This window comes from Aestuariivirga sp., assembly GCF_046294715.1.
GTDB lineage: Bacteria > Pseudomonadota > Alphaproteobacteria > Rhizobiales > Aestuariivirgaceae > Aestuariivirga.
Window position 1 is genome coordinate 57,672 of sequence record NZ_JBKBKI010000002.1, and the last position, 53,276, is coordinate 110,947.

Annotated in this window: 64 protein-coding genes and 1 tRNA gene (2 of these 65 cut by a window edge); 31 read left to right on the forward strand and 34 right to left on the reverse strand. The window is 63.2% G+C overall.

Annotated features, from left to right (window positions below; translation table 11 throughout):
- Together ACK4HL_RS01965 and ACK4HL_RS01970 are read left to right on the forward strand one after the other, a co-directional pair.
- Positions 1–203: the end of a hypothetical protein gene (locus tag ACK4HL_RS01965; RefSeq protein WP_409756218.1), read on the forward strand. The gene continues 280 nt to the left of window position 1, outside the view; only the last 203 of its 483 coding nucleotides appear in the window; the start codon falls outside the window, past its left edge; it ends in the stop codon at positions 201–203.
- 513 nt (positions 204–716) lie between these two features.
- Positions 717–917 carry a hypothetical protein gene (locus tag ACK4HL_RS01970; RefSeq protein ID WP_409756220.1) on the forward strand — a complete coding sequence of 67 codons (201 nt, stop codon included), beginning with the start codon at positions 717–719 and terminating at the stop codon, positions 915–917.
- On the opposite strand, the gene hpt is transcribed toward ACK4HL_RS01970, so the two are convergent.
- Positions 885–1,472 carry a hypoxanthine phosphoribosyltransferase gene (gene hpt, locus ACK4HL_RS01975; RefSeq protein WP_409756222.1) on the reverse strand — a complete coding sequence of 196 codons (588 nt, stop codon included), beginning with the start codon at positions 1,470–1,472 and terminating at the stop codon, positions 885–887. The genes ACK4HL_RS01970 and hpt overlap by 33 nt on opposite strands.
- Positions 1,469–2,179, reverse strand: coding sequence for a zinc-ribbon domain-containing protein (locus ACK4HL_RS01980; RefSeq protein ID WP_409756224.1), 711 nt, complete (start codon positions 2,177–2,179; stop codon positions 1,469–1,471). The genes hpt and ACK4HL_RS01980 overlap by 4 nt, the downstream gene beginning before the upstream one ends.
- Positions 2,180–2,311: 132 nt before the next feature.
- Here ACK4HL_RS01980 and ftsE point away from each other — a divergent pair, with 132 nt between their 5' ends.
- The 5 genes from ftsE to ACK4HL_RS02005 all read left to right on the forward strand — a co-directional run bounded on the left by ftsE (position 2,312) and on the right by ACK4HL_RS02005 (position 7,342).
- On the forward strand, positions 2,312–2,968 hold the full coding sequence (gene ftsE / locus ACK4HL_RS01985) for a cell division ATP-binding protein FtsE (RefSeq protein ID WP_409756226.1): 657 nt from the start codon (positions 2,312–2,314) through the stop codon (positions 2,966–2,968).
- Positions 2,965–3,852 (forward strand): cell division protein FtsX, encoded by an 888-nt coding sequence (locus ACK4HL_RS01990; protein WP_409756228.1) that lies wholly within the window; start codon positions 2,965–2,967, stop codon positions 3,850–3,852. The genes ftsE and ACK4HL_RS01990 overlap by 4 nt, the downstream gene beginning before the upstream one ends.
- Positions 3,849–4,571: a lysophospholipid acyltransferase family protein gene (locus ACK4HL_RS01995; protein WP_409756230.1), complete on the forward strand. Its 723-nt coding sequence runs from the start codon at positions 3,849–3,851 to the stop codon at positions 4,569–4,571. The genes ACK4HL_RS01990 and ACK4HL_RS01995 overlap by 4 nt, the downstream gene beginning before the upstream one ends.
- Positions 4,572–4,643: 72 nt before the next feature.
- Complete coding sequence (locus ACK4HL_RS02000) at positions 4,644–6,890, forward strand: adenosylcobalamin-dependent ribonucleoside-diphosphate reductase (RefSeq protein ID WP_409756232.1); 2,247 nt, start codon at positions 4,644–4,646, stop codon at positions 6,888–6,890.
- A gap of 41 nt (positions 6,891–6,931) precedes the next feature.
- On the forward strand, positions 6,932–7,342 hold the full coding sequence (locus ACK4HL_RS02005) for a hypothetical protein (protein ID WP_409756234.1): 411 nt from the start codon (positions 6,932–6,934) through the stop codon (positions 7,340–7,342).
- Here the strand turns inward: ACK4HL_RS02005 and ACK4HL_RS02010 are convergent.
- The gene (locus ACK4HL_RS02010; RefSeq protein WP_409756236.1) at positions 7,308–7,859 is read right to left on the reverse strand and encodes a gamma-glutamylcyclotransferase; all 552 of its coding nucleotides are present in this window, start codon (positions 7,857–7,859) and stop codon (positions 7,308–7,310) included. The genes ACK4HL_RS02005 and ACK4HL_RS02010 overlap by 35 nt on opposite strands.
- A 40-nt stretch (positions 7,860–7,899) precedes the next feature.
- Between ACK4HL_RS02010 and ACK4HL_RS02015 the strand changes: the two genes are divergently transcribed.
- On the forward strand, positions 7,900–8,808 hold the full coding sequence (locus ACK4HL_RS02015) for a DUF2125 domain-containing protein (protein ID WP_409756237.1): 909 nt from the start codon (positions 7,900–7,902) through the stop codon (positions 8,806–8,808).
- Here ACK4HL_RS02015 and ACK4HL_RS02020 read toward each other — a convergent pair.
- From ACK4HL_RS02020 to ACK4HL_RS02035, 4 genes are all read right to left on the reverse strand, one after another.
- Positions 8,802–9,725: a prephenate/arogenate dehydrogenase family protein gene (locus ACK4HL_RS02020; protein WP_409756239.1), complete on the reverse strand. Its 924-nt coding sequence runs from the start codon at positions 9,723–9,725 to the stop codon at positions 8,802–8,804. The genes ACK4HL_RS02015 and ACK4HL_RS02020 overlap by 7 nt on opposite strands.
- On the reverse strand, positions 9,722–10,819 hold the full coding sequence (gene hisC, locus ACK4HL_RS02025; RefSeq protein WP_409756241.1) for a histidinol-phosphate transaminase: 1,098 nt from the start codon (positions 10,817–10,819) through the stop codon (positions 9,722–9,724). Before hisC ends, ACK4HL_RS02020 begins: the two co-directional genes overlap by 4 nt.
- Positions 10,816–11,577 carry a chorismate mutase gene (locus ACK4HL_RS02030; RefSeq protein ID WP_409756243.1) on the reverse strand — a complete coding sequence of 254 codons (762 nt, stop codon included), beginning with the start codon at positions 11,575–11,577 and terminating at the stop codon, positions 10,816–10,818. The genes hisC and ACK4HL_RS02030 overlap by 4 nt, the downstream gene beginning before the upstream one ends.
- A gap of 116 nt (positions 11,578–11,693) precedes the next feature.
- Complete coding sequence (locus ACK4HL_RS02035; protein ID WP_409756245.1) at positions 11,694–12,437, reverse strand: class I SAM-dependent methyltransferase; 744 nt, start codon at positions 12,435–12,437, stop codon at positions 11,694–11,696.
- Positions 12,438–12,503: 66 nt separating this feature from the next.
- Here ACK4HL_RS02035 and gloB point away from each other — a divergent pair, with 66 nt between their 5' ends.
- Positions 12,504–13,277, forward strand: a complete 774-nt coding sequence (gene gloB / locus ACK4HL_RS02040) for a hydroxyacylglutathione hydrolase (protein ID WP_409756247.1) — start codon at positions 12,504–12,506, stop codon at positions 13,275–13,277.
- Here the strand turns inward: gloB and ACK4HL_RS02045 are convergent.
- The 7 genes from ACK4HL_RS02045 to ACK4HL_RS02075 form a co-directional block, all read right to left on the reverse strand.
- Positions 13,270–14,151 carry a DMT family transporter gene (locus ACK4HL_RS02045; protein ID WP_409756249.1) on the reverse strand — a complete coding sequence of 294 codons (882 nt, stop codon included), beginning with the start codon at positions 14,149–14,151 and terminating at the stop codon, positions 13,270–13,272. The two genes, gloB and ACK4HL_RS02045, sit on opposite strands and share 8 nt — an antisense overlap.
- Positions 14,151–15,065 carry a DMT family transporter gene (locus ACK4HL_RS02050; protein ID WP_409756251.1) on the reverse strand — a complete coding sequence of 305 codons (915 nt, stop codon included), beginning with the start codon at positions 15,063–15,065 and terminating at the stop codon, positions 14,151–14,153. Before ACK4HL_RS02050 ends, ACK4HL_RS02045 begins: the two co-directional genes overlap by 1 nt.
- A gap of 88 nt (positions 15,066–15,153) precedes the next feature.
- Complete coding sequence (locus tag ACK4HL_RS02055) at positions 15,154–17,670, reverse strand: FAD-dependent oxidoreductase (RefSeq protein WP_409756253.1); 2,517 nt, start codon at positions 17,668–17,670, stop codon at positions 15,154–15,156.
- Between the two features lie 104 nt (positions 17,671–17,774).
- On the reverse strand, positions 17,775–18,311 hold the full coding sequence (locus ACK4HL_RS02060; RefSeq protein WP_409756255.1) for a DUF924 family protein: 537 nt from the start codon (positions 18,309–18,311) through the stop codon (positions 17,775–17,777).
- Entirely contained in the window at positions 18,308–18,808 is a 501-nt protein-coding gene (gene mobB, locus ACK4HL_RS02065) for a molybdopterin-guanine dinucleotide biosynthesis protein B (protein ID WP_409756257.1), read from the reverse strand. Before mobB ends, ACK4HL_RS02060 begins: the two co-directional genes overlap by 4 nt.
- Complete coding sequence (locus tag ACK4HL_RS02070) at positions 18,805–19,398, reverse strand: molybdenum cofactor guanylyltransferase (protein WP_409756259.1); 594 nt, start codon at positions 19,396–19,398, stop codon at positions 18,805–18,807. The genes mobB and ACK4HL_RS02070 overlap by 4 nt, the downstream gene beginning before the upstream one ends.
- Positions 19,395–19,979: an MOSC domain-containing protein gene (locus ACK4HL_RS02075; protein ID WP_409756261.1), complete on the reverse strand. Its 585-nt coding sequence runs from the start codon at positions 19,977–19,979 to the stop codon at positions 19,395–19,397. Before ACK4HL_RS02075 ends, ACK4HL_RS02070 begins: the two co-directional genes overlap by 4 nt.
- A 42-nt stretch (positions 19,980–20,021) precedes the next feature.
- Between ACK4HL_RS02075 and ACK4HL_RS02080 the strand changes: the two genes are divergently transcribed.
- Together ACK4HL_RS02080 and ACK4HL_RS02085 are read left to right on the forward strand one after the other, a co-directional pair.
- Positions 20,022–20,258 carry a sulfurtransferase TusA family protein gene (locus ACK4HL_RS02080; protein WP_409756263.1) on the forward strand — a complete coding sequence of 79 codons (237 nt, stop codon included), beginning with the start codon at positions 20,022–20,024 and terminating at the stop codon, positions 20,256–20,258.
- Positions 20,255–21,133, forward strand: coding sequence for a dimethylarginine dimethylaminohydrolase family protein (locus ACK4HL_RS02085; protein WP_409756265.1), 879 nt, complete (start codon positions 20,255–20,257; stop codon positions 21,131–21,133). The genes ACK4HL_RS02080 and ACK4HL_RS02085 overlap by 4 nt, the downstream gene beginning before the upstream one ends.
- Positions 21,134–21,167: 34 nt before the next feature.
- Here ACK4HL_RS02085 and ACK4HL_RS02090 read toward each other — a convergent pair whose 3' ends face one another.
- From ACK4HL_RS02090 to ACK4HL_RS02110, 5 genes are all read right to left on the reverse strand, one after another.
- On the reverse strand, positions 21,168–21,518 hold the full coding sequence (locus ACK4HL_RS02090) for a Spx/MgsR family RNA polymerase-binding regulatory protein (RefSeq protein ID WP_409756267.1): 351 nt from the start codon (positions 21,516–21,518) through the stop codon (positions 21,168–21,170).
- A gap of 7 nt (positions 21,519–21,525) precedes the next feature.
- Complete coding sequence (locus ACK4HL_RS02095) at positions 21,526–22,674, reverse strand: CobW family GTP-binding protein (RefSeq protein WP_409756269.1); 1,149 nt, start codon at positions 22,672–22,674, stop codon at positions 21,526–21,528.
- 5 nt (positions 22,675–22,679) lie between these two features.
- On the reverse strand, positions 22,680–23,573 hold the full coding sequence (locus tag ACK4HL_RS02100; protein WP_409756271.1) for a DMT family transporter: 894 nt from the start codon (positions 23,571–23,573) through the stop codon (positions 22,680–22,682).
- A gap of 5 nt (positions 23,574–23,578) precedes the next feature.
- On the reverse strand, positions 23,579–24,853 hold the full coding sequence (locus tag ACK4HL_RS02105) for a D-alanyl-D-alanine carboxypeptidase family protein (RefSeq protein WP_409756273.1): 1,275 nt from the start codon (positions 24,851–24,853) through the stop codon (positions 23,579–23,581).
- Between the two features lie 89 nt (positions 24,854–24,942).
- Positions 24,943–25,028 (reverse strand) — tRNA-Leu (locus ACK4HL_RS02110).
- Positions 25,029–25,090: 62 nt separating this feature from the next.
- Here ACK4HL_RS02110 and arfB point away from each other — a divergent pair.
- From arfB to ACK4HL_RS02125, 3 genes are read left to right on the forward strand one after another with little or no spacing between them, the layout of a single operon-like run.
- The gene (gene arfB, locus ACK4HL_RS02115; protein ID WP_409756275.1) at positions 25,091–25,510 is read left to right on the forward strand and encodes an alternative ribosome rescue aminoacyl-tRNA hydrolase ArfB; all 420 of its coding nucleotides are present in this window, start codon (positions 25,091–25,093) and stop codon (positions 25,508–25,510) included.
- A 6-nt stretch (positions 25,511–25,516) separates the two neighbouring features.
- Entirely contained in the window at positions 25,517–26,128 is a 612-nt protein-coding gene (locus ACK4HL_RS02120) for a YqaA family protein (RefSeq protein WP_409756276.1), read from the forward strand.
- Positions 26,122–26,613 (forward strand): disulfide bond formation protein B, encoded by a 492-nt coding sequence (locus ACK4HL_RS02125; RefSeq protein WP_409756278.1) that lies wholly within the window; start codon positions 26,122–26,124, stop codon positions 26,611–26,613. The genes ACK4HL_RS02120 and ACK4HL_RS02125 overlap by 7 nt, the downstream gene beginning before the upstream one ends.
- Here the strand turns inward: ACK4HL_RS02125 and ACK4HL_RS02130 are convergent.
- Together ACK4HL_RS02130 and ACK4HL_RS02135 are read right to left on the reverse strand one after the other, a co-directional pair.
- Entirely contained in the window at positions 26,586–27,146 is a 561-nt protein-coding gene (locus ACK4HL_RS02130) for an HNH endonuclease (protein WP_409756280.1), read from the reverse strand. The genes ACK4HL_RS02125 and ACK4HL_RS02130 overlap by 28 nt on opposite strands.
- Positions 27,147–27,216: 70 nt before the next feature.
- Positions 27,217–27,846, reverse strand: coding sequence for a DNA-3-methyladenine glycosylase family protein (locus ACK4HL_RS02135; protein WP_409756282.1), 630 nt, complete (start codon positions 27,844–27,846; stop codon positions 27,217–27,219).
- Between the two features lie 43 nt (positions 27,847–27,889).
- Here ACK4HL_RS02135 and gluQRS point away from each other — a divergent pair, with 43 nt between their 5' ends.
- Positions 27,890–28,675 (forward strand): tRNA glutamyl-Q(34) synthetase GluQRS, encoded by a 786-nt coding sequence (gluQRS, locus tag ACK4HL_RS02140; RefSeq protein ID WP_409756284.1) that lies wholly within the window; start codon positions 27,890–27,892, stop codon positions 28,673–28,675.
- Here gluQRS and ACK4HL_RS02145 read toward each other — a convergent pair whose 3' ends face one another.
- Positions 28,676–28,876, reverse strand: a complete 201-nt coding sequence (locus ACK4HL_RS02145; RefSeq protein ID WP_409756286.1) for a DUF1674 domain-containing protein — start codon at positions 28,874–28,876, stop codon at positions 28,676–28,678.
- 42 nt (positions 28,877–28,918) lie between these two features.
- Here ACK4HL_RS02145 and htpX point away from each other — a divergent pair, with 42 nt between their 5' ends.
- From htpX to purH, 3 genes are all read left to right on the forward strand, one after another.
- Positions 28,919–29,830, forward strand: coding sequence for a zinc metalloprotease HtpX (htpX, locus tag ACK4HL_RS02150; protein ID WP_409756288.1), 912 nt, complete (start codon positions 28,919–28,921; stop codon positions 29,828–29,830).
- Complete coding sequence (locus ACK4HL_RS02155; protein WP_409756290.1) at positions 29,827–31,140, forward strand: RsmB/NOP family class I SAM-dependent RNA methyltransferase; 1,314 nt, start codon at positions 29,827–29,829, stop codon at positions 31,138–31,140. The genes htpX and ACK4HL_RS02155 overlap by 4 nt, the downstream gene beginning before the upstream one ends.
- A 63-nt stretch (positions 31,141–31,203) precedes the next feature.
- Positions 31,204–32,784, forward strand: coding sequence for a bifunctional phosphoribosylaminoimidazolecarboxamide formyltransferase/IMP cyclohydrolase (gene purH, locus ACK4HL_RS02160; protein WP_409756292.1), 1,581 nt, complete (start codon positions 31,204–31,206; stop codon positions 32,782–32,784).
- Between the two features lie 12 nt (positions 32,785–32,796).
- Here the strand turns inward: purH and ACK4HL_RS02165 are convergent, their stop codons facing one another.
- The 8 genes from ACK4HL_RS02165 to hemE form a co-directional block, all read right to left on the reverse strand.
- Entirely contained in the window at positions 32,797–33,651 is an 855-nt protein-coding gene (locus ACK4HL_RS02165; protein ID WP_409756553.1) for a ParB/RepB/Spo0J family partition protein, read from the reverse strand.
- Positions 33,652–33,699: 48 nt separating this feature from the next.
- Positions 33,700–34,548 carry a ParA family protein gene (locus ACK4HL_RS02170; RefSeq protein ID WP_409756294.1) on the reverse strand — a complete coding sequence of 283 codons (849 nt, stop codon included), beginning with the start codon at positions 34,546–34,548 and terminating at the stop codon, positions 33,700–33,702.
- A complete protein-coding gene (gene rsmG, locus ACK4HL_RS02175; protein ID WP_409756296.1) occupies positions 34,529–35,155 on the reverse strand; it encodes a 16S rRNA (guanine(527)-N(7))-methyltransferase RsmG in 627 nt (208 codons plus the stop codon). Before rsmG ends, ACK4HL_RS02170 begins: the two co-directional genes overlap by 20 nt.
- Complete coding sequence (gene mnmG / locus ACK4HL_RS02180) at positions 35,152–37,032, reverse strand: tRNA uridine-5-carboxymethylaminomethyl(34) synthesis enzyme MnmG (protein ID WP_409756298.1); 1,881 nt, start codon at positions 37,030–37,032, stop codon at positions 35,152–35,154. Before mnmG ends, rsmG begins: the two co-directional genes overlap by 4 nt.
- Positions 37,033–37,079: 47 nt before the next feature.
- Positions 37,080–38,408, reverse strand: a complete 1,329-nt coding sequence (gene mnmE / locus ACK4HL_RS02185) for a tRNA uridine-5-carboxymethylaminomethyl(34) synthesis GTPase MnmE (RefSeq protein ID WP_409756300.1) — start codon at positions 38,406–38,408, stop codon at positions 37,080–37,082.
- Positions 38,409–38,445: 37 nt separating this feature from the next.
- Positions 38,446–39,711, reverse strand: a complete 1,266-nt coding sequence (gene rho, locus ACK4HL_RS02190) for a transcription termination factor Rho (RefSeq protein ID WP_409756554.1) — start codon at positions 39,709–39,711, stop codon at positions 38,446–38,448.
- 142 nt (positions 39,712–39,853) lie between these two features.
- Complete coding sequence (gene hemJ / locus ACK4HL_RS02195) at positions 39,854–40,291, reverse strand: protoporphyrinogen oxidase HemJ (protein WP_409756555.1); 438 nt, start codon at positions 40,289–40,291, stop codon at positions 39,854–39,856.
- The gene (hemE, locus tag ACK4HL_RS02200; RefSeq protein WP_409756302.1) at positions 40,284–41,288 is read right to left on the reverse strand and encodes a uroporphyrinogen decarboxylase; all 1,005 of its coding nucleotides are present in this window, start codon (positions 41,286–41,288) and stop codon (positions 40,284–40,286) included. The genes hemJ and hemE overlap by 8 nt, the downstream gene beginning before the upstream one ends.
- 357 nt (positions 41,289–41,645) lie before the next feature.
- On the opposite strand from hemE, the gene ACK4HL_RS02205 reads away from it, so the two are divergent.
- The 5 genes from ACK4HL_RS02205 to dnaQ are packed head-to-tail and all read left to right on the forward strand — an operon-like array spanning position 41,646 to position 45,197.
- Positions 41,646–42,482: a pyruvate, water dikinase regulatory protein gene (locus ACK4HL_RS02205; RefSeq protein WP_409756556.1), complete on the forward strand. Its 837-nt coding sequence runs from the start codon at positions 41,646–41,648 to the stop codon at positions 42,480–42,482.
- Position 42,483: 1 nt separating this feature from the next.
- On the forward strand, positions 42,484–43,068 hold the full coding sequence (locus tag ACK4HL_RS02210; RefSeq protein WP_409756304.1) for a Maf family protein: 585 nt from the start codon (positions 42,484–42,486) through the stop codon (positions 43,066–43,068).
- Complete coding sequence (locus tag ACK4HL_RS02215; protein ID WP_409756306.1) at positions 43,065–43,904, forward strand: shikimate dehydrogenase; 840 nt, start codon at positions 43,065–43,067, stop codon at positions 43,902–43,904. The genes ACK4HL_RS02210 and ACK4HL_RS02215 overlap by 4 nt, the downstream gene beginning before the upstream one ends.
- Entirely contained in the window at positions 43,901–44,500 is a 600-nt protein-coding gene (gene coaE / locus ACK4HL_RS02220) for a dephospho-CoA kinase (protein WP_409756307.1), read from the forward strand. The genes ACK4HL_RS02215 and coaE overlap by 4 nt, the downstream gene beginning before the upstream one ends.
- A gap of 4 nt (positions 44,501–44,504) precedes the next feature.
- Positions 44,505–45,197, forward strand: coding sequence for a DNA polymerase III subunit epsilon (dnaQ, locus tag ACK4HL_RS02225; RefSeq protein WP_409756557.1), 693 nt, complete (start codon positions 44,505–44,507; stop codon positions 45,195–45,197).
- Here the strand turns inward: dnaQ and secB are convergent.
- Together secB and ACK4HL_RS02235 are read right to left on the reverse strand one after the other, a co-directional pair.
- A complete protein-coding gene (gene secB / locus ACK4HL_RS02230) occupies positions 45,194–45,718 on the reverse strand; it encodes a protein-export chaperone SecB (RefSeq protein WP_409756309.1) in 525 nt (174 codons plus the stop codon). The two genes, dnaQ and secB, sit on opposite strands and share 4 nt — an antisense overlap.
- A 77-nt stretch (positions 45,719–45,795) precedes the next feature.
- Entirely contained in the window at positions 45,796–46,257 is a 462-nt protein-coding gene (locus ACK4HL_RS02235; protein WP_409756311.1) for an FxsA family protein, read from the reverse strand.
- A gap of 119 nt (positions 46,258–46,376) precedes the next feature.
- Between ACK4HL_RS02235 and ACK4HL_RS02240 the strand changes: the two genes are divergently transcribed.
- The 4 genes from ACK4HL_RS02240 to ACK4HL_RS02255 all read left to right on the forward strand — a co-directional run bounded on the left by ACK4HL_RS02240 (position 46,377) and on the right by ACK4HL_RS02255 (position 49,168).
- Entirely contained in the window at positions 46,377–47,096 is a 720-nt protein-coding gene (locus ACK4HL_RS02240) for a Tim44/TimA family putative adaptor protein (protein ID WP_409756313.1), read from the forward strand.
- A 16-nt stretch (positions 47,097–47,112) separates the two neighbouring features.
- Positions 47,113–48,228, forward strand: coding sequence for a murein transglycosylase A (locus ACK4HL_RS02245; RefSeq protein WP_409756315.1), 1,116 nt, complete (start codon positions 47,113–47,115; stop codon positions 48,226–48,228).
- A gap of 131 nt (positions 48,229–48,359) precedes the next feature.
- Complete coding sequence (locus tag ACK4HL_RS02250; protein ID WP_409756317.1) at positions 48,360–48,800, forward strand: Smr/MutS family protein; 441 nt, start codon at positions 48,360–48,362, stop codon at positions 48,798–48,800.
- Positions 48,797–49,168: a helix-turn-helix domain-containing protein gene (locus tag ACK4HL_RS02255; RefSeq protein WP_409756319.1), complete on the forward strand. Its 372-nt coding sequence runs from the start codon at positions 48,797–48,799 to the stop codon at positions 49,166–49,168. Before ACK4HL_RS02250 ends, ACK4HL_RS02255 begins: the two co-directional genes overlap by 4 nt.
- Here the strand turns inward: ACK4HL_RS02255 and hslU are convergent.
- Both hslU and hslV read right to left on the reverse strand, forming a co-directional pair.
- Positions 49,158–50,459: an ATP-dependent protease ATPase subunit HslU gene (gene hslU, locus ACK4HL_RS02260; protein WP_409756321.1), complete on the reverse strand. Its 1,302-nt coding sequence runs from the start codon at positions 50,457–50,459 to the stop codon at positions 49,158–49,160. The genes ACK4HL_RS02255 and hslU overlap by 11 nt on opposite strands.
- A gap of 21 nt (positions 50,460–50,480) precedes the next feature.
- On the reverse strand, positions 50,481–51,029 hold the full coding sequence (gene hslV / locus ACK4HL_RS02265) for an ATP-dependent protease subunit HslV (protein WP_409756323.1): 549 nt from the start codon (positions 51,027–51,029) through the stop codon (positions 50,481–50,483).
- 128 nt (positions 51,030–51,157) lie between these two features.
- Between hslV and hisB the strand changes: the two genes are divergently transcribed.
- The 4 genes in view from hisB to hisA are tightly spaced (at most 9 nt apart) and all read left to right on the forward strand, a layout consistent with a single transcriptional unit that may run on beyond the window.
- The gene (gene hisB / locus ACK4HL_RS02270) at positions 51,158–51,751 is read left to right on the forward strand and encodes an imidazoleglycerol-phosphate dehydratase HisB (protein ID WP_409756558.1); all 594 of its coding nucleotides are present in this window, start codon (positions 51,158–51,160) and stop codon (positions 51,749–51,751) included.
- Complete coding sequence (locus ACK4HL_RS02275) at positions 51,751–52,188, forward strand: DUF2628 domain-containing protein (protein WP_409756325.1); 438 nt, start codon at positions 51,751–51,753, stop codon at positions 52,186–52,188. The genes hisB and ACK4HL_RS02275 overlap by 1 nt, the downstream gene beginning before the upstream one ends.
- Before the next feature lie 9 nt (positions 52,189–52,197).
- Positions 52,198–52,848: an imidazole glycerol phosphate synthase subunit HisH gene (gene hisH / locus ACK4HL_RS02280; RefSeq protein ID WP_409756327.1), complete on the forward strand. Its 651-nt coding sequence runs from the start codon at positions 52,198–52,200 to the stop codon at positions 52,846–52,848.
- A protein-coding gene (hisA, locus tag ACK4HL_RS02285) for a 1-(5-phosphoribosyl)-5-[(5-phosphoribosylamino)methylideneamino]imidazole-4-carboxamide isomerase (RefSeq protein ID WP_409756559.1) crosses the window boundary here: on the forward strand, positions 52,845–53,276 show its 5' portion. 300 nt of this gene lie beyond the right edge of the window; the window shows 432 of its 732 coding nt (coding positions 1–432); it begins with the start codon at positions 52,845–52,847; its stop codon lies beyond the right edge, outside the window. Before hisH ends, hisA begins: the two co-directional genes overlap by 4 nt.

Here is a 53,276-nt window from a genome sequence, read left to right on the forward strand (position 1 = left end):
GCGTGGTATTCTCGAGCAGCGATATCGATTTCCGGCGCTTGAGCGGGACCGACCTGGAGAAGATCACCGCGGCCATCGCTCAGGAGGCGAATTCCCGCATTGGCGCCGAACTGGTGCGCAGCGTCCTGCTGCAGCAACTGAATTACGTGCGGAAGGAAGACATCCGCACGAACTGGATCAACGGTGGCAAGGTCAGTGAGTGAGGAAGGGCGCAGTGCCCACCCCGAGCTCCTGAGAGGCATCGGCAGAAGCCGCAGGCCCGGGATGGGAGCCGACGACCGGCAGGGCGAATTGATGCGCCTCGCTCATGATCCGGTCCTGCTGAGGGCGTTCATCGAGCGCCAGTCGCAGATCGGATCAGCCTTCAACCCGTTCTCACCCACCTGTCCGCGCGAAACTCCGTTCCTCCTGTCGAGGCTGCATGCCGGTGACCTTCAGCGGCCTGCGAATGCGCCACGGCACCCTGTATTCGATGGGTTGGACGAGACTCCGCAACACTCGCTCGCGCCTTCGCCTTTCGAACCGACAGCTCTCGACAGGTTCAGCGCCCTGTCACACGATCTCCCTCCTGAGTCGCCACGCCGCCGGGGTTCGGGTGTGCGACACCTGGGCGCGGCCATCATTTTCCTCGTCCTTCTGTGCCTCATCTTCTCCACTGTGTGACGCACGTTCTCTGGCACACCTCTTGCTAGATGCTTCCCGTTTGGGAATGTGTCATGGACGAGAACGTCGCCAGAGCCGTCAGCATGATGCCGCGCAATGACCTTGAGCGCTTTGCTCTGCGGGCGGCAGTTCAGTTGCAGCTGAATCGCAGCGAGTTGCAGGCCGGTGAGTCCTTCCTCACCCTGCTTACCGGTTTTTTCATTGGCGTCGTCGTTGCCGTGTCAGGCTTTCTTGTCGGCGCCGGCCTCGGATGATGCGCCATCGTCGCGGATGACGTGACCGACGAAGGGCAGCTCCCGGAACTGATGGGCCATGTCCATGCCATAGCCCACAACGAACTTGTCCGGACATGTGAATCCCTCGAAATCAGCCGCGATGTGAGCAGCGAGATGGCCAGGCTTGTTGAGCAGAACGGCCGTGAGAGTGGCTCTTGCGCCGCGCGCTGCGAGCAAATCCTTGGCGAAGGCCAGAGTGCGTCCCGATTCGAGAATGTCATCGATGAGAAGAACGTCCCGCCCCCGCACATCAGTTTCGATGTCGCGCAGCACGTTGACCTGCCCCGAGGATTTGGTGGACTTCCGGTAGCTCGACAGGATCATGAAATCCACCTCGGGAGAAAGCCCGGCGTGATGCATGGCGCGAATGAGATCTGCGGCGAAGACGAAGCTGCCCTTGAGGATGGGAACCACGAGAAGATTGGCGGGGTTGCGAGCTGCAATCGCCGTCGCAATGGCTTTGACGCGAGCGGCAATTTCCTTCTCGCTGAACAGGACCCCAATGCGGTGGCCGTCGATCAGTAGTTCAGTCATGGTGTTGTATTTGAGCCGATTTCATCGGCCCGGGCAAACCGTATTTGGAGGCTCCTGGCGTTTTCGGGAGGCGAGGCGACACGGGTGGTGAAACCGGTAGCCTCGCCCGGCCGCAGCGGCCGTGCGCCCGTGTCGAGTTGCCAGCTGTAGACCTCTGCATCGCCACCCGAGGTGAGCCCGAATCTGAGCCACGGAATCTTGCGGGCGGTGCTCGAGACGTTTCTCACCTCGCCCTTCACCGCAATCATTCTCTCCCCGTCGACGAGCAGATGCTGGAGTTCGACGTTTCCGATCTCCAGCCCATACACATTGACCTCCCGCCCGAGCCATTCATAGAGCCTGATGCTGGCCGGGGCTGCCGTTACGACCGCCTCGGGAAAGGCAAGCGCTCCAACCGCGGGACCCAGGGCGAACAGCATGAGACCCGCCCAGGCGGCGGCCATCGTCCGGCGTCGGCGGCGGCGCAGGAGAAAGGCTTCCTGTGCTTCGCGGGATGCAGCGACGAGACGCTTGACCTCGAGGTCCGGTTCGGCGGCAGGGGCAGCGTCGGGAATGGCTCTGGTCGCAAGAGGGGCGGCAACTTCGACCGCGCGGCCCTCGATCCAGTCGTGGCCGCATGCTGAGCATTTCATCATGACCCCGTCGGCGCCCAGCCGGTAGGTGGGAAGATCGTATCGGGTGGCGCAGGAAGGACAGTGAACGATCATGGGGCCGCGGCATGAGGGACGCGCACCGGCCCTTGGGCCGGACGCCTGCCTGGATTAAATCTCCGTTAGGGTTAATGGCTCGTTAAAGATCGGGATGGTTTAAGAGACGGAGGTGAAGAGGAGCGTCTTGCCGTGTTGCGCCTTGAGAATGTCGGTCTCAGATATGGAGACGGCCCGGAGATCCTGAAGGATGTAAGCTTCGCCGTCCGGCCGGGAGATTTCTTCTTCCTGACGGGTCCCTCGGGGGCCGGAAAATCCTCCCTGCTGAAGCTGCTGTTCCTGGCCTTGCGGCCCACGCGCGGGAGCCTGCACATCTTCGGGGAGAATGTCGGCAGCCTCAATAGGCAGCAGCTGCCCCCCATCAGGCGCCGCATCGGGGTCGTGTTCCAGGAATTCCGCCTGCTCGAGCATCTCTCGACCTATGACAACGTCGCCCTGCCCCTGCGGGTGGCTGGAAAGCCGGAGCAGGCCTACCGGCGAGACGTGATGGACCTTCTTGACTGGGTGGGGCTCGCCCACAAGTCGGCCGATCTGCCACCCGTGCTCTCCGGCGGCGAGAAGCAGCGTGCTGCAATCGCCCGGGCAGTCATCGCCAAGCCGCAACTCCTCTTGGCGGACGAGCCAACTGGAAACGTCGATCCTGCTCTTGCCAAGCGCCTGCTGCACCTGTTTCTGGAACTGAACCGGCTCGGCACCACCATGATCATAGCCACCCACGACCGTGCCCTGGTGCGCCAGGCTGAACGGCCCGTCCTGCACCTCGAGGAAGGAGTCCTGAGCCTGCAATGAAACCCGGGGCAATTATCCCGTCCAACGTCGCGTCCCTCAAGTCGCTTACCGTCACCATGGCGGTGATGAGCTATCTTGCCTGCCTCGCCATCGGCGCATTGATCCTCGTCGACCGCGCCGTCACCAACTGGACGAGCGGTCTGGCCCGCGAGATGACGGTGCAGCTGCGCCACGTGAGAGATACCGACATCGCTCAGGAGCTCGCCAGTGCGCGCGAGATCGTTTCGTCCTTCCCCGGCATCGTCGAAGTGGAGATACTGGACGAGCAGGCGGCCGCCAGCCTCCTCGAGCCATGGCTTGGCTCACGGTCGCTGGACGGCCTACCGGTGCCGCGGCTGATCCGCATCGTGACCGACATCGAAAATCCACCTGATGTCGATACCTTGGAGGAGGCCCTCTCCACCGTCAAGGGCGCCCGCCTCGACACTCATCGCAAATGGGAGGCCGAGCTCACGCGCATGGCGCGCGCGCTGTCGATCCTCTCCTATGCGATTCTCTTCCTGATCTCTGTCTCCGCCGTCGCGATCGTGATCTTCGCCACGCGTGCGGTGCTGCAGGCCAACCGCCACATCGTGGACCTTCTTCACCTCGTGGGTGCGCGCGATAGCTATATCGCCCGCCAGATTGACGGCCGTTTTCTGAGGACCGGCATGCTTGCAGGCTTTATCGGCGTGGGCCTCGGGCTCCTCACGTTCTTGTTGCTCGGCCTCTTCGGCGGCGGCGGGGTGGGTCTCGCCTCGGCAAGCCGCAGCCTTCTGTTCTCCGCTCCGGACATCGCCGTCTGGAGCTATGGGTTCCTCTTCGCGGTGCCGCTGGCGGCGACGCTGATCTGCCTCATCACCGCCCGCATGACGCTGATGCGGCGCCTGGGGGTGGTCACGTGATCTATATCCGCTCCGTGCTGTTCAACCTCGTTTTCTACCTCAACCTCGTCCTCTTCCTCGTGCTCGGGTCGGGGTTCTATTTCACACCCCGCAAATGGTCGGTCCGGGCATTGCAGCTGTGGGCCAGGACATCACTGTTCTGGCTGCGGGTCATCGCCGGTGTCCGCATGGAGGTGCGTGGCCACGAGAACATTCCGCCCGGCGCCTGCTTGGTGGCCGGCAAGCACCAGTCGTTCTGGGAAACCTTTGCGATCCTTCCTCTCCTCGACGATCCAGCCATGGTCCTGAAGAAGGAACTCACCTGGATTCCGTTCTTCGGTTGGTTCATCTATAAGTTCCGCATGATCCCGGTCGAACGCTCCGCCGGCACCCAGGCCCTGCGCGCGATGGTCACTGCTGCAGCGGAGGCTATCGCATCGGGCAGGCAGGTCGTCATCATGCCGGAAGGAACCAGGAGGGCTCCCGGCGATCCTCCCGATTACAAGCCCGGCGCTGCGGCTCTTTACGGGCAGCTCGGGGTGCCTTGCGTGCCTTTCGGCCTCAACTCCGGCCTGTTCTGGCCAAGGCGCCAGTTTTTGCGCCGACCTGGAACGATCGTGATCTCATTTCTGGAGCCGATCCCGCCGGGGCTCCCCCGCAAGGTCTTTCAAGCTCGTCTGGAACAGGCGATCGAGCGGGAGACAGCCAGTCTGCTCGCGGAAGACCGCGTATCGTCCTAGGTACAAAAAGAGAACAAACTCTCGACTCCACTGCCCGCCCGGACTAACATCATGCCTTCCGGAGGTTCAGCGATGGATTCTGCCATTCGTCCCACCCTCGATCCCATCTCGCGCGAGATCTGGGACATGAAATACCGGTTCAGGCCGTCTGGTGCCGGCGAACAGGAACGGACGATCGAGGACAGCTGGCACCGGGTGGCGGAAGCCATTTCCGCAGTGGAGAAGGAGTCCGAGCGTACGCACTGGGCAGAAGCCTTCTATGGCATGCTCGAGGGCTACCGCTTCCTGCCCGCCGGTCGAATCCTGGCAGGCGCCGGCACAGACCGGCAAGTGACGCTGTTCAACTGCTTCGTGATGGGCCTGATTCCCGACTCGCTCGATGGAATCTTCACGCAGCTGAAGGAAGCAGCCCTCACCATGCAGCAGGGTGGCGGCATTGGCCATGACTTCTCCGCGCTTCGGCCGCGCGGCGCGGCGGTGAAGGGCGTAGGCGCCGATGCCTCGGGGCCCTTGAGCTTCATGGATGTATGGGATGCCATGTGCAAGACGATCATGTCCGCCGGCACCCGCCGTGGTGCCATGATGGGCACAATGCGCTGCGACCATCCCGACATCGAGGACTTCATCGCGGCCAAGCGCCAGGCGGGGCGCCTCCGCAACTTCAATCTCTCGGTGCTCGTCAGCGATCGCTTCATGGCGGCCGTGAGAGCCGACGAGGAATGGCCACTGCAGTTCGGCGGTCAAGTCTACCGCGTGGTCCACGCCGCCCGCCTGTGGGACCAGATCATGCGTGCCACTTATAACTATGCCGAGCCGGGCGTGATCTTCATCGATCGGGTCAACGCGGAAAACAATCTCTCCTATTGTGAAACCATCAGCTCCACCAATCCCTGTGGCGAGCAGCCTCTCCCTCCTTACGGCGCCTGTCTGCTGGGCTCGCTCAACCTCACCCGCTTTGTGCGGAACGCCTTCACGGTGGAGGCCGGGATCGACGACGACGCGTTGGAGCGAACCGCCGCGCTTGCCGTGCGCTTCATGGACAACGTGATCGATGTCTCCAACTATCCCCTTCCCCAGCAGCAGGCGGAGGCCTTCGCCAAGCGCCGCATCGGGCTTGGCATTACCGGTCTTGCCGATGCGCTCGCCATGTGCGGGCTGACCTACGGTTCGCCAGAAGCACAGGCGGCGGCGCGAAGCTGGATGGCTTCGATCGAGCAGGCGGCCTATGAGGCGAGCATCGCACTGGCCCGCGAGCGTGGTCCATTTCCGCTCTTCGATCCTGCCTCCTTTGGGCGTTCTGGACATGCGGCACGACTCGATCCCTCTTTGCGGCAGGACATCGCCCGCCACGGAATCCGAAACGGCTTGCTGACGTCGATCGCCCCGACGGGCACCATCTCGCTTCTCGCCGGAAACGTCTCGAGCGGCATCGAGCCGATTTTCAGCATTCGCTTCGATCGCAAGGTGCTTCAGGCGGATGGAACGCATCGTGTCGAGAAGGTAACGGATTATGCCGCCGCACTGTGGTGGGAGCTCCATGGCGAGGACACGCCTCTGCCGCCTGCCTTCGCCACCGCGGAACAGCTGATGCCGTCAGATCACCTGGCGATGCAGTCGGCCCTCCAGGCCCATGTCGACAGTTCGATTTCGAAGACGATCAACATTCCCGAGAACCTGCCCTTCGAGGCGTTCAAGTCCGTCTACGCGGAGGCTTATGATCTGGGCCTGAAGGGTTGTACGACCTTCCGCCCCAATGCCGTAACGGGTTCCGTCCTCTCTGGCGACGGCGTGAAATCTGCGGGAGGACCGGAAGAAGATCGGCAGCCGCGCCAGCGGGAGGAAGTGCTCTCCGGCTATTCCTACAAGCTGAAATGGCCCGAGACGGACCATGCCATCTACATCACGATCAATGACATCGTGGAGGACGGTCAGCGCCGGCCGTTCGAGATCTTCATCAACTCCAAGAACATGGAACACTATGCATGGACGGTGGCGCTGACGCGCATGATATCCGCCGTGTTCCGGCGCGGCGGTGACGTGTCCTTCGTCGTCGACGAGCTCAAGGCTGTATTCGATCCCCGCGGCGGCCAGTGGATGGGCGGCCGCTATGTTCCGAGTTTGCTCGCGGCGATCGGGGGTGTGATCGAGCGTCACATGGTCGAGATCGGCTTTCTGGAGCCGGATTCGGAGAAGCGCCTTCCGGGGCTGGCAGGGTCCGCCGACGCCCGGAACGCCTGCCCGCGCTGCGGGGAGCGGGCGCTGGTGTTTCAGGAGGGTTGCGCAACCTGCCTCTCCTGCGGCTACTCGAAATGCAGTTGAGGCATATTGACAGCGCACGAAAATGTTCTATTTTTGTTCTCATGATGCAAGGCTATCCCCTGTCGGCAAACCTGCCCGAGGAAATCGGCCTCGGTGAACGCTTCTGGTACTGGCGCGGTGCTTCGGGTCAGTCCTACATCCATTCCATCTACGCCCGGGATCTCTGCCCCGCTGTTCCTGGGGCCGTTTTCGTGATCGTGAACCGTTCCCATGGTGGCCGGCGCGCAATCTCCGCTGGTCGCTTCCAAACAAATGGTCTCCTGCCCCAGGATGAGCGAGCACGGGCTGCGGCGTCGGACGAGGAGATTCATGTCCACCTCCTCGCTCGCGATCACGACACCGCAGAGGGTATTCTGCGTGATCTCCGTTCAGCGATGGACATTGCCGTACGACCTGTTTCCGAACCGCGGGTCTACGTCAAACCCGTTCAGCTCGAGCTGCTCGCGGCCTGAAGCCGAGTCTTCTGGCCAGGCGCTCGAGCGTGGGGTCGTGAATGTTCATCTCTCGCAAGTGGTCGAGCGTATTCAAGACGTAATCGAGGCACGCCCCGGACACGCCACGGCCCTGGCGGACGTGCCGTTCCAGGGCCTCCTCATCCAGGACGCCGGCATACTGCCGATGCGCCCTGTCTACCACATATGTGACGGCCTCGACGGCCTGACCGCTCTCGATGAGGCGGATGGTCTTGCTCTTCTCGACATAGACGGAGGTCACCTGCTCGCGCGCGCGGAGATATGAGATCGTCTCGTCCCATCTTTCCGGCAACACCTCGAAAGCCATGCCGTGACAGGAGCCCCCACGGTCCAGCCCCATGACCAGTCCTGGCTCCTCCGGGCTCCCGCGATGCACATAGGAGTAGATGCAGAGGCTCCTGTGATAGCCGTAAACCCGCGCCGGTTCGCTACGCAGGAATTCGAAACCCGGCCGCCACATGAGCGAGCCATAGCCAAAAATCCAGAACTGTTTCATGGTGAAGGTCTGAGTAACGCGAAACCGGCCCATAGATCAAATGCCTGATAAAGCGCCGAAGCCCTGGAAGATGATGCTGCCGCTCGCGATCGTGCTGGGCCTGGCGGTACTGTGGGCAAGCTACTGGCTCGTGGCCTCGCGGTTCGTGGAGCAGAAATTCGCTGCGGAGCGGGCAAGGCTCGCCGCACAGGGGCTCACCCTGACCTGCACCGAGGAGGCATGGGGCGGATTTCCGTTCCGCTTCGAATTCATCTGTTCTTCTCCGGTCCTGACAGCGACGGTGCGAGCCGAAGCCAGATCAGGCCGGCTTCATCTCGTGGCACTCGCCTATGCGCCATGGCAGATCGCCGCGCTTGTCGACGGGCCGACGACCGTGGCGGCGGCGGGACTCGCTCCCACCGTCGCTGAGCATCAGAGAGCCTTGGCCGCCTTCACCTTCGGAAGCGATGGGAAAGCGAGCTTTTCCGCCGAGGTACCGGCCCTCTCCGTCTCCGGTCATGGCCGCGCCGGGCGAGTGATGGCACATGGGCGGCCTGCAAGCCGGGGCACTGACGTAGCGCTGTCGCTGTCGGACATTGTGTGGGAGCCCCAAGGCAGGCCGCCCTTGAAGATCGCTCAGGCGGAACTTCTCGGCACCCTGACAGCTGAGAGCGCCTTGAGGATCGATCGCGTGGAACTCAAGCAGGGAAACCTTCGCTACTGGGGATCAGGAATGCTCCGTCTCGACGAGAGCAGACGCCTCGCGGGGATGCTCGAGACCGAGACCAACGATCTCGATGGCCTTCTGGCCCTGGTGGCGCCACATCTGCAGATCGATGGCGGCGACTCGGCAAATCTCCGGACCATGATGACGCTTCTCGGCGAATCCGCAAGACTGCCGATCATCGCAAAGGATGGCGCCCTCTACATCGGCCCGTTCAAGATCGCGGACCTGGCACCGCTCTACTGAAGCTTCGCCGCGCTGCGGCCAAAGTCAGGCGCGGCGGTATCCTGTCCCGCGGCAATGATGCCCCGACGGATCTGGCGCGAGCGAGAGAACAGATTGAAAAGCGTCTCACCGTCGCCCCACCGGATCGCCCGCTGCAGGACGGAAAGGTCTTCCGAAAAGCGCCCCAGCATCTCGAGCACCGCGTCTTTGTTGTTCAGAAACACGTCGCGCCACATGGTGGGATCGGAGGCCGCGATTCGCGTGAAGTCGCGAAAACCGCCGGCCGAATACTTGATCACTTCGGAGGAGGTCACCTCCTCGAGATCGGCTGCCGTCGACACGATGTTGTAGGCGATGAGATGAGGCAGATGGCTTGTGATGGCGAGGACCAGGTCGTGGTGCTCGGGTGTCATGGTCTCGACATTGGACCCGCAGCCGCGCCAGAACTCTGTGAGTCTTTCGACGGCCGTGGGATCGGAGTCAGCCAGCGGTGTGACGATGCACCAGCGATTGATGAAGAGCTCGGCGAAGCCCGCCTCCGGACCGGATTGCTCCGTACCGGCGATGGGATGGCCGGGAATGAAGTGAACACCGGCAGGCACATGTGGCAGCACGTCCCGCACCACGGCGCCCTTAACTGAACCTACATCCGTCAGGATCGCCCCCGGCTTGAGGGCGGAAGCGATCTCCTTCGCAAGCGCTCCATAGGTACCGACCGGCGAGCACAGGATGACGAGGTCGGCGCCGGCGACCGCCTCGGCGGCCGAAGGGAAGACGCGGTCGACGAGCCCGATTTCGACTGCCTTCGCTCGCGTCGCCTCGCTCCTGGCATAGCCGGTGATCTCTGCGGCAAGCTTCTTCTTGCGTATGACATGTGCGAGCGACGAACCGATCAGGCCGATGCCGATCAGGGCGACCCGCTCGAATACCGGCTTCATGACAGGAAATCCTTCAGGCAGGCGACGAGGCCTCGGTTGGCTTCTTCAGTGCCGATCGTAATGCGGAGCGCGCCCGGAAGGCCGTATGAATCCATTCGTCGCACCACGAAACCGTGCTCCTGAAGATGCAAATCTGCAGCATGTGCGTTACGTGACGCGCTGGACGGGAAGTGCACCAGCACGAAATTGGCGACGCTCGGTGTGACCTCGAGGCCCAGCTGTTCCAGTTCCTTTTTTAGCCATGGCAGCCAGCTGTCGTTATGGGCGATCGCGCGCTCGACGAATTGCTGGTCGGCAATCGCGGCGGCGCCTGCGGCGATGGCCGGCCCGCTGACGTTGAATGGTCCGCGCACGCGGTTCAGCACGTCCGCGACATGGGCGGGGCAATAGGCCCAGCCGATGCGAAGGGCGGCCAGTCCATGGATCTTCGAGAAGGTGCGCGTCATCACCACGTTCTCGGATGTCGCGACGAGCTCTAGTCCCGCTTCATAGTCGTTGCGCCGGACATACTCGGCGTAAGCCGCGTCGAGGATGAGCAGAACGTGGCGCGGCAGCCCGGCATGGAGCCGCTTCACCTCGCTGAACGGAAGGTAGCGTCCAGTCGGATTGTTGGGATTGGCGAGGAACACCATCCGCGTGCGGGACGTCACCCGGGCAAGGATCGCGTCGACGTCCGCCAGATAGTCCTTCTCGGGCGCCACGACGCATGTTGCCCCGTTCGACTGTATGGCGATCGGATAGACGAGAAAACCGTACTGACTATAGATCGCCTCGTCCCCCGGCCCCAGATAGGCGTGGGCGAGAAGCTGCAGCAGTTCGTCCGAGCCTGCCCCGCAGATGATGTACTCAGGCAGGAGCCCGTAGCGGCTGGCGATTGCCGTCCTCAACGCCGTGGCGGAACCATCGGGATAGAGTTCCAGCGCCCTGGCGGCGGCCTGGAACGCTTCGATGGCAGCGGCACTTGCCCCGATCGGCGATTCATTGGAGGAGAGCTTGTGGACCTTTGCACCCTTGGCGCTGCTCTTGCCAGGCACATAGGCGGCAATGTCCAGTATGCCGGGTTTCGGTTGGGGGCGGATCAAACTTCCTGTCATGACGGTGCTTTCAAGGCTCGGGGATAGCGCCCGGCGAGCTTCGCGCCCGGCATGTTCTGCAGGATGTCACCAAGCGGCCAACCGCTGCTGTCGAGATACCCCGGAATCCCGGTGAGCCAGCAGGAACCGGAGCGCGCCTGCCACAGTATCGGCGCCAAGTCGCGGGGCCGCTCGGGGCTGACGATCACGGTTTCATCCTCTCCGGTCTCCTGTGGTTCGGCATGACCGCAGACGAGAAGTAGCGGCATGCCATCGCCGCCAGTGACAGGCAAGCTGCCGATCAGGCTGGGGCCGCCGGCCTCTGCGGCGAGAAACCCGTCAGCCCAATCCGATTGGGTGGCGAAGACCGCCAGATCGCCGCGCCGGTCACGCAGGCAATCCAGCGCCTTGGCGCAGCTGTCGTGGATTTCCACTCCCATGTCGCAGAAGTGCTGGCTGATCGCCAGGCGGCACGCGAGGTCTCCGCCGAGTTCTTCGCTGACGTGGAGAGTCACCGGCGCCTGTGACTGGGTGGAGGCTGACAGAATCACGCGCCAAAGACGCACCAGGACTTCGGGTTGAATCGCCCTTCCGCCCTTCGTGATCAGACGCCGCATCATGGCTGCCTCTCGCGCCGGACGGAATGGCGAAGTAGAGAGCGAGCCGTCCATGAACTTGGTCGCCTTCACCTTGCCCGTCGCCGCGAAGCGCCTCACGAGAAGGTCCAGGATTGCATCGTCGATCTCGTCGATCTCGCGCCTGATGGCGTCCAGCATCATGTCCGGGGAAGGCGAAGTCATTGGATCGGCGGGCTCGTCTCGCTACGCCTCAACCGGCAAGAGGCCGCTGCGGCGCGGCTATTCATAGGCTCCGGCCCTGAAAATGCAATCCTGTCCTAGGGATCGGCGCGCGCCCGCCGGGCGGCGGGGGCGGCCGCGAGCGCCGGGCGTGAGCGGGCGGAAACCCGCCTCGCCCGTTTGCCCGTCGCAACCGCATAGACCTGCTTCACCGCCTCCACGATGATGACGCCGGAAAGAGCGGGCATCAGCCGAGAGCCGAGCCCCTCGATGGCGGGCGCCGCTGAGAGCACGGCGCTCCGGTCCGAGGGCGGAAAATAGAGCGCGTGAGACCAGGAAACCACCGAGAACTGGGTTTCGCGCAGCAGGGCGGCGAGCTGGGGCCGGGAGTAGGGCTGGCCGTAGCCGAAGGGCGAACTGTCGAAACGTGCCCAGACGCCACGCCGGTTTGGCACGACGAGGAAAAGCCGGCCTTGCGGCGCCAGCACGCGCCAGATCTCGCGCAGCATCTCGCGCGGCGCGTCCGTCAGTTCGAGACCGTGGACCACGAGGGCCACGTCCACCACGCTTTCGAGCAGCGGAAGATCCGTCTCGTCGACGAGCGCGGATTGGACCGCACCCTCGTCCGGCCAGCGGAAAACGCCCTGGCGGGCCATCATGAAGGCGAGTTGTGCCTCCGAGTGGGCGGCACAATCTCCGAGATAGGGCATCGCATAGCCAAGCCCCATCACCCGCCCGGGGGGAAGACCCGCCAGCCGCGGCCTGAGACGCCCGGCGAGCGAGCGCCGGGTAGCCAAGCCGAGGCGGCTGCCGTAGAACTCCCTCAGATCGACGATATCCATCGCTATCCAGCATAGTCCGCGGCAGTAAAGACTTCATCCGGAACGACAGGAAGGCCAGCAACTCCCATGTCCCACCTCGAATGTCATCAGTTCATCTGCCGATCGGACAATTATGGACTTCTCCTGCATGACCACAAGACCGGCGACACGGCCTCCGTCGATGCGCCGGATGCAGCAGAAATCTCCCGCCAGCTCAAGGACCGGGGATGGCGGCTGACCCACATCTTTACCACCCACCACCACGGCGACCACGTGGAAGGCAACGAGGCCCTGAAACGGCAATTCGGCTGCGAGATCTTTGGCCCGGCGGCGGAGGCAAGCCGGATTCCCGGTCTCGACAGGCGACTCTCAGGTGGCGACAGCTTCTCCTGGGCCGGCCGCGAACTGCACGTGCTGGCCTGTCCCGGCCATACCTCTGGGCACATTGCCTATCATATGCCATCGGAGGAGTGCGTCTTTGCCGGTGATACGCTGTTCTCGCTCGGCTGCGGTCGGGTGTTCGAGGGAACGCTCGAGGAGATGTTACATTCCGTAACCCAGTTCAAGGATTTGCCACCCGCGACCCGGCTCTACTGCGGGCATGAGTACACCCAGTCGAACGCCCGTTTTGCGCTCTCCGTCGAGCCCGGTAACCTGGCCCTCCGGGAGCGGGCTGCCGAAGTCGACGGGCTGCGTGCCACGGGGAGAATGACCTGCCCCTCGACCATCGGCCGTGAACTCGAGACCAATCCCTTCCTGCGCACGGGCAGTGCCGAAATCCGGCACGCCCTCGGGCTCGAACGCGAGGCCGACGCGGAGGTCTTCGCCGAACTGCGCCGCCGCAAGGATGCCTTCAGCTAGCTGGCCTGCGGCCGAACAGCATGTCTTTTGCGGCGATCACCGCACCCGTGGTGATGAGGAGGCAGGCTGCCAGCACTGGCCAGGACAGGGACGCAAAACCGGCCAGGACGAGCACCAGCGTGGAGAGAAGGGGCGAGGCATAGGAGGCGGCCCCGAGAATCATGATGTCGCCGTGCTTCACGCCATAATCCCAGCTGTAGAAGGCAGCGCCGACGGGCAGGAGCCCAAGGCCCAGCACGGCGCACCATTGCAGCCAGCCCTGCGGCCATACCGTGGTTTCGAAGAGGAGATGGCAGATCGCTGCGAGGAGAGCGGTGATGAGACAGAAGCCCGCCACCACGTCCGTCGATACCTTGCCGAAGCGGCGCGACAGCACTGAATAGCCGGACCAGATGATCGAGCATGCGAAGGCCAGCGCATGGCCAGGCCCGAAACCTTCCGCAAGTGACGGGCTCCTGCCCCCGCCAATGATCAGCACAGCGCCCGCGAGACCCAGAGCAACCCCTGCCAGGTGGTGGAACTTCAGCCTCTCCCCGGGCAGGAAGGCGGAAAACACGACGAGAAACAGCGGCCACAGATAGGCGATGAGGCTGACCTCAACCGGCGGCGCGGCGCGGATGGCCGAAAAATAGACGAAGTGATAGCCGAAGAGGCCGCCCACGCCCAGCAACCAGACCTGCCAGCCTTGGCGCAGGGCCGAAACCGCGCCCTTGCGGAACGGCCACGTCACGGCACCCATGAGCCCGCCGATGAGAAACGTCATGGCGGCGAGCTGGAAGGGCGGCACGGCACCGCTCGCCGCCGTGAGGAGGGCAAGCAGCGCCCACATGAGCACGGCCGTGAAGCCGATCAGCGTGGCCGTGGAACGGCGCATCAGGCAAGCCCCCGGGGGCCGCGCCCGAGCCAGCGGTCGCCGAAGATCGACAGCAGGACGGCGCTGATGATGATGGCGCCGCCCAGATAGGCGGACTGGTTGGGAAGCTCGCCCACCCCCAGCCAGCTCCAGAAGGGATTCAGGACGACGTCGAGCATCGCCACGAGCGTCAGCGTGACGGCCGGAACGCTCCTGGCGCCCTTGGCGTAGAGAACGAGCGGAATCGACAGCTGGAGGGGACCCATGAGAGCGAGAAGCAGGAGTTGCTGGAGCGAGACCTGGAAGCCGCCTCCCGGGTGACCGCCCGCGGCATATCCCATGAAACCGGCCACGGCGAAAGTCACGAAACCGCCGACGCAGATTGCAGGCACCATGTCGAAGGCGCGATAGCGGCGAAGCGCCACCGTCTGTCCCGCGAAAGAGAGAGGAACGAGCAGGCACACCAGAAGTGCCGGGAGGTTGTCCTGGTTCACGCCCTCCCACGCGATTACGCCGACGCCCGCGAGCGCCATTCCAGCTGCCGCCCAGGATGCAAGGGAGGGCCTCTCACCGGTGATCCAGGGGCTTAGTACACCCGCGAAGATCGGCGACAGTGCGCCGATCACCGAGACGGTGGCCGTTCCCGCGAGTGTCAGTGAGGTGACATAAAGCGTCGAACCCGCGGTGAAGAAGCCGGCGACGGCGAGCAGGGCTCCAGTCGGGATTTCCCGGAATTTTCCGATCGTTCCGCGTCCGTAAATGGCGACGAGGTAGACGAGGAGGAACACCGACATCCAGAATCCGCGCCAGCAATTGATTTGCCAGCCATCTAGGTCCGGGAGAAGCCGGACGAAGACGCCCGCAAGGCTCCATCCCAGCGTGGCGCACAGCACGAAGAGAATGCCCGTTCCATAACCCGGTGTATTGCCGCGCATGGCTCTGCTGATTCGCTCCGTCCCGCGCCTTGTTTGCCCGGGCCGGATTACGCCCGCAACGGCCTTCCATGCCCGGCCTCCGCCGCCTCTAGGCGCGCAGCGCCTTGTTGTCTGGGTCGTAGGGGCTTTCGGGAATCACCGTCGCCCGGAACATCTTGCCGAGGATCTTGATCTCGAGCTCGGTCCCTACAGCGGCGTGGTCCGGCCTCACCATGCCCAGGGCAAGCGACTTGTTCACCCGGAAACCGAAGCCGCCATTCGTGGCGCGCCCGATGAGCTGGCCGTTGCGGTATATCGGTTCCGAGCCGCGGGCGTCCGACTCCTTGTCCGACACGCCGTGGACTTCCATGGTGACGAAGTTCCAGTTGAGACCCTTCTGCTTTGCCTCGACCAGCGCATCGCGGCCGATAAACTGGCCCTTGTTCGGATGAACGAAGCGGTCGAGACCCGACTCGTAGGCATTGTACTCGATCGACAGTTCACGCGGCACGAGGCGGTAACTCTTCTCGATCGAGAGCGACGACATCGCCTTGATGCCATAGGGGCGGATGCCGAATTCCTTGCCGGCATCCATGAGGAGATCGAACAGCGCGACCTGCTGTTCGACCGGCTGGTGGAATTCCCAGCCGAGTTCCCCGACGAAGTTCACGCGCAGCGCGTGTGCCGTCGTATGGCCGACGCTGATTTCCTTGCCCGACAGCCACGGAAAGGCCTCGTTCGAGAGATCGGCATCGGTGAGCTTCTGCAGCAGCTTGCGCGAATTGGGACCGGCCAGCACGAGAACGCCGAAGCGCGTGGTGATGGGGGTGAGCCGCACCGAACCGTCCGTCGGGCAGAGCTTGCGCAGGTAGTCGTGGTCGTGGCGCTCATAGGCGCCCGCCGAGACGAGATAGAACCGGCCCGGCGCCCACTCGTAGACAGTGAACTCTGCGCGGACGCCGCCGCGCGGTGTCAGGAGATGGCAGAGCGCAATGCGGCCCTGCTTCTTCGGAATCCTGTTGGCGAGAATGGACTCGAGCCATTCACGCGCGCCAGGACCCGACACCTCCATCTTGGCGAAGGCCGACATGTCCTGGATGCCGACGTTGCCCGTCACGTTGCGGCATTCCTCGCCCACGAAGGGAAAATAATTGGAGCGCCGGAACGACCACTTCTCGACGATGCGGCCATCTTCGGTCGCCGGCGCATGATTGTGGTTGGTGAGCACGTCGGGGCTCGCCAGCTCTTCCTTGCTGAGCGCATAGCCCTTCGGTGCGAACCAGCCCGGGCGCTCCCAGCCGTAGACGGAACCGAACACCGCGCCCAGGTCCTTCATCCGGTCATAGACCGGCGTGCGCTTCAACGGCCGTGCGGCGGCACGCTCCTCGTCGGGATAGTGCGGCGTGAAAACGTTGGCATACGCCTCTTCGTTCTTCGCCTTGAGATAGCCGCGCGTGGCGTAAGGCCCGAAGCGGCGGGGATCCACGCCCATCATGTCGATCGACGGCTCGCCCTCGACGATCCACTCGGCGAGCTGCCAGCCCGCACCGCCCGAGGCCGTGACACCGAAGGAGTGACCCTCGTTCAGCCAGAAATTCCGCTTGTCCCAGGCTGGCCCGATGATCGGCGAGCCGTCGGGCGTATAGGCGATGGCGCCGTTATAGACCTTCTTGATGCCGACTTCGCCGAAGGCGGGCACGCGGGCGATGGCAGTCTCGATGTGCGGCGCCAGCCGGTCGAGGTCTTCCTGGAAGAGCTCGTATTCGCTCTCCTCCGAGGGGCCGTCCATGTAGCAGCAGGGGGCACCGTGCTCGTAGGGTCCCAGCAGCAGCCCGCCATTCTCCTCGCGCATGTACCATGAGGAGTCGGCCTCGCGGAGAACGCCCATTTCGGGAAGGCCCTTGGCCTGACGTTCACGGATGAGGGGGTGAGGTTCGGTAACGATGTACTGGTGCTCGACCGGAATGACGGGAATGTCGAGGCCAACCATGGCGCCGGTCTTGCGCGCGAAATTGCCGGTGGCCGAGACCACGTGCTCGCAGGTGATGTCGCCCTTGTCGGTCTTCACGATCCACTCGCCGTTGGGCTTCTGCTCGATCCCGCTGACGGTGGTGTTGCGGTAGATCTCGGCTCCGCGCGAGCGTGCGCCCTTTGCCATGGCCTGGGTCAGGTCGGCGGGCTGGATGTACCCGTCGTCGGGGTGCTGGATGGCGCCGATCAGGCCCTCCGTCTCGCACAAGGGCCAGATGTCCTTGACCTGCGCCGGCGTGAGCTTGTTCACCTTGATGCCGATCGTCTCGGCCACGCCGGCGTAATACATGAATTCGTCCCAGCGGTCCTGCGTGCGGGCGAGACGAATGTTGGAGACTTTCCGAAAGCCCACGTGCTGGCCGGTCTCGGCCTCGAGAGAGCTGTAAAGGTTGACCGAGTACTTGTGGATCTGGCCGACCGAATAGGACAGGTTGAACAGCGGCAGGAGGCCGGCCGCGTGCCAGGTAGAGCCCGAGGTGAGTTCCTTGCGCTCGATCAGGACGACGTCGCTCCAGCCCTTCCTGGCCAGGTGGTAGAGCGTGCCTACGCCCACCACGCCACCGCCGATGACGACCACGCGCGCATGTGTTTTCATGGGTAATGCCCTTCGAAACCCCGAAGTTGGAATTGAGCGCACAATAGTGAGGCGAATTCAACAGGCGTGAGGCGGAACGACGGGGACCGGGCGGAATCCGACACTCAGCCCGAGAAACCGCCGGCACGCAGGAAGGTCAGTTCGTCAGGGGTGGAAACCCGCCCCAGCACGGGATTGCGGTGAGGAAAACGGCCGAACCGGGCGATGATGTCGAGATGGACCTTGGCCCAGTAGACCATGTCCGTGAGGCCCATGGCCTGAAACAGGCCGACACAGCGGTGCTGCGTGTCGAGGTCCTCCGAATGCTCGTAAGGCATGATCAGCCAGCTCGCCCGTGGCGCCGGGAGCCTGTAATGGAAACCCTGTCCGATCCAGCCCCTGGCCAGACGAAGGGCCCTGGCATCCGCCGCGAAGGCGAGCGGGCTGCCGCGGTGGACGTTGCGCGAAACCTGGTCGAGCAGAATCACAAGGCCGAGCGCCCCTTCCGGCGTTTCACCCCAATGGTCGAGCCTGCCCTGGCGGGCTTCCACCAGCGCATCCCCGAAGCGCACTTTCAGCGCCCCGTCGAAGGCAGCATCCTTGAAGAACCAGCGGGAGGGTCCTGCCTCTTCCCAGAATCGCGTCACCTCTTGCGGCGTCATGCGAGCCCCGTATGCCTCTCGATGAAACTGGCCAGCGCCGTCACGTCGTCCCGGTCGAACACGGGCACGGGTGCCTGCGACACGGTGCCGTTTGCGGCGATAGCGACGACCGTGGGGTCCTCGCCTGCGAGATTGGGGTGGGAGAGGCCGAGGTTGCGCACCTCGATCTTGTCATGGCTGTCGCGCTTGTAGCCTTCAACGATCACGAGGTCGCAAGGGGCGAGCTTCCCCAGGACCTCGTCGAGCGTCGGCTCCTCGCCCCCGCGGGATTCGTGTATGATCGCCCAGCGGTGGCGGGAGACCACGGCCACCTCCGAAGCGCCTGCCTTGCGGTGACGGAAACTGTCGCGGCCCTCGTGATCGATGTCGAAGGAATGATGGGCGTGCTTGACGGTCGAGACTCGGTGGCCGCGCCGCGTCAGTTCTCCCACGAGCTTCTCGACCAGCGTCGTTTTTCCTGCGTTCTTGAATCCGGCAACGCCGATCACCCTGTTCATAGCGAGAACTCTGCCGCAATCCGGTTCGCTTCCGCAAGCTCCTCCGGCGTGTTGACGTTGAGGAGTGGGTCGTACGGGACGGCGGACCACTCGACGATGGCCGCCTGACAGCGCTTGGCCCAGTCCTGGACGCGCGGCGGGCGCGGCTCTGCCATGACCTGTTCCGCCAATTGGAGCAGTGCGGGCGACCACAGGCCGGTGAGGTAATGCGCCTGTCCGGAAGAAGCCGCAATCGCCGCGCTGCGCCCTTCACCAGCAAGCCGGGACACGAGATCCGTGGGCAGGAACGGCGAATCGGACGGAACCGTGAGCACGGCGTCGAATCCCTCCGAGGCCGCAAAGCTCAGTGCCGTGTGAAGCCCGGCAAGAGGCGTCCCGACATCGGGACGGATGTCGCGGATCACGGGAAGCCCGGTTTCGGCGAAACGCTCCTCGTTGCCATTGGCATTGATGACGACGATGTCGGCCTGTTCCCTGAGAAGGCTGACGATGCGTTCGAGTATCGTCCGCCCGCCGACGCGCTCGAGCACCTTCTCGCGGCCCATTCGCGAGGAGCGCCCTCCGGCCACGATCACGGCCGAGACCCTCATGCGTGCGAATAGATCCGCTGCGGCGGAATCCACACCGTAATCGCGTCCCCCGGACGAATGGCGCCCTCCGCTTCGACCCAGCCTACCACGCCCCTCTTGTGCATTGCGGCCTTGACGAACCCTTTCTTCGCCTCGGGATGGTGGCGGGCGATGATGTCCGCAGGATAGCGGCAGGGATGGTTTTCCATGTCCACGACGATCATGGCGCCCGATGGAAACTGCAGCCTCGTGGATGGCGGCAGGAGGCTCAGGTCGGGAATGCCGCGCGTCACCAGATTGGCGCCCACCCATTCCGGCTTCACCACCGGAATACCCATCGTTTCAGCCACCTCTGCCAGCTCTTCCACTGACAGGATGGACAACTGCCGGGAATTGCGCACCTCCGTTCCGCGCCTGTACTGCTTCAGCATCCTGCTGTCGGATTTCCGCGTGAGCCCGCCGTGGCAATCGTCCTTCATGCCCGAAAACAACATCATGGCCTCAGGCACGGGACGTTTCTCGAGACCCAGTTCCCGGTCCGGGTTGGCGAGCAGAAGCGCCACGCGTCCTTGAAGGTTCAGCCTGGTAAGAAGTTCTGGCAAGGGTATGACTCCGGTTCCCGCAATGCTAGTTCATGGCCGACCATGGCCCAAAACCGCTCGGAAATCACCCTCGACCTCTCGGGACTTCTCTGCCCGCTCCCCGTGCTGCGGGCAAGGAAGCGGCTCCTCGAGATGGATTCTGGTGATGTTCTCAAGGTCATTGCCACGGACCCCATGTCCGCCATAGACATGCCCCACTTCTGCAACGAGCAGGGCCACACGCTTCTGGAGCAGGCGAAGGATGGCGAAGCCCTCATATTCAGGATCAGACGGAAATGAAATTCGATTTCGGCGCGTTCAACAATTGGGGGCTGCTTAGGAAGGTGGCAATCCGCGACGTCGACGCTGCCTTTGTGAGCGACGAGAGGATCGACGCCGAATGGAAGGACCTGAACTACCATTCAAGGCCGGATATCGAGAATGCGCGCCGCGAGTTCAGGACGGTGGAGGAAATCCTTGCGGCCACGGGTGCCGAGGTCATCAAGCTTCCCGCCGCCGATGGCCTCACCCTCGATTCGATCTACACCCATGACGCTCTGATCGTGACGCCGCGCGGCCTCGTCAAGCCACGCATGGGCAAGCCGCAGCGCCGAAGGGAATCGACCGTCAATGGAGCGGCTCTCGAGAAGCTCGGATTTCCGATCGCCGGCGAGATCACGGGAGATGGAAAGGTGGAAGGGGGAGATCTCGTCTGGGTCGACCGCTTCACGCTGCTGGCCGGCGTCGGCTACCGCACCAATCTCGAGGGCCTGCGCCAGTTGGGCGAGCTCGCGGGCGAAGACGTCGAGATCCTGTGGTTCGACATGCCGCACTACAAGGGGCGCTCGGACGTGTTCCACCTCATGTCCTGCCTCTCGCCGCTCGATCACGACCTCGCAGTCGTCTACCCGCCGCTGATGGCGGCTCGCCAGATCGAATTCCTGGAATCGCGCGGCATCAAGTTCGTGGAAGTGCCGCCGGAGGAATTCGAGTCCATGGGTTGCAACGTGCTCGCACTCGGTCCCCGTCACGCCATGATGGTTGAAGGAAATCCCGAAACTGAGCGCCGCATGAAGGCGGCGGGAGTGAAGGTCGAGGTCATCAAGGGCTACGACATCTGCCGCAAGGGCGAGGGCGGCCCCACCTGCATGACGCGGCCGCTGGTGCGGGGCTGATCGGACCGAAATGGCCGGGTAGAGCCGGCCATCTTCAGGCCAGCATGTCCTGGACTTTCTTGGAGAAGCCCACCGTCACGCTGCCGTCCTTGTGTTCGATCAAGGGCCGGCGGATCAGTGACGGATTCTCGATGGCGAGCGCTATGGCCCTGGCCTCGGTGAGGTTCGCCGTCTTCTCCGGCGGAAGCCCCCGCCACGTATAGCCGGCCTTGTTGATCAGCTTCTCCCATCCGCCGAGAGCCTTCGACCAGGCGGCGACCTGATCCTTTCTGACGGGGGTCTCCTTTACGTCGGAAAAGCTGTGTCTGATCTTGTGCTCGTCAAGCCAATCGATGGCCTTCTGGCAGGTCGAGCATTTCGAGAGTCCGTAGAGCTTGAGCGTCATGTGCCGTTCACCTGTTGAGCGAGAGGGTCTTGTCCGTGAAGGCATCGGCCCCGCCGGAAATCTGGTCGGTGAACGCCCGGAACAGCCCCTCGATCATCGGCTTCTGGATGTCCTTCACGATGAAAACGAGGCGGGTCCGCTCATCCCCGTCCGGCCAGGCTGGAAGCCTTGCTGGCGGATGGAATACGTGCTGCACGCCGTGCAGGACCACCGGGCGGGAAGGATCGTCCGACACCTTCACGATCCCCTTCATGCGCAGCATGTTGGCCCCGTGATAGGACTTCAGCAGTTCCAGAAAGAGCTCCAGCCCTTGCGGGCTGATGGCATTCGCTTCCGCGAAGCTGAAGGAGCGTATGTGTTCGTCGTGCCGGGAGACGTCGTGATGGTGCTCCCCGTGCGGGTGGCCAGAACCCTGCGCGTGGTCGTGTGAATGGCCGCGGCGGTGCCGCCGCCCGCGCTTTTCGCCGGTCTCATAGGCCTCGGCCGCAAGCCAGCCCTGTACATCGGCCGTCTTGGTCTTCGGGTCGAAGAGTCCCATCGTGAAGAGGCGCTCGGCAGTCGCCTCGTTGCGGTGCGTGGTGAGCAGCCTCGCGGCGGGATTGAGTTTCCTCAGGCGGGCAATGACGGCGAACAGTATCTCCTCGCCCTCGCGCCCGACCAGGAGGTCGACTTTGGTGAGCACGATTCGGTCGGCCACGGCCACCTGCTTCACCGCTTCGGGATGAGCATCGAGCGTCGCCATGCCGTTGAAGGCATCGACGACCGTGATGACGCCCTCAAGCCGGCAGGCGGCGAGCAGGCCCGGTTCGCTCATCACCGCATGCAGCACGGGTGCCGGATCGGCAAGTCCGGTCGTCTCGATGACGATACGGTTGAAGGCCTTGATCTCGCCCCGGCCGCGGCGTGCCAGAAGATCGTGGATGGTGTCGATGAGGTCGCCCCGGATGGTGCAGCACAGGCATCCCGAGGCCATCTCGATCACGTTCTCGTCGGCGCGCTCGACCAGCAGGTGATCGATGCCGACATCGCCGAACTCGTTGATGATGACGGCCGCATCGGCGAGGAACGGGTCCTTCAGCAGGAAATTCAGAAGCGTCGTCTTGCCGGCGCCGAGAAAGCCGGTGAGGATCGCGACGGGTATGGGAGCATTGGCCATGGGGGCTATTTCTTCCGGTTTCCGAGCAGGCTCGATGCCACGAGAGCGGCGAGAATGAGCGCGCCTCCAGCATATTGGTTGATCTGCAGGCGTTCGCCAAGGATTGCCGCCGCGATGGCCGTGGTTACCACCGGTTCCAGGTTGAAGAAGGGCGCCACCGTTGAGGCCGGTGCAAAGCGAAGCGCCAGCATCTGCGCCATGTAGGCTACCACATAGACGGCCCCAAGACCCGCAAGGCAGATCAGCCCCGCCATGGCGGCGACAGGAGCTCCTGGAAGGAACGTGAGGGTGCCGGAACCCGCAAGGAATGCGATGAGAACGATTGGCGGCAGAATGGCCGCATGGACAAGCCCGCCGAAGACTGCCGGGGTCAAGTAGCGCGAGATGGCGCGGCCGGAGAAGAACTGAAGGGTGGCCCCAGCCGAACCGAGCGCCGCGAGCAGGATGCCGCGGATGTCGACACCATCGAAGCTCGGCCCGACTGCAATCCCGAGGCCGGTGAAGGCGACAAGCGCAACAAGGACGCGCAGGACGCCCGGGCTCCGTCCCTCCACCACCGGCGCCAGCAGCATGATAAGAACCGGAAAGAGAAAAAAGATGATGACGGCGAGCCCCACGGGAATGAACTGAACCGATCCGAGATAGGCCACAGATACGATGAAGGTGGAAACGGACTGCACGAGGAAACTGGGAATCGCTTGCTTCGGAACCGACAGGCTCTCGCCCTTGGCGAGGGCGATCACGGTGAAGGCCACTGCGAGTACCAGCGTGCGGAACAGGGTGCTTTCGATTGGAGGAATGCCGTTCACATAGGCGGCGCGCACGAAGTTCGGCACCATCCCGTAAAGCGCGGCAGCGCCCAACGCGCAGGCAATTCCCAGCCCGGCACGGTTGATCATCGCGATCAGTTCTTCTTCTTCTTGGTGCGGGACTTGGCCTTTCGGGCCTTGCTGCCGTCGGAGCCCTGTGCTGCCGCGGAAGCCGCAGGCGGCGGCGGGTCAGGCACCAGGGTGGCGATCTGGGCGAAGAGTTCGGGCGTCAGCACTTCGCAAGGAGCCTTCTCGGCCCGGTAGCTGGCGCAGGCCGCAAGGCTCGACTCGCGGTCGAGATTCCACATGGCGGCGGCAAAGCCTGCCTTGCCGGGAAGCCGGATGAGGCCGGGCGTTCCCGAAAGCTTCATGCCGGAACGGCTCAGCATGCGGCCGCGGAGCGCCATGTCCGCGGTCACCGGTGATTCGTAATTGCCGAAGGAAATGCCCCAGCCGCCGAGGTCCTTCGACGGGGCGATGGCGATGGGCTTCTGCTTGCAGACGGTCTTCGTCATGTCCGTCGGCACGATGGCGCCGGTGGCGAGGTTCTGGATCGATCGGATCTTCGGATGGGAAAGGGCCGGCCTCGAGAATCCATCGACGAGCAGCATCTCCGCCAGGTCGGCACGGTGCTTGCCGCTATTGGCACCAAAAATGACCGCTCCCAGCTTGCGTCCATCCCGCGTGGCGGTGGCGACCAGATTGAAGCCCGAGCTGCAGACGAAGCCTGTCTTCATGCCATCGGCATCCTTCATCTGCCGCAGCAGCGAGTTGCGGTTTGCCAGCTTGCGCTTGCCGATGGCGAAGGCAGGTTGCGAGAAGTAGTGCCCGTATTCCGGATATTCACGCAGCAGTGCGGAAGCCAGGAGTGCGATGTCCCGCGCCGTGCTGATGTGACGGTGATCGAAAAGGCCATTGGGGTTGACGAAATGGCTTCCGGTCATGCCAAGCTTCGCGGCTTCGCGGTTCATCTCCTCGGCAAAGGCCGGGACGTTTCCCGAAGCCGCCTCCGCCAGTACATAGGCCATGTCGTTGGCCGAATAGACGAGCAGCGCCTGCATGGCGAAATCCACGCTCACGGTCTTGCCGACCGGAACGCCGATCTTGCTCGGCGGCTGCGAGTGGGCGAGCGCCGAGACCGGGATCTTCTGTTCCAGCGTCAACCGTCCGGCCTTGAGCTTCTGGAAGACCACGTAGGCGGTCATCAGTTTCGTCAGCGACGCGGGATACCAGGGCTCGCCTGCGCGATCCTGGGAGAGCACCTCCTCGGTGGCCGGGTCGAAGAGCAGGGATGGCCCGGCCGCCCTTGCCGCCGGGACTGCTGCACAGAGGACCAGGAACGCCAGGAGAATGCGTCGAAGGATTGGCAAGCTGGAGCTACTCCGTGACTTCAGGTACCGCCGGCCTCCTGACATCACAGGATTGGGCCCAATCTGCGGCAGGGGTCCCAAAGGCAGGCTGGTGCCCCTGGAGGGACTCGAACCCCCACGCCCTTGCGAGCAACAGATTTTGAGTCTGCCGCGTCTACCATTCCGCCACAGAGGCAAGCCGCACCCGATTAATTGGCCTCTCTTGCGCCGTCAACCGTAAAGGGCGAGAAGCGTTCCATGATCCGGATCACCGATTCACTGGCCATAGGCGAGGATGACCTCGTCTGGAACTTCTCGCGGGCATCCGGGCCCGGGGGCCAGAATGTCAACAAGGTGTCGACTGCCGCCGAATTGCGCTTCGACGTCGCGAAGGCCTTCCTGCCGGAGGATCTCAAGCTCCGGCTGCGCGTCCTCGCCGGGCGGCAGCTGACACAGGACGGTGTCCTCGTCATCACCGCGCAGGAGACGCGTTCGCAGGAGCGCAACCGCGAAATCGCGCTTCAGAAGCTCGTTGACCTCCTGCGCAAGGCGGCCCACCGGCCGAAGCGGCGCATCGCCACCAAGCCGACGCGGGCCTCCCGGGGGAGGAGGCTCGACTCCAAGTCCAGGCGATCGCAAACGAAGAAGCTGCGCAGCTCGAGACCCGACGCAGATTGAGCCACCATGCTGAGACGACTCTATGACTGGACCCTGAAGCTCGCGGCGCGCAAGACGGCGGAGGTCTGGCTTGCCGTGATCGCCTTCGTCGAGAGCTCGGTGTTCCTCGTACCGGCGGATGTTCTCTTCCTTCCGATGGCGCTCGCCAAGCCGGCCTATGCCTATCGCTTCGCATTTATCGCCACCGCGGCCTCGACACTTGGCGGCATCGCCGGGTATTTTCTCGGGCTGGTCGCCTTCCAGGCCCTGGCGGAGCCGGTGCTCGCCTTCTACGGCAAGCTCGAGGCCTTCGAGCGCCTGCGCCAGTGCGCCGGCGAGGACACGCTGATGCTTCTGCTCGTCACCTCCGGCCTAACCCATCTGCCGCCGATCAAGGTCGTCACCATCCTCGCCGGCGTCGCCCGGATCAGCTTCACATTTTTCGTGCTCTCCTGCATCATTGCGCGCGGCGCAAGGTTCTTCGCCCTGGCCTGGGCGCTGAAGCGCTTCGGCGAACCGATCAAGGCCTTCGTGGAGCGCAGGCTCGGCATGATCGCGGCCCTTGCGGCGGCCTTGCTCATCGCACTCTATGTCATCGTCAAATACTCAGGACTCGCCGGAGCCGTGACCTCATGTTGAACAGTCTCACCCCGCAACGGGCAGCCTACCTGGTGTTCGCCGTCGCAGTTGCGACAATCATCGGCGCCTGGATCTTCGAGTATCTTGGCTACCTCCCCTGCGAGCTCTGCCTGATGCAGCGATGGGCCTACTACGGGGGAATTCCCCTTGCGCTCCTTGTGGCCCTGCTGGCCCCGCGCCAGCCGGGCCTCGCCAGCGCCGGCCTGTTTCTGCTGGCGATCCTGTGGCTCGGCAGCATGGTCTTCGGCGCCTATCACGCGGGGGTCGAATGGAAATGGTGGCCAGGGCCCAGCACCTGCGGCAACCAGGCAGGTTTCAGCGGTGGTCTGCCGGATCTCTCTGCGCCGGTCATCCTGTGCGACACTCCGGCCATTCGCATCCTTGGGCTGTCGCTCGCGGGCTGGAACGCCGTGATTTCGCTTGGGCTCGTTCTCGTGGCGCTGGCGGGGCTCCGCCGTCAGGGGTCGAGTTCGGTATCCCAGTAGAGGTAGTCCTGCCAGCTCTCATGCAGGTAGTTGGGCGGGAACAGCCTGCCGTTGCGGTGCAACTGCGCCACCGTCGGGCGGATAGGCTTCTGCGCGGGGAACATGTTGATCTGCTGCGGCAGATAACCTCCCTTCAGCAGATTGCAGGGCGAGCAGGCGGCGACGACGTTTTCCCAGGTGGTCTGCCCGCCCTTCGAGCGCGGCACGACATGGTCGAAGGTGAGTTCGTCGTGCCGGCCGCAATACTGGCAGGTGAAACGGTCCCGCAGGAAAACGTTGAACCGCGTGAAGGCCGGCGTGCGTGATGGCTTCACATAGGTCTTGAGCGAAACGACGCTCGGCAGCCTGAATTCGAATGTCGGGCTGCGCACCACCCTGTCATACTCGGAAACGATGTTCACCCGGTCCAGGAAGACGGCCTTGATTGTGTCCTGCCAGCTCCAGAGCGACAGGGGATAGTAGCTCAACGGGCGAAAATCCGCGTTGAGAACCAGGGCTGGGCAGGCTTCCGGCGCAACCGGCGCGAATTGCAAGCACACCTCTCGGGTCCGATTCCGATGAACATTACTATATCTAGTGTGGCAATCCTGTGAAGCCCCTTGTTCAGGCCTGCCGGAGGCCTTTCAGGCCGCGGTAGTGGCTCCAGAGCAGAAGCGCCGCCGCGGACCGGTATGGCTGCCAGGCACAGGCCATTCTTTCCATTTCTCGGGGCGTCGGCCGGACCGGCATGCCGAGCAGATGGCGGGCCGCTTCCTGGAGCGCGAGGTCTTGGGCGGGCCATGCGTCGGCAGCCTTCAGGGCGGTGAGGAGGTAGAGATTTGCCGTCCATGGCCCTACTCCCCTGATGGCGGTGAGACGTCGGAAAATCTCTGTTTCGGATAACTCATCCGGCGCGTCGAAATGTCCCTCGGCGAAGGCTCGCGCCGCAGCCTGGAAGCAGCGCGCCTTCGCCGCCGAGAGCCCGAGCCCGCGTAGATGATCTTCAGGGCAGGCGAGAACGGCCTCCGGCGTGAAACCGCCCAGACCCGACGCAAGCCGCCTCCAGATCGCCTCTCCCGCCCGGAGCGAGATGAGTTGGTCCGTGACGATACGGAGCAGGCTCTCGAGACCCGGCGGCGACGGCCGGAGCGTGGGTAGCCCATGCGCGGCAACGATGAGGCCGAAACGCGGCTCGGCCTCGATAAGGCGGTCTGCCGCCCATGCCAGGTCTCGCGTATCGTTGAGCCTCTCCATGCCCCTGTTTGACCTTTGCCGCGATTGACCGCAAGAGCAGGCCATGAGCCCGCCCGTCTTCCGCTTCGCGCCGAGCCCCAATGGTTACCTGCACCTGGGCCACGCCTATTCCGCGCTGCTCAATGCTCGCATGGCGGATGAAGCCGGCGGGCGCTTCCTGCTCCGCATCGAGGACACCGACCGTACGCGCAGCAGGCCCGAATTCGTGCAGCAGATCTTCGTCGACCTGGCCTGGCTCGGCCTCCGCTGGGAAGAGCCCGTGCGCATCCAGAGCGAGCACTTCGCCGACTATAGAGCACGCCTGGATAGGCTCTGGGCAGCGGGAGCGATCTATCCCTGCTTCTGTTCGCGCAAGCAGGTGCTGGCGGAGGCCCGCGCCGGCCGTGATCCCGAGGGCCAGCCGCATTATGGCGGCACCTGCCGGCAGCTGCCGCGGGCGGAGGCCGAAGAGCGCATGCGCAGGGGCGAGATCCACGGCTGGCGTCTCGACATGGCGAGGGCTGGAGATGCTGCTGCCGCGGTCTGGGGCGACGCCACGATCGCCAAGTTCAATGTGGGCTCCAGCTATCACATAGCGGTGGTCACCGATGATGCGCTGCAGGGCGTCACCCACGTCGTGCGCGGCAAGGATCTCGAAGCCGCGACGCCACTGCACATGCTGCTGCAGCGGCTGCTCGGCCTTCCATCTCCCTTCTACCGCCATCATGAACTGCTGCTGGACGAGCGGGGTGAGAAGCTTTCCAAGAGCGCCGGCAGCACCTCGCTCCGCGAGTTGCGCGAAAGCGGCGTCACCTCCGATGTCGTTCGCCGCAGGCTGGGCTTCGCCTGATCAGAAGTCGGAGGTGATGCCCTTGTTTTCCCAGTCGCCGAAACGGGTGGGCTCCGGCCCGCACCTGCCGTTCACCTCCTTCGGAAGCGCCGGTTCGTTGCGGGTTTTCCGGCGGGCCTCGGCTTCGGCGAGGGCGCGCTGGGCCTCGGGTGAGAGTTTCTTCTCGCTCATGACCTTGCCGTCAGGTTTCCTTGCCCTCATATGGAGAGCAAGGCAAGAACTTGGCAAGGAGGGAGTTGCCGGATGAACACGCTGCGCACCGGACTGCTGATGGCGGCCCTGATGGGGCTGTTCCTGGCGGTGGGCTATCTGCTCGGGCGCGAGCAGGGCATGCTGATCGCCTTCGTGCTGGCGGCCGGCATGAACCTCTTTGCCTATTGGAACGCCGACAAGATGGTGCTCCGCATGCATGGCGCCCGCCAGCTGGACCGTCAGTCCGCGCCAGAATTCTACGGCCTGGTGGAGGAGCTGGCGCGCAACGCCGGGCTTCCCATGCCGAAGGTCTACCTCATGGACAACCCGCAGCCCAACGCCTTCGCCACGGGGCGCAACCCGGAGAATGCTGCGGTGGCGGCGACGACGGGTCTTCTCCAGCTTCTTGACCGCGACGAGATCGCCGGTGTTATGGCCCATGAACTGGCGCATGTGAAGCATCGAGACACGCTGGTGATGACCATGACGGCCACGATCGCCGGCGCCATCTCCATGCTCGCCAATTTCGGCATGTTCTTCGGCGGCAGCCGCGACCGTAGCAACCCGCTTGGCGCCATTGGCGTGATCCTCATGGTGATCCTGGCGCCGCTGGCCGCCATGCTGGTGCAGATGGCGATCAGCCGCACCCGCGAATATGGCGCCGACCGCGGAGGTGCCGAAATTTCGCGCCAGCCACTTGCACTCGCCTCCGCCCTCGCCAAGATCGCTGGGGCGGCGCACCGCATCGAGAACCCGACGGCGGAGGCCAACCCCGCCACGGCGCACATGTTCATCATCAATCCCCTCTCCGGCCAGCGGATGGACGGATTGTTCTCGACCCATCCCGACCCCCGCAACCGCATCGAGGCATTGCAGCGCATTGCCCATGAGATGGGAGCGGTGGGCCGCAGCGCGGGGCCATGGGAGAGCGCTCCCGCGCATGAACCCGGCCCCTGGGGATGAACGCAATTCTGGGGGAAGCTCAGGGCCTCGAGCCGCGCCGGCTCGCGGCCGACCTTCTGCACGAGTGCCGTGAAAAGAGGCTCACCGTCGAGGAGGCGCTGCTCGGGTCGCGCCGCGCTTCCCGCTTATCCTCCCGAGATCGTGCCCTGCTCGTGAATCTTCTGCTGACCAGCTTCCGGCATTTCGGCGAGATCGACGCAGTCATCGGAAAACTGCTGGACCGGCCCCTGCCCCGCAAAGCGGGCGCCACGTCAGACATTCTCAGGATCGGCGTGGCGCAATTGCTGTTCCTGGAGATGCCGCCTCACGCGGTCATCGATCTCGCGGTGCGGAGCGCCAAGCAGGACCGGAACGCCCGCCATTTCTCGGGGCTCGTCAATGCCCTGCTGCGCAAGGTCTCCGCCGACGGGGTGATGCTGCGCAAAGACCTGGACGCGCCCCGGGTCAATACTCCGCCGTGGCTATGGGAAAGATGGACTCGGGCATATGGCCCGGAACTGGCGAGGCGGATCGCCGAGGCCCATGCCGAGCGACCGTCTCTCGACCTGAGTTTCGAGGAGGATGCCTTGCCTTGGGTCGGGCGGCTCGGCGGTACCCTGCTCCCCAATGGTCAGATCCGTCTTCCCGCAAATCATGCGCCGGTGACGGAACTCCCGGGCTTTAGCGAGGGCGCATGGTGGGTGCAGGATGCCGCAGCCGCGATTCCTGTCACGCTTTTCGGCGATCTCTCCGGCAGACTGGCGCTTGATCTCTGTGCGGCACCCGGCGGCAAGACCCTGCAGATGGCTGCGGCAGGAGCTCGTGTCACAGCCGTCGATGTTTCCGAGGCGCGGCTCTCCAGGCTTGCCGCCAATCTCAGGCGCAGCGGCCTTGAGGCTGAAGTGAAATGTGCCGACATTCTCGGGGTTGAACTCTCCGGAGAATGGGACTCCGTTCTGTTGGACGCGCCATGCTCTTCCACCGGCACGATCCGTCGACATCCCGAGCTGCCATGGCTCAAGTCGGAAGGCCAGATTGCCGAACTCGCGGACCTCCAGCGACGGATGCTGAAAAAGGCTGCGACGCTTGTGAGGCCCGGGGGCAGCCTCGTCTACTGCACCTGTTCGCTCGAGCCGGAGGAAGGTGAGCACCAGGTAAGAGCCTTCTTGGGGGAAGACTCCCGCTTCGAAATCGTGCCTGCGGCGGTTTCAGGCCTGCCGGAAGGGGCGCTGAGGCCTGAAGGCTGGATCAGAACCCTGCCATTCATGGAAATCGGCGGCAGCAGGGGTCTCGATGGTTTCTTCGCGGTGGCCATGCGCCGCCGGCCCTGACGTGATTGTGCTTGCCTGAGGACATGCTAATTCGGGAGCCACCTTCAATGCTTCGAGGCCGACATGTCCGATCCCGTGCGCCGTGCTTTGCTGTCCGTCTCCGATAAATCGGGACTCGTTCCCTTCGCCACGCGCCTGACGGAACTCGGCATCGAACTGGTCTCCACCGGCGGCACGGCCAAGGCGCTGGCCGATGCGGGCTTGCCTGTGACGGAGGTCTCGAGCGTCACGGGTTTTCCGGAGATCATGGATGGTCGGGTCAAGACCTTGCACCCGTTGATCCACGGCGGTCTTCTGGGCGTGCTGTCGGATAGCGGCCACCGCGCATCGATGGAGCGACATGGCATCTCCCCGATTGGACTGCTCGTCGTCAATCTCTACCCCTTCGAGGCGACGGTCTCGCGCGGTGCCTCCTTCGCAGACACGATTGAGAACATCGATGTTGGCGGACCGGCCATGATCCGCGCTGGCGCCAAGAATCACGCAAGCGTTACGGTCGTCGTCGATCCATCGGATTACGAACACGTTCTGGCTGAACTCGCCTCACAGGGCAACCAAACCCTTCCCGGAACGCGGCGCAGGCTGGCGGCGAAGGCCTTCGCTCGTACGGCGAGTTATGATGCCGCAATCGGTCAATGGCTTGGCGCAGAAGCAGGTGAGCCACTGGGGGCCTTCTTCGCCACGGGAGGATCGAGGCGGCAATCCCTGCGCTACGGAGAGAATCCTCATCAGGGGGCAGCCTTTTATTCCTCTCCTGGGAAAACGTTCGGAGTAGCTGCTGCACGCCAGCTGCAAGGCAAGGAGCTCTCGTACAACAACATCAATGACACCGACGCTGCGCTCGAATGCCTGGCCGAGTTCGAACAGACGGGTGATGCTGCCTGCGTGATCGTGAAGCACGCCAATCCCTGCGGCGTGGCGATCGGAAGCAGCTGCCTGGCGGCATATCGCAAGGCGCTCGCTTGCGATCCCGTAAGCGCCTTCGGCGGCATCATCGCCCTCAACCGCCCCATCGATGCGGAAACCGCGATGGAGATCACCGAGCTCTTCACTGAGGTGATCGTCGCGCCTTCGGCGGACGACGCTGCCCTCGCCATCATTGCCAGGAAGAAGAACCTCCGGCTGCTTCTCCTAGAGGATCGGCCCCTCGCGGGCGGGAGCCTCATGGTGAAATCCGTGGGCGGCGGATTGCTCGTCCAGACGAAGGACGTTGCACGGGTCGAAGCAATGGAACTCCGTACTGTGACGCGGCGTCAGCCCACGCCGGCGGAGCTCTCCGACCTGCGCTTCGCTTTCCGGGTTGCAAAACATGTGAAATCCAACGCCATAGTTTACGCGAGGAACGGAGCCACAGTCGGCATCGGTGCCGGCCAGATGTCACGCGTTGATTCAGCGCGAATTGCAGTCCGGAAGAACGAAGATGTTTCGCGCGAGGCGAAACTGGCAGAGCCCGGCATCCGCGGCTCGGTCGTCGCCTCAGACGCGTTCTTTCCCTTCTCGGACGGGCTGCTGCAGGCGGCCGATGCGGGAGCCACCGCCGTGATCCAGCCGGGGGGCTCGCTTCGGGACGATGAGGTGATAAAGGCTGCGGACGATGCGGGCTTGGCCATGGTCTTCACCGGCATTCGTCACTTCAGGCACTGATCGGCACTTCGCCTAGGACTGCAGGCGGCGGCAGATGTCTTCGAGCTGGTCCAAAGTCGAGTAGCTGATCAGGACGGCGCCACCCTCGCCCCGGTGCGTGATCTCGACCTTGAGGCCAATCGCTTCCGAGACAAGCTTCTCGAGCGCACGCGTATCCGGGTCCTTCTCCGCCTTCGCCTTGGCTTTCCGCACCGGCCCCCCGGTGCGGGCAAGCCCTTCCGCCTCGCGCACCGAGAGACCGAGCTTGATGATCTGATCGGCAAGTTCCGCGGGCGATTCCGTGGCAACCAGTGCACGGGCGTGACCAGCGGTGAGGCTTCCCTGCTCGATCTGCTTGCGCACCGAGTCCGGCAGGTTCAGGAGCCGCAAGGTGTTGGCGATATGGCTGCGGCTCTTACCGATCGAATCGGCCAGTTGCTGCTGCGTGTAGCTGAATTGTTCAAGGAGAAGAGCGTAGGCGCGGGCCTCCTCCAACGGGTTCAGGTCGGTGCGCTGGATGTTTTCGATGAGGGCGATTTCCAGCGCCTCTCCATCGGTGAGTTCTCTTACCAGGACGGGGACATCGTGAATACCGGCGCGTTGCGCAGCACGCCAGCGCCGTTCACCTGCGACGATCTCAAACTCTCCGCCCGCAGCCGGCCGCACGACAATCGGCTGGAGAAGGCCCTTGTCGCGGATGGAACGGGCGAGGTCCTCCAGGTCCGTGTCGGCAAAGTGCTTTCGCGGGTTATTGGGGCTCGCCTTCAGGAGCTCGATCGGCATGTGGCGAAGCGCACGTACATCCTGGACGACGGAATCCTCGCTGGTGTCGTCCCCGATCAGAGCAGCGAGACCGCGACCGAGTCTCTTCTTGGGTGCGCTCGTCATATCCATGTCTCGTCCTGCTTCTCTTGCTATGTTCCGGGGTCGAATCGCTCAGGCGGCGCGCAGGTCGCGCTCCCGCCGTATGATTTCGGAGGCGAGTCTGATATAGGCCTGCGATCCCACACAGGCGTTGTCATAGAGCAGTACCGGCTTGCCATGGGATGGCGCCTCCGAGATCCGCACATTGCGGGGAATAACGGTCTGATAGACCTTGTCGCCCAATACGCTGCGCACATCCTCGGCCACCTGTTCCGAAAGATTGTTGCGCCGGTCGAACATGGTGAGTACCACGCCTTGTATGGTGAGGCGCGGGTTCAAGCTCGTCTTCACTCTGTCCACCGTCTTGATGAGCTGGCTCAGGCCTTCGAGGGCGAAGAATTCACATTGCAGTGGAACGAGAATGGCATCGGCAGCCGAGAGGGCGTTGATCGTGAGCAAATTGAGGGAAGGCGGGCAGTCCACGAGGATGTAGCTGTAGGTTCGGTTCGGGAGCGCTCGTTTGCAGAGTGCCGTGATGGCATCCGCCAGGCGATACGTTTTGCGGTCGATGCTCGCAAGTTCTAGCTCTGCTCCGAGGAGATCCATGGTGGACGGCGCGCAGTGAAGCCGCGGAATGCCTGACTCGACGACGACGTCCCCCAGCTCCGCTTCCCCCATCAGCACGTGGTAGGTCGACTTCTGGTGCGTACGACGCTGAATTCCGAGCCCGGTACTGGCATTCCCCTGCGGATCGAGGTCGATGATCAGCACACTCTCGTTCACTGCAGCAAGCGCGGTGCCGAGGTTGATCGCCGTTGTCGTCTTGCCCACGCCGCCCTTCTGGTTTGCGACCGCAAGAATGCGCGGCTGACCAGGACGAGGAGGAAGGCCGACGGGAGAATCAGACACGGGTTGCCTCATCGATCTCAAGTATGACGCCGCGCGAATCGCACTGGCTCCGGTGCTTCACATGTTTTATCTTCCAGCATTTGGTAGCCTCGGTCAATTCGGCGTCCACATCTTGTCCCTTGTGGAATAGACCGATAGCACCTTGTGACAGAAACGGCTCGGCGTAATCCAGAAGAAGCGAGAGCGGTGCCAGGGCCCTGGCGACGACGCAATCGACCCTTGGGGTTTCTCCTCCCTGCCGCAGAGACTCGAGCCGGATCGCATGAACGTGGACCCTGGCTCCTGTCAACCGTGCGGCTTCCCTCAGAAAGGCGGCCTTTTTGCCGTTGCTTTCATAGAGATGGGCCTCGAGGTCTGCGGCGATTGCCAAGATCAGCCCCGGGATGCCCGCCCCGGATCCCAATTCGGCGATGCTGCGTGTCGGCCGGGGCAAGAGCGGGATAAGCTGAAGTGAATCTGCAATGTGCCGCTCCCACAGCTGTGGGATCGTTGCAGGTCCGACAAGATTTATCTTGGACTGCCACAAGAGCAGTAGATCGACATAGGCTTCGATCCGCCTCCGTGTTTCACGTGAAACATTGAACCGGACCAGAATCGAATCAGGATCGGACCCGGTCAAGCGGCCGTCCTTCCACGCCGTTTGATGTGGCCGAGAATAATGGCCAGCGCCGCCGGAGTCATTCCATCGATGCGCGACGCCTGGTCCAACGTCGTAGGTTGCACTTGCACCAGCTTTTGGCGCAGTTCAACCGACAAGCCCGGCATCCCTCGATAATCCAAAGAAGAGGGAAGGGATAACTGAGCTTCGCGCCGCAATGCGGCAATCTCCGCATGTTGTCGAGCGAGATAACCGGCGTAGGCCGCTTCAGCCTCGAGTGCCTCGACAACATCCGGCGGTAATGCCGCGAGCTCTGGCCAAAGTCTCGCAACCATGGAGTAACCGACTTCCGGCATGGCGATCAGGTCAATTGCACTCCGCTTCAGTCCGTCTTGGTTGACCTTCAGGCCTCTTCGAGCCGCTTCGCCCGACGTGATGGTACAGTTCCGTGCTTGCTCGAGGCCCCTTCGGATCGCTTCCTCCCTTCTGAGGAAAGCAATTCTCCGCGTCCGGCCAATCAAGCCCGCATCTATTCCAATGGGGGTTAGACGCAAGTCCGCATTGTCTGCCCTCAGGCTTAGCCGATACTCCGCGCGGGAGGTGAACATCCGATAGGGCTCTGCGACCCCCCGGGTCGTCAGATCGTCAATCATCACGCCGATGTAAGCCTGGCCGCGACCGAGGATCAGCGGCGGCTGCCGTCCAGCCTTTCTCGCCGCATTGAGGCCTGCAAGGAGCCCCTGTGCGGCCGCCTCTTCATATCCCGTCGTTCCGTTGATCTGCCCCGCCAGGAACAGATTAGGCAAGCGCTTCACCTCGAGAGACGCGGCAAGCTCGCGGGGATCGACATAATCGTATTCGATGGCATATCCCCATCGCTTGATCCGCACGCTCTCAAGACCCGGAATACTGCGGAGGAAGGCCTCCTGCACGTCTTCCGGCAGGGACGTCGAAATACCATTCGGGTAGATCGTATCATCGTCCAAGCCCTCCGGCTCCAAGAAGACCTGATGTGATTCTTTTTGTCCAAATCGCTGGACCTTGTCCTCGATCGAGGGGCAGTAACGTGGCCCTACTCCCTCAATCTGACCGGAATAGAGGGGCGAGCGGTGAATATTGTCTCGGATGAGCTGATGGCCCTTCGCTGTCGTGTGGGTAATGAAGCATGAGACCTGAGGCGTCGTGATGCGTCGGGTCAGGAAAGAGAAGGGTACCGGGTGGTCATCTCCCCTCTGTTCCTCCAGGATGTTCCACTGGATCGTTCGCGCATCAAGCCTTGCGGGTGTGCCGGTTTTCAGGCGGCCGAGAAGCAGACCCGCATCTCGCAATTGCTGCGAGAATCCAAGGCTGGGGGGTTCACCATGACGGCCGGCAGGAATCCGCCGATTTCCGATATGAATCAGACCGTTGAGGAACGTGCCAGTGGTAAGCACCACCGTCGCGCTGCTTAAATGGGTACCATCCTCGCATACCACGCCCGAAACGGCACCAGACGTCAGAAGCAATCCGGCGGCGACCCTTTCGACGATTGCCAAGTTATCGAATTGGCAAACCGCCTCCTGCATTGCCTTGCGATAAAGCCCCCTGTCGGCCTGGGCCCGGGGGCCCCTCACCGCGGGCCCCTTCGATCGATTCAGCAATCGAAACTGGATACCAGCCTTGTCGGCAACGCGGCCCATCAACCCATCCAGTGCATCGATCTCGCGAACCAGGTGGCCCTTTCCCAAGCCGCCTATGGCGGGATTGCAAGACATTTCACCAATGGTATCCGCGCGGTGCGTCAGCAGAGCTGTACGCGCCCCGACCCGAGCTGCTGCAGCTGCGGCCTCCACGCCTGCATGCCCGCCGCCAACCACGATCACATCGAATGAGTTGCTCATGCCGGCGTCATAAGACATTGCCCGCGAAAAATCAAAACGTCGCGCGTTTCACGTGAAACAACAATCTACTTGCCGATGCAGAACCGGTTAAAAATGGCGCCTAACCATTCCTCGACATCGACGCGGCCCGTGAGCCGTCCTATCTCATCCGTTGCGCGTCGAATTTCCTCTGCTTTCAACTCCAGATTGTCTCTCCCGCACCCCAGGGCTTCGTTAAGGAAGCGAATCGAGAGCCGGGCTGCACTCTTCTGCCGAGCGGATACCAGCAAAGCTGACTCCACGGAACCGAAACGTTCTTTCACGAGAGACGTGAGAGAGTCGAGGAATTTCTCAATGCCTTCGCCCGTGCGGGCAGACACGCGTTGATTTTGAGGAAAGGATCGGGGCGCACTCAAAGATACGTCGCATTTCGACTGGACCACGAAGTCTGGCGCGGGACTACCATCCACGAGCTCACTTCCCTCGACGTCTGACGACCACACCCAGACCACGACGTCCGCCTGCGACATCCGCACCCTCGAGCGGCGAATTCCTTCCGCCTCGACTGGATCGACCACATCGCTTCTCAAGCCGGCCGTGTCGGTCAGGATGACCGGCATCCCTCGCAAGTCCAGCATCACTTCTATCGAGTCGCGGGTCGTGCCGGGATGCTCCGACACAATCGCCGCTTCCCTCCCTGCAATCGCATTGAGAAGACTCGATTTTCCAGTGTTTGGCAGGCCAGCGAGCACCACCCGGGCTCCCTGCCTGACGATCTCTGTCGACCCGGATTTATCCAGCATGGACTTAACCTCCTGCAGGAGTTCCGCGATGTCTTGATCGATGACCGCGTGAGCCGCCTCCGATACCCCCGCCTCATCCGAGAAATCCAATGCCGCTTCGATGTTTGCGCGGATGGACAAGAGGCGTCCACGCCACGACTCGAACATGGCACTTGCCTCGCCTGACATCTGCTGGAAAGCTTGCCGTCTTTGACGAGCGGTGCGCGCCTCCAGGAGATCCGCAAGACCCTCGATCTCGACGAGATCCATCTTCCCGTTCAGAAAGGCGCGCCGCGTGAATTCGCCCGGCTCCGCCGGCCGCAACCCGTCGCGAGAGGCGAGTACCTCGAGCATCGCCGCGACCACGGCTCCACTGCCGTGCAGGTGAAACTCTGCGCAATCCTCACCAGTGAAAGACTGGGGGCCAGGCAACCAGACCACCACTGCCATGTCGAGAAGCTCGGATGTATGCGGATCGCGCAGCTGCCGGACAGCGAACCTCCGCGGCTCAGGCACGCCCCCCGCCAGGTCGCGCAGGACGTCCCCACAACGCGGGCCCGACAGGCGGACCACCGCCAGGGCGGACCGCCCCGCTCCCGACGAGAGTGCGAAAATCGTATCGCTCGTCGCCATCCGGCCTCTTGTCGACTGGACCGGCCTGTCAGACAGATCAGGCGTTCATCGAATCGAAGAAATCGCTGTTTGTCTTCGTCTGCCGCAGCTTGTCGAGCAGGAACTCGATCGCGTCCACGGTGCCCATCGGGTTCAGGATGCGGCGCAGCACGTAGGTCTTCTTCAGCTGGTCCGCCTTGGTCAGCAGCTCTTCCTTTCGCGTACCGGAACGCAGGATGTCGATAGCAGGGAAGACCCGCTTGTCCGCCACCTTGCGGTCCAGGATGATCTCCGAATTGCCCGTACCCTTGAATTCCTCGAAGATCACCTCGTCCATGCGGCTTCCGGTATCGATCAGCGCGGTCGCGATGATGGTGAGAGAGCCTCCCTCCTCGATGTTGCGGGCAGCACCGAAAAAGCGCTTGGGCCGCTGAAGGGCATTTGCGTCGACACCGCCGGTCAGAACCTTGCCAGAGGAGGGAACCACGGTGTTGTAGGCCCGCCCGAGCCGCGTGATGGAATCCAGCAGGATGACCACGTCACGGCCATGCTCGACAAGGCGCTTGGCTTTCTCGATGACCATCTCCGCAACCTGGACGTGGCGTGAGGCGGGTTCATCGAAAGTGGAGCTGATCACCTCACCTTTCACCGATCGCTGCATGTCGGTGACCTCCTCCGGCCGCTCGTCGATCAGCAGCACGATGAGATAGCATTCCGGGTGATTGGCGGTGATCGAATGGGCGATGTTCTGCAACAGAACCGTCTTGCCCGTGCGGGGCGGAGCCACGATCAGGCCGCGTTGCCCCTTTCCCAGCGGAGAAACGATGTCGATCACCCGGGAGGAATAATCCTTCTTCGTCGGATCCGCAGTTTCCATCTCCAGCCTCTCGTCTGGATAGAGCGGCGTGAGATTGTCGAAATGCACCTTGTGTCGGGTCTTTTCCGGATCCTCGAAATTGATCCGGTTGACCTTGACGAGGGCGAAATAGCGCTCCCCGTCCTTAGGGCTGCGAATCTGTCCCTCAACCGTATCGCCTGTCCTGAGAGTGAATTTCCGGATCTGGCTCGGGCTGATATAGATATCGTCAGGACCCGCGAGATAATTCGCATCAGGCGAGCGAAGAAAGCCAAACCCGTCCTGGAGCACCTCCACCACGCCCTCGCCGATGATCTCGACGTCCCGGATGGCAAGGTTCTTCAGGATCGCGAAGAGGAGCTCCTGCTTCCGGAGTGCACTGGCGTTTTCGACCTCCAGCTCCTCCGCCAGCGAGACGAGCTCCGCCGGCGTCTTCAACTTTAGATCCTGAAGCTTGATTTCTTTCAGCTCGGCAATAGCGGTCATTATCTTTTCACAAAAGGGGAGTTCCGGCCATGGGGCGGGAACGAGTGGGCGGGAACGCATCAAGCCGTAGCGATGCGAAGAACCCACAATATAGCCGTTCGCGACGGTTGCGCCAACAACAAACTCAGAATGGCTTCAAAACCACCAACACGACGATTGCAATCAGGAGAAGTGTCGGAATCTCGTTGATGATGCGGAAATAACGGCCGGAGGCCGTCTCCTTATCATCTCCGAAACGGGCGGAATGCCGCTCCAGCGCGCCGTGATAACCAAGCATGCCCAATACGAGAGCGAGTTTCAGCCACAGCCAGGCCGGCACCGGGCTATGCCAGGATCCGAGCCAGATCAGACCCAGGCCTGAGACAACGGCAACAAGCCCTGCAGGCCGCATGATCGCCTTCAGCAGGCGCCGCTCCATGATCTTGAACGTCCCGACGACCTGCGGCACACCCGAATTCTCCGCGTGGTAAACGAAAAGCCGCGGCAAGTAGAAGAGCCCCGCCATCCAGGCGATCACGGCGAGGATGTGAACCGCCTTCAACCAAAGGTAAGTGTCAGCCATCGAACCGCCGGACCGCATCAACCACGGCACCCACGATCGCCGGATCGGTGCCGAGCCTGATGCCGTGGCCGAGATTGAAGATATGCCGCCGCCGGTCAACGGACGCGCAAATCCGCCCGACCTCCCGCCTCACGGTTTCCTCGCCCGCAAGGAGGGCCACGGGATCGAGATTGCCCTGAACCACCACATGCTTCGGAAGTTCTGCCAAGTCCTGTTCCGTCTCGACCCCAATGGCATCGGCGCCCGGCAGTTCTGCCGCCCGGCACTGCTTGGACCCAATCCCGCGGGCGAAAACGATGACCGGCAACTCCGGAAACCGCTTTTTGACCCCTGAGACGATCGCTCCCACCGGCCCAAGGACGAAGTCCTCCAGTTCGGTGCCCACCAGATCGCCCGCCCAGGAATCGAAAATCTGCACGGCCTGCACTCCTGCCTCCGCCTGAGCACAAAGGTAATCGACCGATTCGTCGACGAGCCTATGAATCAACTGCACGAACCATTGCTGGCGCTGATAGGCTGCAATCCTGGCCGTCACCCGGTCCGAACTGCCGCCCGCGATCATGTAGCTCGCCACAGTCCAGGGTGCCCCACAAAAGCCGATAAGAGCGCGGCCCTCGGCAAGCCGAGTACGCGTCAAGGCCACAGTCCCGCAGACCTGCTTCACTTCTTGCGATCCCGCAACCGGTCTCAGCCGCGATAGGTCCGCGGCACTCCTGACCGTCTCCAGAACGGGCCCTTCCCCCTCCGCAAACCGCAAGGAAAGCCCCATCGCATGAGGCACCACCAGAATGTCGGCGAACAAGATCGCGGCATCAAGGTCATAGCGCCGGAGAGGCTGCAGGGTTACCTCCGCAGCAAGCTCCGGATTGTAGCAGAGATCAAGGAAAGAGCCGGCCTTTTCCCTCACGGCGCGGTATTCCGGCAGGTACCGGCCAGCCTGACGCATGAACCAGACGGGCCGACGCTCAGCCGGCCTTCGCATCAGAACGTCGAGCAATGCGCTCCGCGATGACGGCGCTTCACTCCTAAAATCTATCATTCTATCTCTTCTTGTAGTTTTTTCTTGTGGCTGGGAAAGCGGGATACAGCCCAATCCCATGATCGTCCACAGCCAAGTAGTCCTACCCCGGCAGCGGGGCCCCTGCCGGAAGTTAAGAATTGATTAAGACGTATTAACAGACCGTTAACGCAGTCGTACCTTGGATCGCAGCCTGGGGAAGGCACCACCCGTTCTCCACAGCGCGGCAGTGTCGGTTGCCGAATGGTCCAAGCTGTGGAATACCCGCAGGACAAAACGGAGAGAGCCGGATGGCGGGCACCGGATATCGCCCCCGTCCACAACTCATCAACAGCCATGCCCCAGTCCGGTTCGCAGCGCTATTTCCACCTTCACCTTGTCTCCGACGCGACGGGCGAAACGCTCAACACGGTGGCCAAGGCGGCAGCTGCGCAATACGCCGATTTCCGACCCATTGCTCATATCTACGCGCTGGTTCGTACTCCATCGCAGCTGAACCGAGCCCTTCGCGAAATCGAGGAGCAGCCTGGGATCGTGCTTTTTACACTCATCAATCCCGACATTCGCCGGCATCTCGAGCAGCAATGCGAGGCCATGGGCGTTCCGTGCCTCTCGATCCTCGATCCCATCATTTCCATGCTGTCGCAATATCTCAATGCAACGTCGCGGCCACAAGTGGGCGGCCAGCATGCGCTCAACTCCGATTACTTCCGGCGGATCGACGCGCTGAACTTCACCATGGCCCATGACGATGGACAAAACATCGAAGACCTCGAAAAGGCGGATGTCATCATTCTGGGAGTCAGCCGGACCTCGAAGACACCCACCTCGATCTATCTCGCTCAACGTGGCATTCGCACCGCCAACATCCCCATCGTTCCTGGAATTCCCACTCCTCGGAAGCTTCTCGATATGCGCGGACCGCTGATCGTCGGTCTGATCGCCAGCGCGGAGAGAATTGCCCAGATCCGGCGCCACCGCCTGCTGTCGCTGAAGGAAAGCCGCTCAACCGACTATGTCGACCCGCGCCTTATCACCGACGAATTGATGCTGATGAAGAACCTCTGCTCCAGCAACGACTGGCCCATGATCGACGTGACGCGGCGTTCCGTCGAGGAGACCGCGGCGACCATTCTCAACATGCTTTCCGAGACTAGGCGGATGGAGGCCTGAAGTGATCGTACTAGCCTCCACGAGTCCGACGAGACAGGTCGTTCTCCGCAATGCGGGCGTCGACTTTGTGGTGACAGCGCCCCACGTCGACGAAGGGAAACTCGTAGCCGCTCATCCCGCCTGGTCGCCCGTCGAAACTGCGCTCCAGCTCGCGACGGCGAAGGCATTGGACGTTTCGATGCGTCGGCCTGAGGCCTTGATCGTCGGCGCCGACCAGGTGCTGGCGCTGGGAGCGAAGGCATATGCGAAGCCGCGAGACCGTGAAGACTGCCGCCGGCAACTCCGCGAACTGCGGGGGCGGACACATGCCCTCATTTCGGCCGTCGTGTGTGCCCGCGCCGGTCGCGTCGAATGGCATCACACGGACAGCGCGCGCCTGCGAATGAGAAACTTCACGGACGAATTCCTTGAAGATTACCTTCACCGTAAGGAATCCGATTGCACGGGCTCCGTCGGTGGATACAAGATCGAGGGCCCCGGGCTTCAGCTATTCGACAGCGTGGATGGAGATCACTTCACCATCATGGGCCTTCCCCTTCTGCCGCTTCTCGCCCATTTGAGAGAGGTGGGAGAGATCGCCTCATGATCAGGGCCTGCGTCATCGGCTGGCCGATTGCGCATTCGCGTTCTCCGCTCATTCACGGCTATTGGCTGAATCAACACGGCATAGAGGGACGCTATGAACGCCGGCCCGTGGCACCGCAGGATCTGGCGCAGTTTCTCCGCACGCTCGCTGAGCATGGTTTCGCCGGTTGCAACGTGACGCTTCCTCACAAGGAGACGGCCTGCCGGCTCGTCGCTCCTGCCGACGCAACGACAGAGCGTCTTGGCGCGGTCAACACCGTCTATCTCCGCGAGGGAAAGACATGGGGCACGAACACGGATGGCGAGGGCTTCATCAACAGCCTGCGGCAATCGGTACCCGGCATTCGTCTGGAAAATGCCCGCGCCGTTGTGCTCGGCGCTGGCGGGGCTTCTCTTGCCGTTGTCAACGCGATCATTGAGCAGGGAGCGGCGGAGGTTGCCGTCGTCAACCGCACGCTCGAGAAGGCAGAGCAGCTGAGGAGGCGCTTTGGCGCAAGGGTGAGGCCCGTCGCGTGGGACGATGCGGCGAGCCAGCTCGGAGAATGTCGCCTCCTCGTCAACACCACCTCCCTGGGGATGAAGGGCCACGACCCTCTGAACCTCGACCTCGCAAAGCTGGACGAGAGGGCGGTGGTGACGGATATCGTCTATACGCCATTGCGCACGGCATTGCTCGAAGAAGCAGCTCGGCGCGGCCATGTGGTGGTGGAGGGGCTTGGAATGCTGTTGCATCAGGCGGTGCGCGGCTTCTCCCTCTGGTTCGGCGTCATGCCCAAGGTGACCCCCGAGCTTCACGACCTCGTCGCGCGCGACATCGATCCGGATTTCAGGCGATGATCGTTGCCGGCCTCACAGGATCGATCGCCATGGGCAAGAGCGAGACGGCCAGGATGTTCGCGGCCCGGGGCATTCCCGTCTTCGACAGCGACACCGCCGTGCACGAACTCTATGCCAAGGGTGGAGAGGCCGTTCCCGCCATTGCAGCCCTTGTTCCCTCCGCCGTGACAAACGGAAGCGTGGACCGGCACAAGCTTGCAGCACGGGTGATGGAGCAACCGGAGCTCCTCGAGCGGATCGAAGCTTCCGTCCATCCTCTGGTGAGGTTGAGGCAGAAGGTCTTTCTTGAGGCTGCAGAGGCCTCCGGGTCGCCGATTGCGGTTCTCGATATTCCCCTGTTGTTCGAGACGGGGCGGGAGAAGGAGGTCGACGTGGTGATCGTCGTTTCGGCGAAAGCGGAACTGCAGCGCCAGCGCGCGCTGTCCCGGCCGGGGATGACGGCGGAAAAGCTGAGTTTCATTCTCTCAAGGCAGTTGCCGGATGCAGAGAAGCGTTCGCGCGCCGATTATGTCGTCGACACGTCGGTCAGCCTCGCTGATACTGCCCGCGAGGTGGATAGGGTGATCGACGATCTCAAGGCAAGGTCGGGGGGCTGAATTGATCCGCGAAATCATTCTCGACACGGAAACGACCGGTCTCGACCCGGCAACGGGTGATCGGATCGTCGAAATCGGTGCCGTGGAGCTGATCAATCACCTTCCCACGGGCCGCAGCTTCCATGTCTATATCAACCCCGAGCGCGACATGCCGAAGGAGGCAGAGGCGGTGCATGGCCTTTCGGCCACCTTCCTGAGCGACAAGCCGGTCTTTGCCGCCATAGCGCAGGAATTCCTCGACTTCATAGCGGATGCCACCCTCATCATCCACAATGCCAGCTTCGACATCGCGTTTCTCAATGCCGAGCTCGGCTTCCTCAGGCTCCCGGCGATTCCGCCGGAGCGGGTGGTCGACACGCTGCACATTGCACGCCAAAGACACCCGGGTGCCGCGAACAGCCTCGACGCACTGTGCCGGCGCTATGGCATAGACAACAGCAAGCGCACAAAGCACGGTGCGCTGCTCGACTCAGAACTGCTGGCAGAAGTCTATCTCGAACTGATCGGCGGCCGCCAGACGGCGCTGGTGCTCGAGACTTCGATCACCAAACAGACCACGAGGATGGTTGCGGCCCAGATCAGCCTCACCCGGCCGCAGCCACTACCCTCCCGCCTGACGCCAGAAGAACGCCAGGCCCACGCCGCCTTCATTGCGAGCCTGGGTGAACACGCCTTGTGGACCCAAAGGCGAAGTTAGGCCTGTCCGGCCGTCTGCTGCTGCAGCCGGCGCTGGTACATGGCTGCGAAGTCGATCGGGTCGAGCATCAAGGCCGGAAAACCGCCATTGCGTGTCGCCTCCGCCAGGATCTGCCGGGCGAAGGGAAACAGCAGGCGCGGGCACTCGATCAGCACGGCCGGGTGCAGGAGCTGCTGCGGAAAATTCTCGAGACGAAAGCTCCCTGCATAGACGAGCTCGGCCGCGAACATCACCTTATCCTGGGAAGTGGCCTTGGCTTCAAGGTGAAGTTCCACCTCGTACTCCGTCGCGCCAAGGGTGCGGGCGTTCACATTGACCGCGATGTTGATGTCGGGCTGAGACTGCTGCGGCGCCAGCGTCTGGGGGGCGTTGGGGCTCTCGAAGCTCAGGTCCTTCAGATACTGGCCAAGCACCCGGACCGAGGGCTGGACCTGTGGCTTCTGCGCGGTCTCGTCCGAAGCGGCGGGAGCAGATGCTGCGGATCCGTTTTCGTTGGACTCGGACTTGGGGGTCTTGGACATATTGAAGCCTCGTTGAAGGAAGGGCTGTTCGCTAACATGCGCACCCCCGCGCCGCAAGGCGGGAGGCTGGGCAGCGATCAAGGGTCACGCCCGGGTGGAGGCTGGGGGGTCTCGGGATCGATGGTGACATCCACCACCTCCCCTTCGATCATGGTTTCAAAACGCCGCGCGGGTGCAGATCCCGCTGCCGGGGGCTTCATCGCCAGTCTGGCCCGGAACCAGCGGCGAACCGGCGGCAACAGCAGGAGAACAGCCAGCACATCGCTGAAGAAACCCGGGATCAGGAGAAGCAGGCCGGACAGCACGCGTGCCACCGTCTCGCCGGCGAGGCCCTCCTGCAGCGATGCCCCCTGCACGGGAGAACGCAGCGTGTCTGCGAGCGAGGTTCCCGCGCTCTTGATCAGACCGATGCCCGCAACCCCGCCCGCCAGCAGCAGGAGAAGCGTCACCGCCACTCCCAGACCATCCCCGACCCAGATGATCGACGCAATTTCCGCCGCGATCCCTGCGAGAATCAGAAACGGAAGGTATCTGGTCATGATCGGTCCGTTGTCCTTTGGCCTTGGACCTCGCGGCCCCCTTCTATATATAGGTTGCCTATCCGCCGTGCCAATTTGCGGGAAAGCGGGCGCGCGGAAGCTGCCGATTGGATGATGGAATGAACATCGACCCCCTCAATATCCTGCTCCTCGCCGTGGCGCTCGTTGTGTTCTGGCGGCTGAGATCCGTGCTGGGGACCCGGACCGGCATGGAAAAGCCGCCGATCGAGCCCTTCGAGACGAAGCGCAATGAAGCGCCGAAGGGGCAGGATGCGAACGGGACGGTCGTCCGTTTCCCGCAAAACGGCCAGACTACCTCACCCGCGGAAGCCACTGCGCAGGAGCCGGAGGAACCTGTCTGGAGCGGCTATGCCGCACCGGGCACGGAACTTGCCGGAACCCTTGCCAAGCTGGCGGAAAGCGATCCCTCCTTCACGCCCCGCTCTTTCGTCGAGGGAGCCAAGATGGCCTATGAGATGATCGTGGAAAGCTTCGCCAAGGGTGACAAGCCCACCCTCAAGAACCTCCTGTCACGTGAGGTGTTCGAAGGTTTCTCGCGCGCCATCGACGAGCGCGAGGCGCAGGGCCGGAAGGTTGAATCCCGCTTTGTCGGCATCGGCAAAGCAACCATCCAATCGGCGAGCCTGGTGGGGAAGAGGGCGAACATCACCATGGAATTCGTGAGTGAACTCATCAGCGCCACCTATGACGCTTCGGGGGAGGTCATCGAAGGCGACCCGAAGCACATCCAGGAGGTCACGGATGTCTGGACATTCGAGCGCGACGTGACCTCCCGCAATCCGAACTGGAAACTGGTGGCGACACAGGCTCCCAGCTGACCGGAGGTTCCCCTCCATGGGTCAGGCCAACGCGGTCTCCGCCGTTCTGAGGAGCGTCGCCTTCGCAGATCTGCCCGGCTGGACAGTTCATGACCACGAAGGGGCATCCCATGCCCTGCGCCGGTCCTGCCGGGAAATCCTCGAGACCGGCATCGGCTTTTCGCGTCCGGTGCGCTTCGGCGGGACCCGGTCCTCCTGGCTCGATGTCTGCCGGGAGGCAATGGATGCGCGGAACTGGGCAGATTTCTTCGAGAACCGGTTCCGGGCCTTTCGGGTAGTCGATGAGGAGAAGCCGGAGGGCCTGTTCACCGGCTATTTCGAGCCCGTCGTCCAGGGCAGCAGAAGACCGGGCGGCGCATTTCGCGTTCCCCTCTATCGCCGGCCGCCGGACCTTGTGCAATTCACGGAAGAAGAACGGCTGCGGTCCGGCCTCGCCTTCGGGAGGCGGATCGGGGGAAAGCCCATCCCGTATCATTCCCGCCGCGAGATCGAAGAGGGCGTACTCGAGGCTCAGGATCTCGAATTCATATGGCTGAAGGACTGGGCTGAGGCTTTCTTCATTCACGTCCAGGGTTCGGGCCGGGTCGAGCTCGATGATGGCACGACCTTGCGGCTGGCCTATGAGGCGAAATCGGGTCTTCCATACACGAGTATCGGGTCGCTTCTCGTCGGTCGCGGCATCCTGGGTGCAGAGAGCGTGTCGCTGCAAACGATCCGCTCCTGGATGGCGGAGCACCCTCGGGAAGCGCGGGAGCTGATGTGGGAGAATCAATCCTTCGTGTTCTTTCGCGAGGCGAAGTTCGATGACCCTGAACTCGGCTCTTATGGGGCTCAGCACGTGCAGCTGACACCACGCCGGAGCCTCGCTGTCGACCGGTCACTCTGGATGTTCGGAACGCCCGTCTGGCTGGACACCGCAGCTCCGGCGGTCCAAGCAGACGGCATGACACCATTCCGCCAGTTGCTCATCGCCCAGGATACAGGGAGCGCCATCAGGGGAGCAGCCCGCGGTGACGTCTACTGGGGCTTCGGCGAAGAGGCTGCAGAGATCGCGGGGCCGATGAAAAGCCCCGGCACCATGACGGTTCTCCTGCCCGTTCCGGTGGCGGAGGAGCTGGGGCTTCCTTCATGAGCCGAAAGCCGCCTGATTATGAACTCTGGCTGGAGACCGCCAAGACAGTCAAACCGCTCCGGCAGCGTTCATCGCGCAGCCTCCCGGCTCAGGCGCATGGCCACCAGCCAGCACCGAAGAGGACCGTGACCATGCCGTCCGCACCCCATGTCCACGTGCCTTCGCCGCTTCACAGGGCACCACCCCAGATCACTGGGCTAGACCGGCGCACGACGCAGCGTCTCACCCGCGGTCAGGTAGAGATCGAGCGCCGGCTCGACCTTCACGGCACCGGCATCGAGATGGCGCGGGTGAACTTGCTGCGCTTCCTCCGCCAGGCGCAAGACGAGGGCGCAAGGACCGTTCTCGTCATCACAGGCAAAGGGGACTCACCCTTTTCCCGCCACACGCTTCATGGCGCGGGGCATTTCCACGCACCGGAGCGGGCCGGCCGCTTGCGCCGGCTGGTGACGGACTGGTTCCATGAGCCGGAGTTCAGGAGCCTCGTCGCCGGTTTCCAGCCGGCCCATCCGAAACATGGGGGCGGGGGAGCCTATTACGTGCGGGTGCGGCGCCAGAGGGATGGCAGGTGACGCCCTTCGGCGACAGGATGCGCAAGCTTCGCGCCGAGCGCGGCGTGACGCTGAAGGAGATGGCCGATGCGATCGGCGTGTCATCGGCCTACCTCTCGGCGCTGGAGCATGGCAAGCGCGGGCGCCCCGGCTGGCACCTGATCCAGCGCATCCTCGCATATTTCAACATCATTTGGGACGATGCGGAAGAGGTGGTCCGGCTTGCCCGCATTTCGCATCCGCGCATCGCCATCGACACCTCCGGCCTTGCGCCCAAGGCCACAGAGCTTGCCAACCGCCTTGCCGACGACATCGGAAAGCTCGACCAGGCGACGCTTGAGGAACTCCTCGCGGTGCTCGACAGGAGGCGACCGAGGATCAGAGGATGAATTTCGACAGATCGGCGTTGCGGGCCAGCGCGCCGACATGCTTCTCGACGTATGCCTTGTCGACTGTCACCGTCTCGCCCGACCGGTCGGGAGCAAGATAGCTCACCTCGTCCAGCAGCCGTTCCAGCACCGTTTGCAGGCGGCGTGCCCCGATGTTTTCGACACTTGCATTGGTATCGGCGGCGATCTGGGCGATGGCGGCCACGCCGTCCTCGGTGAAATCGAGCGTGACGCCCTCCGTGGCGAGCAGCGCGCGATACTGCTTGATGAGGCTCGCTTCCGGTTCGGTGAGGATCCGCTGCAGGTCTTCGCGGTTCAAAGCCTGGAGTTCGACACGGATCGGGAGGCGGCCTTGCAGTTCCGGAAGGAGGTCTGAAGGCTTGGCGACGTGGAAGGCGCCCGAAGCGATGAAAAGAATGTGGTCGGTCTTCACTGGCCCGTGCTTGGTCGAGACCGTGGTGCCCTCGATCAGCGGCAGCAGGTCCCGCTGCACGCCCTCGCGGCTCACATCCGCGCCTTGGCGCTCGGAACGCGCGCAGATCTTGTCGATCTCGTCCAGGAAGACAATGCCGTTGTCCTCCACCGCCTCGATCGCCTCCTGGACGATCTGGTCCTGATCGAGAAGCTTGTCGGATTCCTCGGCCAGGAGAACGTCGTGGCTCGCCCGGACCGTCATCCGCCGCGCCTTGGTGCGCCCGCCGAAGGCCTTGCCGAGCATGTCGGACAGGTTGATGACGCTGGCAGAACCGCCCGGCATGCCGGGAATCTCGAAATTGCCTGTACCGGTATCGGCCACCTGGACCTCGATTTCCTTGTCGTCGAGTTCTCCCGCCCGCAGTTTCCGGCGGAAGGCCTCGCGCGTAGTCTCAGACGCGTTGGTCCCCACGAGCGCCTCGACAACCCGATGTTCAGCGTTGAGCTGTGCCTGTGCCTCGACATCCTTGCGCCGGGCAGCCTTGGTCATGGCGATGCCGGCCTCGAGGAGATCGCGCACGATCTGGTCCACGTCGCGGCCGACATAGCCCACTTCCGTGAACTTCGTGGCTTCGACCTTGAGGAAGGGCGCATTGGCGAGCCTCGCGAGGCGACGGGCAATTTCCGTCTTGCCGACCCCGGTCGGGCCGATCATCAGGATGTTCTTCGGCATCACCTCGTCACGCAGAGGAGTTTCGAGCTGCTTGCGCCGCCACCGGTTGCGGAGCGCGATTGCCACGGCCCGTTTCGCCTCCGTTTGCCCGACGATATGGCGGTCGAGTTCCGAGACGATCTCGCGCGGGGAAAAATCGGTCATGATGTCCTTCGATTGCGGCGCTCAGGCCGTGGCCAGTGTTTCAACCGTGAGATTGCTGTTGGTGTAGACGCAGATTTCGGCGGCAATGGCCATGGCCTTGCGGGCCAGGGCCTCGGCGTCGAGTTCGCTGTCGGCCAATGCGCGCGCGGCGGCCAGCGCATAGTTCCCGCCCGAACCGATCGCGATGATCCCCTTTTCCGGCTCCAGCACGTCTCCTGTGCCGGTGAGCACCAGCGTCACCGACCTGTCGGCCACGATCATCATGGCCTCGAGCCGGCGCAAATATCGGTCGGTCCGCCAATCCTTGGCCATTTCGACGCAGGCACGGGTCAGCTGGCTCGGATATTGCTCAAGTTTCGACTCGAGACGTTCAAACAGCGTCATTGCATCGGCCGTTGCCCCGGCGAAGCCGCCGATCACCTGGCCGCTGCCGAGCGGCCTCACCTTCCGGGCATTGCCCTTGATGATGGTCTGGCCGAGACTGACCTGGCCGTCACCCGCGATCACCACCTTGCCGCCCTTGCGGACCGAAAGGATGGTGGTCCCGTGCCACGTCGACGGTTCTGCCATGAAGTCACGTCCTTTCCTGTCAATCGGCTTCATGTAGGCTGCCGCCACGCCAAAGAAAAGGCAGTCTTGGCCAATTCCTGTTGCATCTGCTAAGAGGCCCAGCATTCACCTGCGGGATGCCCAAAGCCATGCGCAAGGCCTCGATTGAACGAAAGACCACAGAGACGCGGATCTCCGCCATCGTCGACCTCGATGGCACCGGTTCTTATGACGTAAGGACCGGGGTAGGCTTTCTGGATCACATGCTGGAGCAGCTCTCCCGCCATTCCCTCATTGATCTTACCCTCAAGGCCGAGGGTGACCTCCACATCGATTTTCATCACACGGTGGAAGATTCGGGCATCGCGATCGGCCAGGCCATTGCAAAGGCGCTGGGCGAGCGCAAAGGCATCCGCCGCTATGCCAGCCATCACCTCCCCATGGATGGTACGCTGACCCGCGCGGCAATCGACGTATCCGGCCGGCCCTACCTGGTGTGGAAGGTGGGGTTCACCGCGCCCAGGATCGGTGACTTCGACACGGAACTTGTACGGGAGTGGTTCCAGGCTTTCGCGATGCATGCCGGTGTGACGCTCCACCTCGAGACGCTCTATGCCGACAACAACCACCATGTCGCGGAATCCTGCTTCAAGGCGCTTGCCCGCGCGATGCGGGAGGCCGTGGAGATCGACCCGCGCCAAAAGGACAGGATTCCCTCCACCAAGGGTTTGCTGGCAGGCTGATGGCCCTCTTCGACGTATTCGAGCCGCCCGACGGCAAGCTGGAAAGGGTCAAGTTCCTGCCGGAGGGCTTTTCCATTGGCGCTTTCATCTTCACCGTTCTCTGGGCGCTGTGGCAGCGCATGTGGGTTGTGGCCGCCCTCCTCTTCGCTGGCTCTGCTGCCCTTACCGTGCCCGTGAGCCTGGGTCTGCTCCAGCCAGCCCTCGGCACGCTACTCCAGTTCACGATGGCGCTGATTTTCGGTTTCGAGGCCCGGCGCCTTCAGGCCTTGTCCCTGGAAAAGGCGGGGTTCCGCCATTCCGGCCTGATCGAGGCGAGTCGGCTCGAGGCGGCGGAGCTCGCCTACTTTGCGAAGCGCGTACCCTCCAGCCCTGCGGCTCCGGAGGCGCGTTTCCGAGGGGCGCCGGAAGACACGCTCGGCATCTTCGGCAATGTCTGAGGAGGCCCGGTGAGCGTCGCCATCATCGATTATGGGTCGGGTAATCTCCACTCGGCGGCCAAGGCCCTCGAGCGTGCCGCCCGGGACAGCGGTGTGCGAACGAGCGTTCTCGTCACCTCGGACCCGGAAAGACTCAGGCGTGCCGAGCGGATCGTGCTGCCCGGCGTCGGAGCCTTCAGGGATTGCCGCAATGGCCTCCTGGCCGTGCCGGGCCTCTGGGACACGCTCGAGGACGAGGTGATCCGCAGTGGAAAGCCCTTTCTCGGCATCTGCGTGGGCATGCAGCTCATGGCATCGCGAGGCCTCGAGCACCAAGCCACCGACGGTTTCGGCTGGATTCCGGGCGACGTGAAGCCGATCGCCCCATCCGATCCCTCGTTCAAGATCCCGCACATGGGCTGGAACACGCTGACCCTGGAGCGGCCGCATGCCATCCTCGACGGCATGCCGCTGGGCGAAGGGGGGCTTCACGCCTATTTCGTCCATTCCTATCACCTCCAGGCCCGCGAGCCGGGCGACGTGGTGGCGACCACCGAGCACGGCACGACGGTGACGGCCGTCGTCGGCCGGGACAATCTGGCAGGAACCCAGTTCCATCCCGAAAAGAGCCAGACGCTGGGTCTCGCCCTGCTTGCCAATTTCCTGAGATGGCGCCCATGATCCTGTTTCCTGCCATCGACCTGAAGGACGGCCAGTGCGTTCGCCTGAAGCTGGGCGACATGGCGGAGGCGACCGTCTTCAACGACGATCCAGCCGATCAGGCGAGAATCTTCGCAGGACATGGCTTCGATTGGCTGCATCTCGTCGACCTCGATGGCGCCTTTGCGGGAAGGCCCGTGAATGCGGCAGCGGTCGAGTCCATTCTCGCCGCGGTGAAACTGCCCGTTCAGCTCGGCGGCGGTATCCGCAGCCTCAGCCAGATTGAAAGCTGGCTGTCGAAGGGCATACGACGCGTGATACTCGGCACCGCCGCCTTGCGTGATCCCGCTTTGGTGAAAGACGCCTGCCGGCGCTTTCCGGGGCGCATCGCGGTCGGTATCGACGCCAAGGGAGGGCGTGTCGCGGTCCAGGGCTGGGCGGAAACCTCC

Coding starts and splice junctions, on each gene's coding strand:
- ACK4HL_RS01970 (WP_409756220.1), top strand. CDS start 717: ATGGACGAGAACGTCGCCAGAGCCGTCAGCATGATGCCGCGCAATGAC.
- hpt (WP_409756222.1), bottom strand. CDS start 1,472: ATGACTGAACTACTGATCGACGGCCACCGCATTGGGGTCCTGTTCAGC.
- ACK4HL_RS01980 (WP_409756224.1), bottom strand. CDS start 2,179: ATGATCGTTCACTGTCCTTCCTGCGCCACCCGATACGATCTTCCCACC.
- ACK4HL_RS01990 (WP_409756228.1), top strand. CDS start 2,965: ATGAAACCCGGGGCAATTATCCCGTCCAACGTCGCGTCCCTCAAGTCG.
- ACK4HL_RS02000 (WP_409756232.1), top strand. CDS start 4,644: ATGGATTCTGCCATTCGTCCCACCCTCGATCCCATCTCGCGCGAGATC.
- ACK4HL_RS02005 (WP_409756234.1), top strand. CDS start 6,932: ATGATGCAAGGCTATCCCCTGTCGGCAAACCTGCCCGAGGAAATCGGC.
- ACK4HL_RS02010 (WP_409756236.1), bottom strand. CDS start 7,859: ATGAAACAGTTCTGGATTTTTGGCTATGGCTCGCTCATGTGGCGGCCG.
- ACK4HL_RS02015 (WP_409756237.1), top strand. CDS start 7,900: ATGCCTGATAAAGCGCCGAAGCCCTGGAAGATGATGCTGCCGCTCGCG.
- ACK4HL_RS02020 (WP_409756239.1), bottom strand. CDS start 9,725: ATGAAGCCGGTATTCGAGCGGGTCGCCCTGATCGGCATCGGCCTGATC.
- hisC (WP_409756241.1), bottom strand. CDS start 10,819: ATGACAGGAAGTTTGATCCGCCCCCAACCGAAACCCGGCATACTGGAC.
- ACK4HL_RS02030 (WP_409756243.1), bottom strand. CDS start 11,577: ATGATGCTGGACGCCATCAGGCGCGAGATCGACGAGATCGACGATGCA.
- ACK4HL_RS02035 (WP_409756245.1), bottom strand. CDS start 12,437: ATGGATATCGTCGATCTGAGGGAGTTCTACGGCAGCCGCCTCGGCTTG.
- gloB (WP_409756247.1), top strand. CDS start 12,504: ATGTCCCACCTCGAATGTCATCAGTTCATCTGCCGATCGGACAATTAT.
- ACK4HL_RS02045 (WP_409756249.1), bottom strand. CDS start 14,151: ATGCGCCGTTCCACGGCCACGCTGATCGGCTTCACGGCCGTGCTCATG.
- ACK4HL_RS02050 (WP_409756251.1), bottom strand. CDS start 15,065: ATGCGCGGCAATACACCGGGTTATGGAACGGGCATTCTCTTCGTGCTG.
- ACK4HL_RS02055 (WP_409756253.1), bottom strand. CDS start 17,670: ATGAAAACACATGCGCGCGTGGTCGTCATCGGCGGTGGCGTGGTGGGC.
- ACK4HL_RS02060 (WP_409756255.1), bottom strand. CDS start 18,311: ATGACGCCGCAAGAGGTGACGCGATTCTGGGAAGAGGCAGGACCCTCC.
- mobB (WP_409756257.1), bottom strand. CDS start 18,808: ATGAACAGGGTGATCGGCGTTGCCGGATTCAAGAACGCAGGAAAAACG.
- ACK4HL_RS02070 (WP_409756259.1), bottom strand. CDS start 19,398: ATGAGGGTCTCGGCCGTGATCGTGGCCGGAGGGCGCTCCTCGCGAATG.
- ACK4HL_RS02080 (WP_409756263.1), top strand. CDS start 20,022: ATGGCCCAAAACCGCTCGGAAATCACCCTCGACCTCTCGGGACTTCTC.
- ACK4HL_RS02085 (WP_409756265.1), top strand. CDS start 20,255: ATGAAATTCGATTTCGGCGCGTTCAACAATTGGGGGCTGCTTAGGAAG.
- ACK4HL_RS02090 (WP_409756267.1), bottom strand. CDS start 21,518: ATGACGCTCAAGCTCTACGGACTCTCGAAATGCTCGACCTGCCAGAAG.
- ACK4HL_RS02095 (WP_409756269.1), bottom strand. CDS start 22,674: ATGGCCAATGCTCCCATACCCGTCGCGATCCTCACCGGCTTTCTCGGC.
- ACK4HL_RS02100 (WP_409756271.1), bottom strand. CDS start 23,573: ATGATCAACCGTGCCGGGCTGGGAATTGCCTGCGCGTTGGGCGCTGCC.
- arfB (WP_409756275.1), top strand. CDS start 25,091: ATGATCCGGATCACCGATTCACTGGCCATAGGCGAGGATGACCTCGTC.
- ACK4HL_RS02120 (WP_409756276.1), top strand. CDS start 25,517: ATGCTGAGACGACTCTATGACTGGACCCTGAAGCTCGCGGCGCGCAAG.
- ACK4HL_RS02125 (WP_409756278.1), top strand. CDS start 26,122: ATGTTGAACAGTCTCACCCCGCAACGGGCAGCCTACCTGGTGTTCGCC.
- ACK4HL_RS02135 (WP_409756282.1), bottom strand. CDS start 27,846: ATGGAGAGGCTCAACGATACGCGAGACCTGGCATGGGCGGCAGACCGC.
- gluQRS (WP_409756284.1), top strand. CDS start 27,890: ATGAGCCCGCCCGTCTTCCGCTTCGCGCCGAGCCCCAATGGTTACCTG.
- ACK4HL_RS02145 (WP_409756286.1), bottom strand. CDS start 28,876: ATGAGGGCAAGGAAACCTGACGGCAAGGTCATGAGCGAGAAGAAACTC.
- htpX (WP_409756288.1), top strand. CDS start 28,919: ATGAACACGCTGCGCACCGGACTGCTGATGGCGGCCCTGATGGGGCTG.
- ACK4HL_RS02155 (WP_409756290.1), top strand. CDS start 29,827: ATGAACGCAATTCTGGGGGAAGCTCAGGGCCTCGAGCCGCGCCGGCTC.
- purH (WP_409756292.1), top strand. CDS start 31,204: ATGTCCGATCCCGTGCGCCGTGCTTTGCTGTCCGTCTCCGATAAATCG.
- ACK4HL_RS02165 (WP_409756553.1), bottom strand. CDS start 33,651: ATGACGAGCGCACCCAAGAAGAGACTCGGTCGCGGTCTCGCTGCTCTG.
- ACK4HL_RS02170 (WP_409756294.1), bottom strand. CDS start 34,548: ATGAGGCAACCCGTGTCTGATTCTCCCGTCGGCCTTCCTCCTCGTCCT.
- mnmG (WP_409756298.1), bottom strand. CDS start 37,032: ATGTCTTATGACGCCGGCATGAGCAACTCATTCGATGTGATCGTGGTT.
- mnmE (WP_409756300.1), bottom strand. CDS start 38,408: ATGGCGACGAGCGATACGATTTTCGCACTCTCGTCGGGAGCGGGGCGG.
- hemJ (WP_409756555.1), bottom strand. CDS start 40,291: ATGGCTGACACTTACCTTTGGTTGAAGGCGGTTCACATCCTCGCCGTG.
- ACK4HL_RS02205 (WP_409756556.1), top strand. CDS start 41,646: ATGCCCCAGTCCGGTTCGCAGCGCTATTTCCACCTTCACCTTGTCTCC.
- ACK4HL_RS02215 (WP_409756306.1), top strand. CDS start 43,065: ATGATCAGGGCCTGCGTCATCGGCTGGCCGATTGCGCATTCGCGTTCT.
- coaE (WP_409756307.1), top strand. CDS start 43,901: ATGATCGTTGCCGGCCTCACAGGATCGATCGCCATGGGCAAGAGCGAG.
- secB (WP_409756309.1), bottom strand. CDS start 45,718: ATGTCCAAGACCCCCAAGTCCGAGTCCAACGAAAACGGATCCGCAGCA.
- ACK4HL_RS02235 (WP_409756311.1), bottom strand. CDS start 46,257: ATGACCAGATACCTTCCGTTTCTGATTCTCGCAGGGATCGCGGCGGAA.
- ACK4HL_RS02240 (WP_409756313.1), top strand. CDS start 46,377: ATGAACATCGACCCCCTCAATATCCTGCTCCTCGCCGTGGCGCTCGTT.
- ACK4HL_RS02245 (WP_409756315.1), top strand. CDS start 47,113: ATGGGTCAGGCCAACGCGGTCTCCGCCGTTCTGAGGAGCGTCGCCTTC.
- ACK4HL_RS02250 (WP_409756317.1), top strand. CDS start 48,360: ATGCCGTCCGCACCCCATGTCCACGTGCCTTCGCCGCTTCACAGGGCA.
- hslU (WP_409756321.1), bottom strand. CDS start 50,459: ATGACCGATTTTTCCCCGCGCGAGATCGTCTCGGAACTCGACCGCCAT.
- hslV (WP_409756323.1), bottom strand. CDS start 51,029: ATGGCAGAACCGTCGACGTGGCACGGGACCACCATCCTTTCGGTCCGC.
- hisB (WP_409756558.1), top strand. CDS start 51,158: ATGCGCAAGGCCTCGATTGAACGAAAGACCACAGAGACGCGGATCTCC.
- ACK4HL_RS02275 (WP_409756325.1), top strand. CDS start 51,751: ATGGCCCTCTTCGACGTATTCGAGCCGCCCGACGGCAAGCTGGAAAGG.